The sequence below is a fragment of the Pantoea sp. X-Soil-TKNS-1211 genome, from assembly GCF_059730495.1.
On the sequence record NZ_AP035953.1, the window covers coordinates 4,190,091 to 4,247,761 of the forward strand.

Sequence of the window (57,671 nt, forward strand, 5' to 3'; positions counted from 1 at the left end):
GGCGGCGATTGTACAGGCACTGGGGCTGGACCATATTGAGTGGCTGCGTCCGGCAATGACCATCATTGCGCTGACTATCTCGATCTTTGCTAACTATCTGCTGTTTCTGTGGATTTTTTGGATTCTGCCACGCCACAAACCGCGTAAAAAAGCGCTGCTGCGCGGCACCTTGCTGGCGGCCATCGGCTTTGAGGTGATTAAGTTTGTCATGACTATTACCCTGCCAAAACTGGCAACCTCGCCCTCCGGGGCAGCGTTCGGTTCAGTATTGGGCCTGATGGCCTTTTTCTACTTCTTTGCACGTCTGACGCTGTTCTGTGCCGCCTGGATTGCTACGGCCAGATATAAAGATGATAAAGAGATGCCGCAACCCCATCAGCAACATTAGTTACATTTGCCGCAACAGCCAAAAATGTTACCCATTGGCTGTTTTTGCGGCAAAACTCAGCAGGAATCGCTAAAGGGTCACTTTTATTTGGCCCTTTTGCAGAGATTCCCGCCAAAAAAGCCGCCGTTACCCTTCCCATTCGCCGCCGATTGCATGAACTCAGAAATTATCCTCTTTTTCGCCGAAAAAGCCTGTTGTGACGCGGTTTTTCGCCATTGAATGACGCAAAACAGGTGCGTAAGATTCTTTGTTTCAATTTACAATTAAGAAACAGTTATGCAAGCCTCCATCACAGAACCACTCGACAAGAAACACAACGACACGCCAGTCAATTCACGCGGCAAAGTGGTTGTTGCATCACTTGTCGGCACCGCGATTGAATTCTTCGATTTCTATATTTACGCCACGGCGGCGGTAATTGTTTTCCCCCATATTTTCTTCCCACAAGGTGATGCCACCGTCGCGACGCTACAGTCACTGGCGACCTTCGCCATCGCCTTCATTGCACGTCCGATTGGTTCGGCGGTGTTTGGTCACTTTGGCGACCGCGTAGGTCGTAAAGCCACCCTTGTGGCTTCGCTGCTGACGATGGGTGTGTCAACTGTGCTGATCGGCTTGCTGCCGGGCTATCAAACCATTGGTGTCGCAGCTCCGCTGCTGCTGGCGCTGGCACGTTTCGGTCAGGGCCTGGGCCTTGGCGGCGAATGGGGCGGCGCGGCGCTACTGGCGACCGAGAATGCCCCGGCGAAAAAGCGTGCGCTGTACGGCTCCTTCCCGCAGCTTGGCGCACCGATTGGCTTCTTCTTTGCCAACGGCACCTTCCTGCTGCTCTCCTGGCTGCTGACTGACGAGCAATTTATGCAATGGGGCTGGCGTGTACCTTTTATCCTCTCAGCGGTGCTGGTGATTATCGGTTTGTATGTGCGCGTATCGCTGCATGAAAGCCCGGTGTTTGCCAAAGTACAGAAAGAGAAAAAGCAGGTGCGCATACCGATTGGCACCCTGCTGAGCAAACACCTGGTTGCCACCATTCTCGGCACCTTTATCATGCTCGCCACCTATACGCTGTTCTACATCATGACCGTGTATTCCATGAGCTACGGTACGGCACCTGCTCCGGTCGGTCTGGGTTATTCGCGTAACAGCTTCCTGTGGATGCTGATGGTCGCGGTGATTGGTTTTGGTGTGATGGTGCCGATTGCGGGCCTGCTGGCTGACCGTTTTGGTCGCCGTAAGACCATGATCACCATTACCCTGATGATTATCGCGTTCGCCTTTATGTTCCCGGCGCTGCTCGGTTCCGGTTCACAAGTGTTGGTGATGGGCTTCCTGCTGCTCGGCCTGAGCATTATGGGCCTGACGTTTGGCCCTATGGGTGCGTTGCTGCCAGAACTGTTCCCGACTGAAGTGCGTTATACCGGTGCCTCGTTCTCGTATAACCTGTCGTCGATTCTGGGGGCTTCTGTTGCGCCTTATATCGCGACCTGGCTGAATGCGAACTATGGTTTGCAGGCGGTGGGTTTCTATCTGGCTTCGATGGCGGCATTGACCCTGATTGCGCTGATTGCCTGTAAAGAGACGCGTGATCAGACGCTGTACGAAGCAGTTTGATACGTTGATGTGTTGAACATGAAACCCGGCTCAGGCCGGGTTTTTTATTGGCTGTATCTCATATCACATCACGTACTTGCGTCCTGCACAGTGCGATCAGGGGGGATTTATCGCGCGGCTTTAATCATCAGGCATAAAAAAACCCCGGCAAGCCGGGGTTCTTCGTTGCTGAAAACGGTGTCGCGAACGGATTAACCCGCTACGGCGATACGTTTCATGTCGGTCATGTAGCCACGCAGTTTGCGGCCAACCGCTTCGATCGGGTGCTGACGAATCGCTTCATTCACGTCACGCAGTTGTGCGTTGTCTACCTGAGTGCCTGCCACTGCTTTGCCCAGGTCGCCCGGTTGCAGGGTAGTCATGAACTCTTTCAGCAGCGGTACCGCCGCGAAGGAGAACAGGTAGTTACCGTATTCAGCGGTATCAGAGATCACCACGTTCATTTCATACAGGCGCTTACGTGCGATGGTGTTGGCGATCAGCGGCAGCTCGTGCAGTGATTCGTAGTAAGCAGACTCTTCAATGATGCCCGCGTCGATCATGGTTTCGAATGCCAGCTCAACGCCCGCTTTCACCATGGCAACCATCAGAACGCCTTTGTCGTAGTATTCCTGCTCTTCGATTTTGCCTTCAAACTGCGGTGCGGTTTCGAACGCGGTTTTACCGGTCTCTTCGCGCCAGGTCAGCAGATTTTTGTCGTCGTTAGCCCAGTCAGCCATCATGCCAGATGAGAACTCACCGGAGATGATGTCATCCATGTGCTTCTGGAACAGCGGAGCCATGATGCCTTTCAGCTGCTCAGACAGCGCGTAAGCACGCAGTTTCGCCGGGTTAGACAGGCGATCCATCATCAGGGTGATGCCGCCGAACTTCAGTGATTCGGTGATGGTTTCCCAACCGAACTGAATCAGTTTCTCAACGTAAGCTGCATCGTTACCTTCTGCCACCAGCTTGTCAAAGCACAGCAGAGAACCGGCCTGCAACATACCGCACAGGATGGTCTGCTCACCCATCAGGTCAGATTTCACTTCAGCAACGAAAGAGGATTCCAGCACGCCCGCACGGTCACCACCGGTCGCAGAGGCCCAGGCTTTGGCAATCGCCAGGCCTTCACCTTTCGGATCGTTTTCCGGGTGAACCGCGATCAGGGTCGGCACACCGAAACCACGCTTGTACTCTTCACGCACTTCAGTACCCGGGCACTTCGGTGCCACCATCACCACGGTGATGTCTTTACGGATGGTTTCGCCCACTTCAACGATGTTGAAACCGTGTGAGTAGCCCAGCGCTGCGCCGTCTTTCATCAGCGGCTGTACCGCCTGAACCACAGCAGAGTGCTGCTTGTCTGGCGTCAGGTTAACCACCAGGTCAGCCTGCGGGATCAGCTCTTCGTAAGTACCTACTTTGAAGCCGTTATCGGTCGCTTTACGGAAAGAAGCACGCTTTTCAGCAATCGCTTCGGCACGCAGGGCGTAAGCAATATCCAGACCGGAATCACGCATGTTCAGGCCCTGGTTCAGGCCCTGAGCACCACAGCCAACGATGACGACTTTTTTGCCTTTCAGGAAGCTGGCGCCATCCGCGAATTCATCGCGAGACATGAAACGACATTTGCCTAACTGCGCTAACTGGTTGCGCAGGTTCAATGTGTTGAAGTAGTTAGCCATGGGTACTCCGGTTTGATGTTGTGTTTGCTTTGTTCAGTAACGACGCCATAAGTAACGCCGCGAATGACCCCATCATATGACAGGAAATCTGTTGCTTAAATTGATATATTTACAAGGTCACGTTGCAGGATTTGCAATATTACTCTGAGGTTACCCGCGCATGGATTTACGAGACCTGAAACTCTTCCTGCATCTGGCCGAAAGCTGCCACTTTGGCCGCACCGCACGTGCCATGCATGTCAGCCCTTCTACCCTGTCGCGCCAGATCCAGCGCCTTGAGGAAGATGTCGGCCACGCACTGTTTCTGCGAGATAACCGTACCGTGACGCTGACCGAAGCCGGTGAGCGGCTGCGTCAGTTTGCCCAGCAAACCTTGCTGCAATATCAGCAACTGCGTCATGTGATGGACCTGAACGGCCCCTCGCTCAGTGGCGAGTTACGTCTGTTTTGTTCGGTCACGGCAGCCTATAGCCATCTGCCACCGATTCTCGACCGCTTTCGAGCCGAACATCCGCAGGTGGAGATCAAGCTCACCACCGGCGATGCCGCCGATGCGATTGAGATGGTGCAGTCCGGTGAGGCCGACCTGGCGATTGCCGGTCGCCCTGAATCACTGCCTGCCAGCATAGATTTTACGCCACTTGGGCTGATTCCGCTGGTCCTGATCGCCCCGGCGTTGCCCTGCCCGGTGCGTAACCAGGCGACCCAGGACGAGCCAGACTGGTCGCTGATTCCGTTTATCCTGCCGGAACAAGGGCCTGCGCGGCGGGGTATCGACCTGTGGTTTCGCCGCCGCCGCATCCCCAATCCGCTGATTTATGCCACGGTCTCGGGCCATGAGGCGATTGTGTCGATGGTGGCGCTGGGATGTGGCATTGCGCTACTGCCCGATGTGGTGCTGGAAAACAGCCCGGAGCCGGTACGTAATCGCGTACTGGTGCTGGAGAATGTCGAGTCGGTCGCACCGCTCGAACTGGGCGTGTGCGTACAAAAAAAGCGGCTCGGAGAGCCGCTTATCAATGCCTTCTGGAACCTGCTGTAGTTACTGACCGGCGAGGAAGAAGCGGAACGCTGGGTTATTGGCTTCGTCGTGGAAGTCATAACCCAGCGCCGTGAGATGCTCCTCAAAGCGTGGTTCATCATTACCCAGTTCAAACGCTGCCAGCACACGACCGTAATCGGTACCGTGGCTGCGATAGTGGAACAACGAGATATTCCAGTGCGTACCCAGCGTTTGCAGGAACTTCAGCAATGCGCCGGGTGCTTCCGGGAACTCGAAGCTAAACAGACGCTCGCGCAACGGTTTGGAGGGACGACCACCAACCATGTAGCGTACATGCAGCTTCGCCATTTCATCGTCGGAGAGATCCACCACGTTATACCCGCCCTGCGTCAGCTGGCTGATGATCTCACTGCGCTCCTCCAGCCCACGCGTTAGGCGCACACCGACAAAGATGCAGGCGTTGTCAGCATCGGCGTAGCGATAGTTGAACTCGGTGACGGATCGGCCTCCCAGCGTCTGGCAAAACTTCAGGAAGCTGCCCTGTTGCTCAGGGATGGTGACCGCCAGCAACGCTTCACGCTGCTCACCCAGCTCGCAACGCTCGGAGACGTAGCGCAGGCCGTGGAAGTTAACGTTAGCCCCCGACAGCACATGCGCCAGACGTTCGCCTTTGATGTTGTGCTGTTGGATATACTTCTTCATCCCCGCCAGCGCCAGCGCCCCGGAAGGCTCCGCCACCGCACGCACATCCTCGAACAAATCTTTCATTGCGGCACAGATAGCATCGCTATCCACGGTGATGATGTCGTCAAGATACTCCTGACACAGACGGAAGGTTTCGTCACCGATGCGCTTCACCGCCACGCCTTCTGCAAATAACCCCACGCGCGCCAGATCCACCGGATGACCGGCATCCAGCGCCGCTTTCAGACAGGCTGAGTCTTCCGACTCGACAGCAATCACCTTGATCTGCGGCATCAGTTGCTTGATCAGTACCGCCACACCCGCCGCCAGACCACCGCCACCCACCGGCACGAACACGCGATCGAGATGTGCATCCTGCTGCAACAGCTCCATCGCCAGCGTACCCTGCCCGGCTATCACCGCCGGATGGTCGAACGGGTGCACAAAGGTGTAACCCTGCTGCTCCGCCAGCTCTATCGCTTTGGCTTTCGCCTCGTCGAAGTTGGCACCAAACAGGTAAGCCTCACCGCCAAATGCGCGCACCGCATCAACCTTGATATCTGCCGTGGCCAGCGGCATCACAATCAGTGATTTGATGCCTAACGTGCTGGCCGAGAGCGCCACGCCCTGCGCGTGGTTGCCGGCCGAGGCCGTCACCACGCCACGCGCTTTCTGCTCTTCAGTCAGACCGGCCATCATCGCGTAAGCCCCGCGCAGCTTGAAGCTGTGCACCGGCTGACGATCTTCACGCTTCACCAGAATGGTGTTGCCAAGACGCGATGAAATTTTTTCCATTTTCTGTAACGGCGTCACCTGGGCGATTTCGTACACCGGTGAACGCAATACCGCGCGCAAATACTCCGCGCCGCAGGGCGCCGCGGGTAGCGGTTGAGACTCAGCCATCTGTTAGCCTCCCAGCTTGGACTTATCGCGCACCGCGCCTTTGTCAGCGCTGGTCGCGAGTGATGCATAGGCACGCAGGGCGAAGGAGACCTGACGCACACGCCCATGCGGCGTATACGCCTCATCACCACGTGCTTCTTCTTCTTCACGACGCGCGTGCAGTTCGTTGTCCGGCACCGCCAGCTTGATACCACGGTTCGGGATATCGATTTCGATGATGTCGCCGTCTTTCACCAGCGCAATGGTGCCGCCGCTGCCCGCTTCCGGCGAAGCGTGGCCGATGGAGAGACCGGAAGTACCACCAGAGAAACGACCATCGGTGATCAGCGCACAGCTTTTGCCGAGGCCCATCGATTTCAGGTAGGTGGTCGGATAGAGCATTTCCTGCATGCCCGGTCCACCCTTCGGCCCTTCGTAGCGAATCACTACCACGTCGCCCGCCACCACTTTACCGCCGAGAATCGCTTCTACTGCGTCATCCTGGCTTTCGTAAACTTTGGCCGGGCCTTTAAAGGTCAGGATCTCTTTGTCCACACCGGCGGTTTTCACGATACAGCCATCTTCCGCCAGGTTGCCGTACAACACCGCCAGACCGCCGTCCTGCGAGAAAGCGAATTCACGGGTGCGGATACACCCTTCTTGACGATCGTCATCCAGCGTGTCCCAGCGGCAATCCTGTGAAAACGCCTGAGTGGTACGAATCCCGGCCGGACCGGCGCGGAACATCTTTTTCACCGCTTCGTCTTTGGTCAGCATGATGTCGTACTGATCCAGGGTTTCACGCAGGTTCAGACCCAACACGTTACGCACGTCAGTGTGCAGCAAACCGGCACGATCCAGCTCACCGAGGATACCGATAACACCACCGGCACGGTGCACATCTTCCATGTGGTATTTCTGGGTGCTCGGGGCCACTTTGCACAGATGCGGCACTTTGCGCGACAGACGGTCGATATCGGAAATATTGAAATCGATTTCGCCTTCCTGCGCCGCTGCCAGCAGGTGCAGTACGGTGTTGGTGGAGCCACCCATCGCGATATCCAGCGTCATGGCGTTTTCGAACGCCGCTTTGCTGGCGATATTGCGTGGCAGTACACGCTCATCATCCTGCTCGTAATACTGTTTGGTCAGGTTAACGATGCGCTTACCAGCATTGATAAACAGATCCTTACGGTCAGCGTGGGTCGCCAGCAGCGAACCGTTACCCGGCTGCGACAGGCCCAGCGCTTCGGTCAGGCAGTTCATCGAGTTGGCGGTGAACATACCGGAGCAGGAACCACAAGTCGGGCAGGCTGAACGTTCGATCTGCTCGCTGTCGGCATCGCTGACGTTCGGGTTGGCACCCTGAATCATCGCATCCACCAGATCCAGTTTGATGATTTTGTCCGACAGCTTGGTTTTACCCGCTTCCATCGGGCCACCAGAAACGAAGATCACGGGAATGTTGAGGCGCAGTGAGGCCATCAGCATGCCGGGAGTGATTTTGTCGCAGTTCGAGATGCAGACCATCGCATCGGCACAGTGGGCGTTTACCATGTACTCAACAGAGTCGGCGATCAGCTCACGCGAAGGCAGTGAATACAGCATGCCGCCATGACCCATGGCGATACCGTCATCCACTGCAATGGTGTTGAACTCTTTAGCCACACCACCAGCCGCTTCGATTTGTTCAGCGACCAGTTTGCCGAGATCGCGCAGGTGGACGTGACCTGGCACGAATTGGGTGAATGAGTTGACCACGGCGATAATCGGCTTACCAAAATCGGCGTCGGTCATTCCTGTCGCGCGCCACAAGGCACGGGCACCCGCCATGTTACGGCCATGGGTGGTGGTGGTGGAACGGTACTTAGGCATGCTCTATTTACTCCAGTAAGGATAATGTCGCGGACGCTGCTGCGTCCGCGAAAAAACGTGTTATGGGTTAACCTGGTCCAGCCAGCCCCATTTGTCTTCAGTCTCGCCAGTGAACAGGCCGAAGAATGCCTGCTGAATGCGTTTGGTCACCGGACCACATTTGCCTGCGCCCACCTGAATACCGTCAACGCTGCGAACCGGGGTGATTTCCGCCGCAGTACCAGACATGAACACTTCGTCAGCCAGGTACAGGGATTCGCGTGACAGCACCTGCTCGCGAACTTCGATACCCATGTCTTTCGCCAGTTTGATGATGGCGTCACGGGTGATGCCCGGCAGCGCAGAAGAGGTGAACGGCGGCGTGAACAGAATACCGTCTTTCACTTCGAACAAGTTTTCACCGGCACCTTCTGAAATATAGCCGTTGGTGTCGAGAGCGATACCTTCCTGATAGCCGTGGCGACGTGCTTCGCTACCGACCAGCAGAGAAGACAGGTAGTTACCACCGGCTTTCGCTGCGGTCGGCAGGGTGTTCGGTGCTACGCGGTTCCATGAAGAAACCATCGCGTCGATGCCCTGCTCCAGCGCTTCAGCACCCAGGTAAGCACCCCACGGGAATGCCGCGATGATCACATCGGTGGTGTAGCCATCTGGCGGGTTCACACCCAGGCCCACGTCGCCGACAAACGCCAGCGGACGGATATAGGCGCTTTTCAGTTTGTTGACGCGCAGTACTTCGCGGCAGGCTTCCATCAGCTCATCTACGCTGGCTTTGATCGGGAAGCGGTAGATTTTGGCGGAGTCGTGCAGACGCTGCATGTGTTCACGATGACGGAACACCACCGGACCTTTGTGAGAATCGTAGCAACGCACGCCTTCAAACACAGAAGTACCGTAATGCAACGCGTGAGACATGACGCTAACCTTGGCGTCTTCCCACTTAACCATCTCCCCATTGAACCAAATAAAGTCTGCTTTCTTCGTACTCATTGTTATTTCCTTTCGCGACTAGGCACGGATTTGTTGTGTTGTCTGTTGTTGGATCTGGACGCAAGCGACATCCATCAGTTTGCTTAACTGCGAAGACAGTAAATCGACTGAGCGCTGGCTGGCAACGGTCATTTCGATATTAATGTTTTCGGCATTCGCGGCTGATGCCATGTTCATGGTACACACCTGGAAACCACGGTGGCGCACGACGCGCAAAATGCGCTCCAATATTTCAGGGCGAAAGCGCGCTTCGATAGACAATTGATGCTGGTTCATATGGTTTTCTCCATCATGTTTGCGTTGCTGGCACCAGGTGGCACCAAAGGCCAGACGTTTTCATGCTCATCAATCGCAACATGCAGGAAGTAAGGACCTTCACTGTTCAGCAGAGCATCAAGGGCGGCGTCGACCTGATCTTTACGGGTAATGCGCTGGCCGGGGATATCAAAAGCGCTGGCCAGCGTGAGGAAATCGGGGTTATCAGTCAGGATGGTTTCGCTGTAGCGACCATCAAAGAACAATTGCTGCCACTGGCGCACCATGCCGAGACGCTGGTTATCCAGCAGCAAGATTTTAACTGGCAGTTTACCGCGCTTGATGGTGCCCAGCTCCTGAATGTTCATCATGATGGAGCCGTCACCGGATACGCAGATCACGGTATCGTTCGGACGGGCCACCTGGGCCCCTACCGCAGCTGGCAGGCCAAAGCCCATGGTGCCGAGACCGCTGGAGGTAATAAAGTTTTCCGGCGCGCTGAACGACATATGCTGTGCCGCCCACATCTGATGCTGACCCACGTCAGTGGTCACCACCGCGCTATCTGCTTTGCGATCGGAAAGCTGTTTCAGCAGCAACGGAGCATAAATTGCTTCGCCCGGATGGTCGTAGCGCCAGCTGAATTCCGCTTTCATCGCTTTGACTTCGGTGCGCCATGCATCGATTTGCAGCGGCATACTCAAAGCGGGCAGCATCTGATTCAAATCGCCCTGCAACGAAACGTGCGCACGACGCAGCTTGTTCAGTTCGGCGGGATCGATATCGAGATGGATAACGCTGGCGTGTGGCGCGAAGGTGTCGAGCTTGCCGGTAACGCGATCGTCAAAACGCGCACCAACCGCAATCAGCAAATCACACTCCTGAACCGCAATGTTTGCCGCCTTGGTACCGTGCATTCCCAGCATGCCGAGGTAGAGATCGCTGTTGGCATCCGCACTGCCCAGACCTTTCAGCGTGGCAACCATCGGGATACCGGTATCGATCGCCATCGCACGTAACGCCGGAACGGCCTGAGCCATACCCACGCCGCCGCCGATATACAGCATCGGCTTTTTTGCTTGCGCCATCAGGGCGCGCGCTTCAGCGATATGCTGGGGTGAATGGCTCAGCGCCTCTTCAACCGGCAGCAAGTGCGGTGTCAGATCGCCGTTGGCGATTTGAATGTCTTTCGGGATATCAACCAGTACCGGGCCAGGACGGCCAGACTGGGCGATGGCGAAAGCTTCAGCCATCACTGAAGGCAGATCATCAAGGGATTCAACGAGGAAGCTGTGCTTGGTGCAGGCCAGTGACAAGCCGAGAACGTCAATTTCCTGAAATGCATCGGTGCCGATAAACGGCGAGGCAACCTGTCCGGTAATGGCAACCACCGGGATAGAGTCCATCATCGCATCGGCCAGGCCGGTGATCAGGTTAGTGGCGCCAGGACCCGAGGTGGCGATACAGACGCCGGTTTTGCCGGTAGCGCGCGCATAACCAATCGCCGCCATCACCGCACCTTGCTCATGCCGACACAGTAGGTGTTCCACGCCGCCATCGTAGAGCGCATCGTACACTGGCATGATGGCACCGCCAGGATAACCAAACACTGTATCAACACCCTGCGCGCGTAAAGCCTGAACTACCCACTGTGCACCTGTCATGGTTATTCTCCTGTAACCCTGCGGGAACAACAGAATTTTATGCTACTGTTCATTATCTGTTCCTCGATGATTCGCTGATATTTTGCCTGGTCGAAAAAAAACCCCCGGACCTTTCGGTGCGGGGGTTTTTCGAATTCCGGGCTTGATTTTTAAGCCTTTCTTTCTCCAAGCGTAGCCCCGCACGGTGGGATAATAATCACCACCACGCTAATCACGACTAGGCTAATCACTTGTAGAAGGGCTTTCATGTGTTGTTCGTTTTTTCGATTGTTCGAAGTAATACCTACAGAGTTACCATAGTTATCCGGGCATTGACAATAATTTTCATCAGAAATTTTTATGACGCAACAGCGACGAAGCGGTTATCACATTGTAAGTTAACGGGTATTTGTATTTGTGATAAATATTCATTACGACCGCGTCGTAACATTCGATTTCGTTCTGAGAGCCTGATTCCAAAAAACATGAATGAGCGGTAAAAAGAGGCGAAATAGCGGAATCCTGCGCGCAATCCTAACCATCAGCGTTAGACCTTCCTCGTGAGCCCCCTCAGGATAAAGATAACAAGGAGTGGTTATGTCTTTATCACGGGTTTTAACACGCGCGGCTTTGGGTGTGCAGGCACCGCTGGTGACAGTGGAAGTGCATATCAGTAATGGCCTGCCCGCCTTAACGCTGGTCGGCTTACCGGAAACCACGGTGAAAGAGGCGCGGGAGCGGGTACGCAGCGCCATTATCAACAGCGGATTTGCCTTCCCGGCGAAGCGCGTCACCATCAATCTCGCCCCTGCCGATCTGCCCAAAGAAGGTGGCCGCTACGACTTGCCGATTGCCATCGCGATTCTCGCCGCCTCAGAGCAGCTTCCTGACGCGAAACTCGCGCAATATGAATTCCTGGGTGAATTAGCACTGAACGGCGCGCTCTGTGGCGTTCAGGCTGCTATTCCCGCGGCGATGGCAGCCCTCCAGGCGGGCAGGCAAATGATACTCTCTGAAAAGAATCAACAGGATGTGGGTTTAATTCAGGAAGGTGCCACGCTGATTGGCAATCATCTGATCGAAATTTGCGCCTTTCTGCATAATCAGACGGAGTTACCCATTGCCCGTTATCAGCCTGAGACTATCGGCCAGGAAAACCAGGATCTGAGCGATATCATTGGACAGGAACAAGGGCGACGGGCGCTGGAGATAACCGCAGCAGGCGGTCATAATTTGCTGCTGCTGGGGCCGCCAGGGACCGGGAAAACCATGCTGGCAACGCGCTTACCTGGCATTATGCCGCCGTTGAACGATCAGGAAGCACTGGAGTGTGCGGCTATCGCCAGTCTGGTCAATAGCGGCAACCTGCAACAACAATGGCGTAAACGCCCCTTCCGCGCGCCTCATCATAGCGCTTCGCTGTATGCATTGATTGGCGGCGGTTCCTTACCACGTCCAGGAGAAATTTCGCTGGCGCATAATGGCGTACTTTTTCTGGATGAGTTACCCGAGTTCGAACGTAGAGTGCTGGATGCGTTACGGGAACCAATTGAGTCTGGTGAGATTGCCATCTCCCGCACCCGAGCCAAAGTCACCTATCCGGCACGTTTTCAGTTAATTGGCGCAATGAACCCCAGTCCAACCGGGCATTATCAGGGAACCCATAACCGTTGCTCCCCACAGCAGGTACTGCGCTATCTGAGCCGTCTTTCCGGCCCTTTTCTTGATCGCTTTGATCTTTCTCTGGAAGTACCGCTATTACCCAACGGTACGCTCAGTCAGAAACAACAGCGCAGTGAGAGTAGCGCAGAGGTTTTGCAGCGGGTTGTTGCGGCGCGGCAATGTCAGATAAACCGCAGTGGTAAAATCAACGCCCATCTCTCGAATGCGGAAATACAGCACTGGTGTGAGCTGGATATGGAAGATGCCAGGTGGCTTGAAGAGGTGCTGAATTCCCTGGGCCTGTCGGTGCGTGCCTGGCAACGCATCCTTAAGGTGGCGCGAACGATAGCGGATTTGGCCGGCGAGGTGCAGATTACCCGTCATCACCTGCAAGAGGCCGTAGGGTATCGCAGTATTGATCGCTTGATGATCTATCTGCACAAAAGTCTGGAATAAAAAAACGGGGCATATGCCCCGCTTCTTAGTCATCGCTGTCGCTGAAATCTTCAACGCTGTCCATCTGTGGCTTGCCGCCGGACAACGTGTGAAAACGCTTAGGACGCTTGATACGTGCGGTATATTTTGACCATACACGCTCAGCTTCTGTTTGCGGCTCACGAATACCGCGACATACTTCAATAAATAAACGCTCTTCTTCCGTCACCGGCTCACGTCTTGCCAGGTCCAGTTCATTAAAGGCAAAACCGTGGCGCTCAAGAAGCGTAGCTTCTTTAATGGTGAAATCACCATGACGCGAAAAACCACGAGGGTAATGCTTGTTATCAAAGAAACGATTCGTTGTTGCGAAGCTATCCGCCATTTGACACGCTCCTGATTCTCATATGGCCGTGCTATTTATGGCGCGGAGTATTAGATAGGCTTGACAGAGTGTAAAACAAAACATTTAAATCAGTACGACAAACATTTTTTGGGAGAATGCTGTGGATACGGAATTACTGAAAACTTTCCTCGAAGTGAGCAGAACACGCCATTTTGGGCGCGCTGCTGAAGCGCTTTACCTCACGCAATCTGCCGTTAGTTTTCGCATTCGCCAACTGGAAAACCAGCTGGGCGTTAACCTTTTTACGCGTCATCGTAATAACATCCGGCTGACATCCGCTGGTGAGCGCTTATTACCCTATGCTGAGAGCCTGATGAGCACCTGGTTGATGGCGAAGAAGGAAGTTTCCCATACCCAGCAGCATCATGAGCTATCTATAGGGGCCAGTGCATCGCTATGGGAGGCTTATCTAACCCCTTGGTTACAATCGCTTTATGAGAACAGGGAAAGCCTGCATCTTGAAGCGCGTATTGCGCAACGGCATTTGCTGGTGAAGCAGTTGCATGAACGCCAGCTTGATCTTTTGATCACCACCGAAGCGCCAAAGATGGATGAATTGACCAGCCAGCAAATTGGCCACATTTCACTCGCATTATTTCGTGCGCGTAAAACTGAAAAGCGTGAAAAATATGATTACATCAAACTGGAATGGGGAGCAGATTTTCATCAACATGAAAATTATCTGTCCAGTGATGACGTTCCGGTATTAACCACAACATCGGCGCATGTCACCCGAGAATTGCTGCATACAACTGGCGCTTGCGCGTTTTTACCTGATTTTTGGCACAGCCTTTACAGTGATTTGATGGTTATTCCTGATACTCCTGTCGCTGTCAGGCCTCTATATGCGGTATGGCTACAAAATAGCGATCAACAGGCTCATATTCGCCAGTTGCTCAAATATCCGGTATTAACGCATTGATGTAATAAAAGTAGAAGGGTTTGAGTGGATATTGGTGAAGCTCAATTCCCTCCATCACGAAAAGATCTGAGGCATTTTGTGCTAAAACTGGGTGGCTAATGAGGTGGCGGTGTAAATATATCGGTTATTTCAGGCAAAAAAAAATCCTTTGCCTAAGCAAAGGATTGTTTTCTGGCAGGGGCGGAGGGACTCGAACCCCCAACACCCGGTTTTGGAGACCGGTGCTCTACCAATTGAACTACGCCCCTAAATGAGGGTGGCGGTGCGGACGGGACTCGAACCCGCGACCCCCGGCGTGACAGGCCGGTATTCTAACCGACTGAACTACCGCACCACCGAATACTGCATTACCAGCGGGGTCTCGCTGATAACCGGTGTTACCTTTTCAGGTAAATACCTTAAATTGATGCCTGGCAGTTCCCTACTCTCGCATGGGGAGACCCCACACTACCATCGGCGCTACGGCGTTTCACTTCTGAGTTCGGCATGGGGTCAGGTGGGACCACCGCGCTACAGCCGCCAGGCAAATTCTGTTTATCCGCACCGCCCTCTCAGGCCATACGAATCAATCCGGTCGAACAAAGCTGAAAATCTTCGCGTCTCTCTACCAAAACGCCTCTGGCGTTGTAAGGTTAAGCCTCACGGGTCATTAGTACCGGTTAGCTCAATGCATCGCTGCACTTACACATCCGGCCTATCAACGTCGTCGTCTTCAACGTCCCTTCAGGACTCTCAAGGAGTCAGGGAGAACTCATCTCGGGGCAAGTTTCGTGCTTAGATGCTTTCAGCACTTATCTTTTCCGCACTTAGCTACCGGGCAATGCCATTGGCATGACAACCCGAACACCAGTGGTGCGTTCACTCCGGTCCTCTCGTACTAGGAGCAACCCCCCTCAATTCTCCAGCGCCCACGGCAGATAGGGACCGAACTGTCTCACGACGTTCTAAACCCAGCTCGCGTACCACTTTAAACGGCGAACAGCCGTACCCTTGGGACCTACTTCAGCCCCAGGATGTGATGAGCCGACATCGAGGTGCCAAACACCGCCGTCGATATGAACTCTTGGGCGGTATCAGCCTGTTATCCCCGGAGTACCTTTTATCCGTTGAGCGATGGCCCTTCCATTCAGAACCACCGGATCACTATGACCTGCTTTCGCACCTGCTCGAGCCGTCACTCTCGCAGTCAAGCTGGCTTATGCCATTGCACTAACCTCCTGATGTCCGACCAGGATTAGCCAACCTTCGTGCTCCTCCGTTACACTTTGGGAGGAGACCGCCCCAGTCAAACTACCCACCAGACACTGTCCGCAGCCCGGATCACGGGCCTACGTTAGAACATCAAACATTAAAGGGTGGTATTTCAAGGTCGGCTCCACGCAGACTGGCGTCCACGCTTCAAAGCCTCCCACCTATCCTACACATCAAGGCTCAATGTTCAGTGTCAAGCTATAGTAAAGGTTCACGGGGTCTTTCCGTCTTGCCGCGGGTACACTGCATCTTCACAGCGATTTCAATTTCACTGAGTCTCGGGTGGAGACAGCCTGGCCATCATTACGCCATTCGTGCAGGTCGGAACTTACCCGACAAGGAATTTCGCTACCTTAGGACCGTTATAGTTACGGCCGCCGTTTACCGGGGCTTCGATCAAGAGCTTCTCCTTACGGATAACCCCATCAATTAACCTTCCGGCACCGGGCAGGCGTCACACCGTATACGTCCACTTTCGTGTTTGCACAGTGCTGTGTTTTTAATAAACAGTTGCAGCCAGCTGGTATCTTCGACTGGCTTCAGCTCCGGGAGCAAGTCCCTTCACCTACGCGCCAGCGTGCCTTCTCCCGAAGTTACGGCACCATTTTGCCTAGTTCCTTCACCCGAGTTCTCTCAAGCGCCTTGGTATTCTCTACCTGACCACCTGTGTCGGTTTGGGGTACGATTTCGTGTTACCTGGAGCTTAGAGGCTTTTCCTGGAAGCAGGGCATCAGTTACTTCATCACCGTAGTGACTCGTCATCACGCCTCAGCCTTAAAGCATTCCGGATTTGCCTGGAATGCAAGCCTACACGCTTAAACCGGGACAACCGTCGCCCGGATAACTCAGCCTTCTCCGTCCCCCCTTCGCAGTAACACCAAGTACAGGAATATTAACCTGTTTCCCATCGACTACGCTTTTCAGCCTCGCCTTAGGGGTCGACTCACCCTGCCCCGATTAACGTTGGACAGGAACCCTTGGTCTTCCGGCGAGCGGGCTTTTCACCCGCTTTATCGTTACTTATGTCAGCATTCGCACTTCTGATACCTCCAGCAGACCTCACAGTCCACCTTCGACGGCTTACAGAACGCTCCCCTACCCAACAACACATAAGTGTCGCTGCCGCAGCTTCGGTGCATGGTTTAGCCCCGTTACATCTTCCGCGCAGGCCGACTCGACCAGTGAGCTATTACGCTTTCTTTAAATGATGGCTGCTTCTAAGCCAACATCCTGGCTGTCTGGGCCTTCCCACATCGTTTCCCACTTAACCATGACTTTGGGACCTTAGCTGGCGGTCTGGGTTGTTTCCCTCTTCACGACGGACGTTAGCACCCGCCGTGTGTCTCCCGTGATAACATTCTCCGGTATTCGCAGTTTGCATCGGGTTGGTAAGCCGGGATGGCCCCCTAGCCGAAACAGTGCTCTACCCCCGGAGATGAATTCACGAGGCGCTACCTAAATAGCTTTCGGGGAGAACCAGCTATCTCCCGGTTTGATTGGCCTTTCACCCCCAGCCACAAGTCATCCGCTAATTTTTCAACATTAGTCGGTTCGGTCCTCCAGTTAGTGTTACCCAACCTTCAACCTGCCCATGGCTAGATCACCGGGTTTCGGGTCTATACCCTGCAACTTAACGCCCGGTTAAGACTCGGTTTCCCTGCGGCTCCCCTATACGGTTAACCTTGCTACAGAATATAAGTCGCTGACCCATTATACAAAAGGTACGCAGTCACACCCCGAAGGATGCTCCCACTGCTTGTACGTACACGGTTTCAGGTTCTGTTTCACTCCCCTCGCCGGGGTTCTTTTCGCCTTTCCCTCACGGTACTGGTTCACTATCGGTCAGTCAGGAGTATTTAGCCTTGGAGGATGGTCCCCCCATATTCAGACAGGATACCACGTGTCCCGCCCTACTCATCGAACTCACAGTATGTGCATCTTCGTGTACGGGAGTATCACCCTGTACCCTGCGACTTTCCAGACGCTTCCACTGACACACAAACTGATTCAGGTTCTGGGCTGTTCCCCGTTCGCTCGCCGCTACTGGGGGAATCTCGGTTGATTTCTTTTCCTCGGGGTACTTAGATGTTTCAGTTCCCCCGGTTCGCCTCGTTAACCTATGTATTCAGTTAACGATGATGCACAGAGTGCACCGGGTTTCCCCATTCGGACATCGTCGGCTGTAGCGGTTCATATCACCTTACCGACGCTTTACGCAGATTAGCACGTCCTTCATCGCCTCTGACTGCCAGGGCATCCACCGTGTACGCTTAGTCGCTTAACCTCACAACCCACAGACGTTTTCACGCATGCAGACTGCAAGCATTTGAGAGACTCGAACACATCGCTTTCATTTCTTATTACGGAGAAATGAAACAACGTGTCGTTTCAAATTTTCAGCTTGTTCCGGATTGTTAAAGAGCAAATACTTCGCAGCACACCGTTCCCGGTACGCTCTGAAGTATTGAAAAACTGTAATGGTGGAGCTAAGCGGGATCGAACCGCTGACCTCCTGCGTGCAAGGCAGGCGCTCTCCCAGCTGAGCTATAGCCCCATACAGTCACTGCAGAGACCACTACTACCACTCAACCGAGTAACCATTCTTCAGCGAAGAATGTAATTTCATCTCAGGCAAGGCATGCGGAAGGGAAGTTTACACCGGTAAACGACCGCGCGCATAACGCAGCATGAGGAGAAATTTGGTAGGCCTGAGTGGACTTGAACCACCGACCTCACCCTTATCAGGGGTGCGCTCTAACCACCTGAGCTACAAGCCTGTAGAGGTTTTTCTGCTTCTTTAAATTTCATCAGACAATCTGTGTGAGCACTTCGGAGGAAGGTATCTTCAGGTAAGGAGGTGATCCAACCGCAGGTTCCCCTACGGTTACCTTGTTACGACTTCACCCCAGTCATGAATCACAAAGTGGTAAGCGCCCTCCCGAAGGTTAAGCTACCTACTTCTTTTGCAACCCACTCCCATGGTGTGACGGGCGGTGTGTACAAGGCCCGGGAACGTATTCACCGTAGCATTCTGATCTACGATTACTAGCGATTCCGACTTCATGGAGTCGAGTTGCAGACTCCAATCCGGACTACGACGCACTTTATGAGGTCCGCTTGCTCTCGCGAGGTCGCTTCTCTTTGTATGCGCCATTGTAGCACGTGTGTAGCCCTGGCCGTAAGGGCCATGATGACTTGACGTCATCCCCACCTTCCTCCGGTTTATCACCGGCAGTCTCCTTTGAGTTCCCGACCGAATCGCTGGCAACAAAGGATAAGGGTTGCGCTCGTTGCGGGACTTAACCCAACATTTCACAACACGAGCTGACGACAGCCATGCAGCACCTGTCTCAGAGTTCCCGAAGGCACCAAAGCATCTCTGCTAAGTTCTCTGGATGTCAAGGCCAGGTAAGGTTCTTCGCGTTGCATCGAATTAAACCACATGCTCCACCGCTTGTGCGGGCCCCCGTCAATTCATTTGAGTTTTAACCTTGCGGCCGTACTCCCCAGGCGGTCGACTTAACGCGTTAGCTCCGGAAGCCACGCCTCAAGGGCACAACCTCCAAGTCGACATCGTTTACAGCGTGGACTACCAGGGTATCTAATCCTGTTTGCTCCCCACGCTTTCGCACCTGAGCGTCAGTCTTTGTCCAGGGGGCCGCCTTCGCCACCGGTATTCCTCCAGATCTCTACGCATTTCACCGCTACACCTGGAATTCTACCCCCCTCTACAAGACTCCAGCCTGCCAGTTTCGAATGCAGTTCCCAGGTTAAGCCCGGGGATTTCACATCCGACTTGACAGACCGCCTGCGTGCGCTTTACGCCCAGTAATTCCGATTAACGCTTGCACCCTCCGTATTACCGCGGCTGCTGGCACGGAGTTAGCCGGTGCTTCTTCTGCGGGTAACGTCAATTGCTGAAGCTATTAACTCCAACACCTTCCTCCCCGCTGAAAGTACTTTACAACCCGAAGGCCTTCTTCATACACGCGGCATGGCTGCATCAGGCTTGCGCCCATTGTGCAATATTCCCCACTGCTGCCTCCCGTAGGAGTCTGGACCGTGTCTCAGTTCCAGTGTGGCTGGTCATCCTCTCAGACCAGCTAGGGATCGTCGCCTAGGTGAGCCGTTACCCCACCTACTAGCTAATCCCATCTGGGTTCATCCGATGGTGTGAGGCCCGAAGGTCCCCCACTTTGGTCTTGCGACGTTATGCGGTATTAGCTACCGTTTCCAGTAGTTATCCCCCTCCATCGGGCAGATCCCCAGACATTACTCACCCGTCCGCCACTCGTCACCCAAGGAGCAAGCTCCTCTGTGCTACCGTTCGACTTGCATGTGTTAGGCCTGCCGCCAGCGTTCAATCTGAGCCATGATCAAACTCTTCAATTTAAGTTTGATGCTCAAAGAATTAAACTTCGTAATGAATTACGTGTTCACTCTTGAGACTTGATATTTTTTAAGTCCGTAGACTTTTGATATCAATCCTGCGAGTGCCCACACAGATTGTCTGATAAATTGTTAAAGAGCAGTGCCACATTTCTCGTGTGGCGCGGGTTGCGTATGTTACGCTTTCCGCGCTTTCAGTCAAGCATTTATTTTTGCTTTTCTGAAGGTTGCCACTTAAGGCCACCTTGCCAACACATCACTTCGTAAGCCGTTGTTCCGTGTCAGTGGAGGCGCATTATAGGGAGTTCTTTCAGGCTGACAAGCGCTAAATGCAAATTAATTTCTGAGTGCTGTTTTTTTCAACGAAACATCACAAAAGCGCCAGTTTTTCCATCAATGGGAAGCCATAACGCTGTAGAACCGGCGATAATTGCAGCACTTCTTCATCCATCCGCGTACAAAAAGCCATGTTAGGTGCATCAGAAAGCGCTACAGGGGCGGCATGTTCCAACAACCATGCAGTACGACGCGCAATCGCCGCACCGGAATCCACCAGCCGCGTTCCTTCCGGCAGCACCAGCTGCAACTCGTCACGCAGCAACGGAAAATGGGTACAGCCCAACACCACTGTATCCGGTGGCTCCTTCATCCGGAGCCAGGGTTGCACCACACGACGCACATCATCCAGCAGCACCTCTTCACCGTGTAGCTTCGCCTCGGCCAGTTCTACCAGCTCAGCCGAGCCTAGCATCTTGATTTGGCATTCGCGGGCGAATTGCGCCACCAGTTCATGGGTATAAGGACGTTTCACCGTACCACGTGTCGCCAGTAGCCCCACCACCCCATTACGCGTTAAGCGTGCTGCGGGTTTAATGGCTGGCACCACACCGACCACCGGGAAGTCAAACTTCGCACGCAGTGCAGGTAAAGAGACCGTACTGGCCGAGTTACAGGCAATCACCACCATCGCCAGGGGAAAATGCCGCGTAATCGCTTCGACGATCGAAACAACGCGATCGACAATATAGGTTTCGGTTTTTTCACCGTAAGGAAAACCTTCATTGTCGAAGGCGTAGAGATAATGGAGATTCGGCAACAATTGTCGAATCTCCTCATAGACGGAGAGCCCACCGACGCCGGAGTCAAAAACCAGCACGGTGGGACGCAGATCAGAAGCTGTAGCTGGCGCTGAGGTAGTACTCCGTTCCTGGAGTTTGGTAGCCATACACTGTCTCGTAGTCTTTATCGAACAGGTTGGCAATTCTACCACGAACGGTGAGCTGAGAGGTGACCGGATACGATACCGCCAGATCCCATAAACTTACGCCGCCCAATTTAACGCGCTGCGTAGTATAGGAATGGTTGTAATCGTTGTCATAACGCTCACCAAGGTAGTGATAAGTAATGGACCAGTCAAAATTGAATACCGTCCAGTCGAGCTGGTATTTCACCTGCTGCTTCGCACGGCGCAACAATTGCTGATTGGTCTCAGCATCACGCGCGTCTACATAGTCATAAGAAACCGTATGACTCAGTGGACCAGTATCGAAAGACGCCGTGGCTTCCACACCTTTAATACGCGCTTTGTCGATGTTGTAGTAAACATAAGTGCTCGGATCGCTATCAATCAGATTATCGATGTCATTGCGATAGCCCGACACACGCCAGTTCACCGGCCCGGTTAAGCCTTCAAAACCGCTTTCCCACTGCTTGCTTTCTTCCGGCTTCAGGTTCGGGTTGCCATAAGTCTGGCTATAAAGCTGAGCCAGGTTCGGGGCTTTATAGGCAGTTGCGTAAGAGGCAAACACACGATAGCCATCAACAAATTCCCAGGCGGCGCTGCTCTGCCAGGTGTTGTGCCAGCCAAACGCATTGTTGTCATCACCGCGCACTGCGCCTTCCAGCGTCACGCTGCCAAACTGCTGCTGAGCGGTGGCGTAGATACCGGTGTTACGTTGTTCCTGGCCTTCCACAGTGGAATTGGTGCCGGGTTCTGAGGTTTGTTTCTGCCAGTCAACACCACCGCTCACCGTACCATGGCCGACCTGCACCGAGTTGCCCCATTGCAGGTTGTATTGCTGGACATCATTCAGCGACGCCGTGGCATCATACTTGCCAAGCTGCGGGCTGTAGTTGTAATCCTTGGTATGGCTGTAACTGGCGATCAACTGTGAAGAATAGATGCCTTGATTGAAACGCAGTCCGGTATCCCAGGTCTGGCTGTAAAGCTGACGGGTATCGACAAAGGTGTTGGGTTCCACATACGTGGGATAGCCATCATAAGCCGTACGGTTGTCAAAACCATAGCCACGCACAAAGCCGCTGAACTGGTCACTAAACTGATGCTCCAGCGAGCCATACAGGGTTTTGCTCATAAAACCGTCGCGATCCTTCTGTGCCGGATCGCCGTAGATGTCGGGCAGGTTTGCCACCACATCATAGCCTTTGGTGTAGGTATAGTTGCCCGCCAGCGTCAGCTTAGTGGCATCGCCCAGTTTCTGCTGAGTCGAGCCATCGTAGCTCTGGTAGCCTTTGGACCCAACGCCAGCCGTCAGCGTGGTGCCGTTTTTATCCCGGCCAGTGATAATGTTTACCACGCCGCCAATGGCGTCAGAACCATACACCGCCGAACGCGCACCACGAATATATTCGATGCGCTGTACCAGCGAGAGAGGAATCTGGCTGAGATCGGACGAACCGGAAATCCCCGCCTGATTCAGACGAATACCGTCAATCAGAATCAAGACGTGATTGGAGTTGGTGCCACGAATAAACATGGAGCTGCTTTGACCCATGCCACCGTTTTGCGCAATGTCGACGCCCGGCAGGCGACGCATTACATCGGTGAGGCTTTTTGCCTGCCAGCGGTCAATCTCTTCGCGGGTAACAACGGTCGTGGGTGCCAGCACGGAAGAAACTGGCTGTGAAAAACGGTTAGCGGTAACGATTTGCGTATCATCATCCTGCTGGGCATAGCCAAATTGCGCCCAGAGGGACATCGCCGTTGCACTGAAGGCAAACAGCGAAGCATGTGTTTTTTTCATTGTTATAGCATCCAAAAGACAAAGCAGGATGCCGCAGGCATACGATCGATAGCACGCGATGACCGTACGAATTGCGACGTCACACCGGCAGGTCTTCGGGCTGAGAATCATAAATGGTGAAGACTTCCCATCCCACAGGACAGTGTCTGCATCAGCAATCACCACGACATTCTTTACCGCTGCGCGTCAGCTCCAGATTCGCACTGGATTCCCTTTTAACTCAAGGAGGCCGGCCGTCGCAGTCTACGGATAAGAAGGCCAGAAATCCAGACTTCCAGCCATCTTCTTTTGCACAAGGCTGGACATCAGCCATTGAATGCCTACAATCGCCCGGCAAGCAGGCTTATTACCAGGATTGAAGATGACACCCGAACAGCTCCCGATTGAACAATATGACGCGCAACTGGCGGAAAAAGTCAGCCGTTTACAGGCAATGATGGCACCGTTTGCTGCGCCAGAGGTGGAGGTGTTTCGTTCACCGGTCAGTCACTATCGTATGCGTGCCGAATTCCGCATCTGGCATGATGGCGACGATCTGTATCACATCATCTTTGATCAGCAGACCAAACAGCGCATTCGCGTCGATCAATTTCCGGCGGCCAGCGAGTTGATCAACCAACTGATGCCTAAAATGATCAACGCGATCCGTAATAACCGCGCACTGCGTCATAAATTGTTCCAGATCGATTACCTGTCGACCCTGAGCAATCAGATTGTCATTTCCCTGCTCTACCACCGCAAGCTGGAAGAGGAGTGGCAGCTGGCGGCCAGCGCGTTACGTGATGCATTACGCGCCGAAGGGTTTGATGTCCAGCTGATTGGCCGCGCCACCAAAACCAAAATCTGTCTCGATCGCGATTACATTGATGAGTGCCTGCCGGTAGCAGGCAAAGAGATCATTTATCGCCAGGTGGAGAACAGTTTCACCCAACCCAATGCCGCGATGAACATTCAGATGCTGGAGTGGGCGCTGGACGTCACGCAAAACGCGCGTGGCGATCTGCTGGAACTGTATTGTGGTAACGGGAACTTTTCACTGGCGCTGGCGCGTAATTTCCGCCGCGTATTAGCCACCGAAATCGCCAAACCCTCGGTGGCTGCCGCGCAGTTCAACATCGCTGCCAACCACATTAATAATGTGCAAATTATCCGTATGGCAGCGGAGGAGTTCACCCAGGCGATGAATGGCGTGCGCAGCTTTAACCGACTGGAAGGCATTGACCTGCAAAGCTATCAATGTGAAACCATTTTCGTCGATCCGCCGCGTAGCGGGCTGGATGCCGAAACGGTGAAAATGGTGCAGGCTTACCCTCGTATCCTCTATATCTCGTGCAATCCGCAGACGCTGTGCGACAACCTCGCAACCCTGGCGGAAACCCATGAGGTTACACGTCTGGCGTTGTTTGATCAGTTCCCCTATACCCATCATATGGAAAGTGGCGTACTGCTAACACGCAAAGCATAACTAAAAACGGGAACCCTGAGGTTCCCGTTTTTTTAATTCTTGTTCTTCGGTCGTTTAAAGCGCGTCGCAATCCAGAACACCAACGCTACCATCAGAATGGTAGGGATAAAGTTGGAGCCAATATCCGGGTACTCCGCTCGCACCAGCGCACTGTAGACCAGAATCCCCAGCAGGAAAAACGCCGCCGCCAGAGACGGCATGCCGTCCGGCATATTACGGTTCAAATAACGCTGATGCAGGCACCAGGCCGCCAGGCCAAGGGCGAGCAGCGGAAAAATCGAAAATGGCACAAATGCGCTGAACAGCACCGAAAAGGAGCCGTTGATGGCTAAACCAGTGATAAAAGCCAGTAAAAGGGTTCCTTTATCGCGGGGGTTTTGCTCAATCATTTCTTTATCCTTATCACATTACTCTTCGGGTTTTTCCAGTGTTACCGCCAGCCGTTCCTGCTCCCGGCGATACCAGTAATAAGCACCTTTGGCGATCATCCGCAGCTGTAGCACCAGACGATCTTCCAGCTTGCGACGCTGTTCAATATCCACATCCAACGCTTCCGCACCGGCGCTGAATACGATGGTGACCATCGCTTCTGCCTGTGCTTCGGTAAAACTGCGCGGCATGCGGTTTTCCAGCTCAAGGTAATCTGCCAGTTCGGCAATAAAGTGCTGAATTTCACGTGCGACGGCAGCACGAAACGCCGCCGAGGTGCCGGAGCGCTCGCGTAGTAAGAGACGAAAAGCGTTGGGATTGTTCCCGATGAACTCCATAAAAGTTGCAACAGAAGTTTTAATAATGCTGCCACCCTTGGCAATGCGCTGGCGTGCCTGACGCATCAGTTGACGCAGCATCAGGCCGCTCTCATCAACCATCGTCAAACCCAGTTCATCCACATCCCGGAAATGACGATAAAACGAGGTGGGCGCAATACCGGCTTCACGTGCAACTTCACGTAAACTCAGGCTGGCAAAACTCCTTTCTGCACTTAGCTGACTGAAGGCGGCTTCAATCAGTGAACGTCTTGTACGTTCTTTTTGTTGCGCTCTGACGCCCATTCTCTCTGCCTTGTGAGTAATCAGGCAGGCACTATAACAAACTTTTCAGCGTACAGCGGTGCAAAGTTGTGACCGCCTGTGAACCTCACGCTTTGTCAAAATCAGGCAAAAATCGCTGTTAGAATTCAGAAGTGCGCGGCGAGATGTTAGAATCTCGTTGTAAAAATGTATAGAAACATAGGACGTACTGGTATGCAAAAGTCTTACGATTACGATGCCATTGTAATTGGCTCCGGTCCGGGCGGTGAAGGTGCGGCCATGGGGCTGGTGAAGCAGGGAGCGCGCATCGCAGTGATCGAACGCTACCATAACATCGGCGGCGGTTGTACTCACTGGGGCACTATCCCCTCCAAAGCGTTGCGTCATGCTGTCAGCCGTATTATCGAGTTCAATCAAAATCCCCTCTACAGTGATCATACCCGGCTTCTGCGTTCCTCCTTTGCGGATATTCTGAACCACACGGAAAACGTGATCAGTCAACAAACCGCGATGCGGCAAGGCTTCTATGAACGCAATCGTTGCGAGCTGTATCAGGGCGATGCGCATTTTGTTGATGCCAACACCATTGAAGTGGAGCAACCGGACGGCACCCGTGAGCGCTTAACCGCAGAGAAATTCGTTATCGCCTGTGGATCGCGTCCCTACCATCCGACCGATGTCGATTTCACCCATCCACGGATTTATGACTCCGATTCGATTCTCAACCTGCACCACGAACCGGGCCACGTCATCATCTATGGTGCCGGGGTGATCGGCTGTGAATACGCCTCGATTTTCCGTGGACTGAACGTCAAGGTTGACCTGATCAACACCCGCGATCGTCTGCTGGCGTTCCTTGATCAGGAGATGTCGGATTCGCTGTCTTACCACTTCTGGAACAGCGGCGTGGTGATTCGTCACAATGAAGAGTTTGAGAAGATTGAAGGCGTGAACGATGGCGTGATCATGCACCTCAAATCCGGCAAAAAAGTGAAAGCGGATTGCCTGCTGTACGCTAACGGCCGTACCGGCAATACCGATTCGCTGGCACTGGAAAATGTGGGTCTGGAAGCCGATGGGCGCGGCCTGCTGAAGGTCAACAGCATGTACCAAACGGCGCAGCCACATATCTATGCGGTCGGTGACGTGATTGGTTATCCGAGTCTGGCCTCTGCCGCCTACGACCAGGGGCGTATCGCTGCCCAGGCAATCATGAAAGGTGAAGCAACTGCGCATCTGATTGAAGATATCCCCACCGGGATTTACACCATTCCGGAGATCAGTTCAGTCGGCAAAACCGAGCAGCAGCTGACCGCGATGAAAGTACCGTATGAAGTGGGACGTGCGCAGTTTAAACACCTGGCGCGTGCACAGATTGTCGGTATGAATGTGGGTAGTTTGAAGATTCTATTCCACCGGGAAACCAAAGAAATCCTGGGTATTCATTGCTTTGGTGAGCGCGCAGCCGAAATCATTCATATCGGTCAGGCCATCATGGAACAGAAAAATGGCGGCAACACGATTGAATATTTCGTGAATACCACCTTTAACTACCCCACGATGGCCGAAGCCTATCGCGTTGCTGCATTAAACGGCTTAAACCGCCTGTTTTAACGTGTTATCGAGATAAGCCTGCATATGGGTTTTAATTGCTTCTGCCAGCTGCTCATAGCGGCTGCGCAGAGGCGATCCCGGACGATATACCAGCGCGATGGTGCGCTGCGGTACTGGCTTATAACAAGGCAGATAGCAGACACCGTCACGCACGCGTTGATTGGGTACGGCCAGCGACGGCAGTAAAGTGATGCCACTTCCTGCGGCAACCATATTGCGTAGCGTTTCCAGGCTGGTCGCGCGGAAATGGGTGTCTTCATCCGCACCGGCTTCAAAGCAGAAACCCATCGCCTGATCGCGCAGACAGTGACCGTCTTCCAGCATCAGCAGCTTTTCACCCGCCAGATCCGACATCGGTACACGATCGCGATCGTGCCACGGATGATCCTCATAGATCGCCAGTTTCATCGGCTCATCAAACAGCGGCACCTCAATAAAGGCTTCGCTCTCCTTCACCAGCGCCAGAATGGCACAGTCGAGCTTGCCACTGTCGAGCTGCGCCAATAGCTGCTGCGTCTGCGCTTCGTGCAGATACATTTCGAGCTTGGGAAAGGTTTGATGCAGCATCGGGATAATATGCGGCAACAGATAAGGGCCGGTGGTGGGGATAAGGCCAATATGCAGTGGCCCGGACATAGTTTCGCCCTGCTGGCTCGCCATCTCCTTCAGCACTTTTACTTCGCGCAGCACGGTGCGAGCCTGATCCACCAGCAGCAACCCCGCCTGGGTAAACAATACCTTACGGCTGGTGCGTTCCAGCAGCATCACGCCCAGTTCATCTTCCAGCTTACGAATTTGTCCGCTCAACGTTGGCTGACTGACATGGCAGGCATCCGCTGCACGGCGGAAATGACGGTGCTCCGCCAGCGAAACCAGATACTCCAGATCACGAATGTTCATTGATATCCTCCGAACCACGATAGCCCGTGGCGATAGATAGAATAGCAATGAACGATTAGCCCTATCAAGCCACTGACAGGAATAATACGTGCCATCTGAAGCAATATGAAAAAAGGCTGAAAGAGTACGGAGTAACACCTGCAATCAGTCTGAAAAATCACTGAGTTGGCCGGAGTGCCTGCCCTTTGATGATGTGCCTATAACAAAATGAAATTCCGAAGCTAGAGGTTGGCGGGCTATCACATAGCCCGCTTTTTTTATTGGCTTACTTCAGACGCTGCTGCGCTTCCTGAATCGCCAGTGCCACCTGCTGCGGTGCCACGCCGCCACGGGCATTACGTTTATCCAGGCAGGATTGCAGTGACAGAATCGGATAGACATCATCTTCAATCGTCGCGCTGAACTGCTTCAGTTGCGCCAGGCTTAACGCTTCCAGCGCCACACCCTGCTTAATCGCTTCCACCACCGCTTCACCGACAATATGGTGCGCTTCGCGGAATGGCACGCCTTTGGCGACCAGATAATCCGCCAGCTCAGTAGAGTTGGCATAGCCCTGCTCCGCCGCTTCCTGGCAGCGCGGACGTTTCACCTGGATGCCGTCCAGCACCAGTACCGACATATGCAGACAATCCAGCCAGGTGTCGAGCGCGTCAAACAGCCCTTCTTTGTCTTCCTGCATATCTTTGTTGTACGCCAGCGGCAGGCCTTTCAGCGTCATCATCATGCCGGTCAGTGCGCCCTGTACGCGGCCACATTTGCCACGAATCAGCTCCAGTGCGTCCGGGTTTTTCTTCTGCGGCATCAGTGAGGAACCGGAAGTCACTTTATCCGACAACTCGACAAAGCCCGCTTCGCCAGTGTTGAAGAAAATCATGTCTTCGGCAAAGCGCGACAGATGCACCATGCCGATAGAAGCATCAGACAGCAGCTCCAGCACGTGATCGCGGTCAGATACGGTATCGAGGCTGTTACGGGTGGCAGAGGCGAAACCTAACCAGCCCGCCAGCTGCTGACGATCGATTTCGTAAGCAGTACCGGCCAGCGCGCCGCAACCCAGTGGGCTGACGTCGATACGCTTCAGCGTATCCTGCAAACGGCTTTCATCACGTGCCAGCATTTCAACATAGGCCAGGCACCAGTGCGCAAAGGTCACTGGCTGAGCGCGTTGCAGGTGGGTATAACCCGGCATCACCGCATCCTGATTGGCTTCGGCGGTGGCAACCAGCGCTTTTTGCAGCTCGCGCGTAGCATCCAGCAATACCGCCACTTGCTCTTTGCACCACAGTTTCAGATCGGTCGCGACCTGGTCGTTACGGCTACGCCCGGTATGCAGCTTTTTACCCAGCGCGCCGACTTTGTCGATCAGCTTACCTTCTACCCAGCTGTGGATATCTTCGGCATCGCTTTGCAGAATCTGCTCAGGATTGGCACGCACTTCAGCCAGCAACGCATTCAGCGCCGCCTCCAGTTGCTGCTGCTCGTCGCTGCTCAGGACATTAACCGTCACCAGCGCTTTTGACCAGGCGACAGAACCGATGATGTCCTGCTCCGCCAGGCGATAGTCGAAACGCAGCGAATCATTGAATTGTTTGAAGCGTTGGTCTGCTGCCTGGGTAAAGCGTCCACCCCAAAGTGCCATCTGAATACTCCTGAATACGGTTAAACAAAGGGCGGCCCGTAGCCGCCCTTAAAACGATGTTGTTCGCGCGGAATTACTTCTTCTGCTCGTTCAATGCACGGATACGTGAAGAGAGCGAGAACAGACGGATAAAGCCACCCGCGTGACGGTGATCGTACACTTCGTCTTCGCCGAAGGTCGCAAACTCCTCTGAGTACAGGCTGTTGACCGATTTCTTCTGGATCGCAGTCGCCTGGCCTTTGTAGAGTTGCAGCACCACTTCGCCGTTCACCAGCTCAGCCAGTGACTCCGCTGCCGCCTGGATGGACTGACGCAGCGGCGCAAACCAGCGACCGTCGTACACCACGTATGACATCTCCTGGCCCAACTGCTCACGCCATTTGAAGCTGTCGCGATCCAGTACCAGCTGCTCAACCGCACGCAGCGCGTTGACCATAATGGTGCCGCCCGGGGTTTCATAGCAACCACGAGATTTGATACCGACCAGACGGTTTTCCACGATGTCGATACGACCCACGCCGTGTTTCGCACCCAGCACGTTCAGTTTTTCCAGGCAGGCGAACGGACTCAGTTTCTCGCCGTTCACGCCAACCACGCGGCCTTTCTCAACGGTCACGGTGACGTTTTCCGGCTGATCCGGTGCTTCCAGCGGATCGACGGTCCACACCCAGCAATCTTTGTTCGGTGCGTTCCACGGGCTTTCCAGCACGCCACCTTCGGTAGAGATATGCCAGGCGTTTTCGTCACGGCTGTAGATTTTTTCCAGTGACGCGGTGGTCGGGATGTTGCGCTCTTTCAGGTAATCGAGCAGCGCTTCACGTGAACGCAGGTTCCATTCACGCCACGGAGCGACCACTTTCAGCTGCGGTGCCAGTGCGGTGTAGGTGGTTTCGAAACGTACCTGATCGTTACCTTTACCAGTTGCGCCATGGCACAGGGCATCCGCGCCCACTTTCAGCGCCAGCTCAACCTGGGCTTTGGCGATAATCGGACGCGCCATTGACGTACCCAGCAGGTAGGTGCCTTCGTACAGCGCACCGGTCTGCAATACCGGGTAAACGTAGTCGCTGATGAACTCTTCACGCAGGTCAACCACGTGGCACTCAGAGGCACCGGATTGCAGCGCTTTCTTCTCAACGCCTTCCAGATCGGCCGGATCCTGACCGATGTTTGCCACGAACGCGACCACTTCACAGCCGCCGTAGTTCTCTTTCAGCCATGGAATGATGGCAGACGTATCAAGGCCACCGGAGTAAGCCAGAACAATTTTTTTGATGCCTTGCGTTTGCATTTCGTAATCCTTGAATCAGTATCGTTAAGCGAGAATCCGGGTGCCAATCGACACGCCGTTGAAAAGGGTTGGCAACTGTTCAGCATGACGCCAGCTGGCAATATCCACCGGGCGACCCAGGGTACGTGCCGCGTCCAGCGCCGCGTTAACTTTAACAATCATGCCATCGGTAATAATGCCCTGGGCGATCAGTTGTTCCGCTTTCTCGGCGGTCATTTCAGCGATGCGCTGACCTTTACCATCGAGAATGCCACTGACGTCGGACAGCAGCACCAGATCGGCACCGATAGTCGCCGCCAGCGCGGTAGCCGCCTGGTCTGCGTTGACGTTCATCAGATCGCCGCTATCCGTAATACCGATTGAGCTGATCACCGGCATATAACCCGCACCCAACAGCGTGTTAACCAGGGCCGGATTGCCCGGAGTGGCGTTACCGACATGGCCCAGTTCTTCATCAAACTGCGCCACATTCACCAGACCCGCATCACCCAGGCACAGACCCACCGCGTTGATGCCATATTTCTTCGCCCAGGCAAGCAAGGTTTTGTTCGCCGTACCGGCCAGGGCGCCGGTAATAATGTCAATCTGATCGGCTGGCGTCACGCGCAAACCGTTCTTCTTTTTCACCGGCAGCGCGAGCTTCTTCATCAGCTCATCCACCAGGCAGCCGCCGCCGTGCACAATAATCAGCGGACGCTGATATTCGGTGCGATACGCCAGCAGCGCATCAAACAGACGGGCCAGCGCTTCTTCACTATCCAGCAGGACGCCACCCAGTTTAATAATCAGAGGATTGCTCATGGTTTACTTACTCGCCCTTTAAATCAGAGACAGCGTTTCGGGGAAGCCGAAACGAATATTCAGACACTGCACCGCCTGCGAAGAAGCACCTTTCAGCAGGTTATCTTCTGCGGCAACCACAATCAGGTGCTCACCCTGCACGGCAAAACCAATATCGCAGAACGGCAGACCTACCACGCCTTTCAGCGCCGGCACACCTTTCTTATACAGACGTACCAGCGGTTTGTCGTGGTAGGCGTTATGGAAGGCTTCGGCCACATCATGTTCACTGACGCCCGGTTTCAGGCGGCAGGTGACGGTGGCGAGAATACCGCGCGGGAAGTTGCCCAGATGCGGCGTAAAGATCACCGGCGTACCAAGATGGGCAACAATTTCCGGATGGTGGCGATGGTTGAAGATGCCATAGGGTTGCAGGCTGACTTCACAGAAACTGGTCGTGACGCTGGCTTTACGTCCGGCACCACTGACGCCACTGGTCGCGTTGATCACTGGCCACTGGTCCTGATTCAGCAGGCCCGCTTCCACCAGCGGTTTCAACGCCAGCTGTGAGGCTGTCGGGTAGCATCCCGGCACCGCCACCAGCTGGGCTTCTTTAATTTTTTCGTGCTGCCATTCCGCCAGGCCGTAAACCGCTTTGTCCAGCCAGTCGCCATGCTGATGGGTGAAACCGTAATATTGGGTGTAGAACGCGTCGTCGTTAACGCGGAACGCACCGGAGAGGTCAAACACCACGCAACCGGCTTTCAGGAATTCCGGTGCCAGGTCGTGGCTAACTTCGTGCGCCGTGGCGAGAAATACCACATCGACTTTATCTGCCCACTCAGCGGCATCGCTCAGCGGCTGTAACGGCAGGTCGACAATACCTTTCAACTGCGGATGCAGGTCTGAAAGTAACTTTCCGGCATCCGGGCTTTGCGCTGAAACCGCTAAAGCGGTTATGTTCATATGCGGATGGCGATTCAGGTAGGTGGCAAGCTCTACGCCAGCGTAACCACTGGCACCAACGATCAGCGTATTCAACATCAGGCTGTATACCTTATTACAGTCACACGTTCCGGGTCGCGGCCTTGCCCCGTTGCCCACGATGCCGTTTGCAGCGATTTACTGTTCACATGCAGACGACGTTAATGTATTTTTATTCACTATTAATGCATGAATATTGATACATCCTAACCCAAGGACCGTCAACAGTGAAGACAAAATTACCACCTTTTATCGAACTCTACCGCCAGCTGATTGCCACACCATCAATCAGTGCCACCGATGCCGCGCTGGATCAGAGCAATGAAACTTTAATCAATTTGCTGGCAGGTTGGTTTCGCGATCTGGGCTTCGATACTGAAGTGCAACCCGTACCCGGTACACGGCATAAATTTAACCTGCTGGCGCGCACGGGTTCAGGTGCAGGTGGCTTATTACTGGCAGGTCACACCGATACTGTGCCGTTCGATGATGGCCGCTGGACGCGCGATCCCTTTACCCTGACTGAACACGACAACAAGCTTTACGGTTTAGGTACGGCAGATATGAAAGGCTTCTTTGCCTTCATTCTGGATGCACTGCGTGACGTTGACGTGACCAAACTGAGCAAACCGCTCTACATTCTCGCCACCGCCGATGAAGAAACGACGATGGCGGGTGCGAAGTATTTTGCTGAATCTACCCAGCTGCGGCCGGATTGCGCCATCATCGGCGAACCGACGTCGCTGAAACCGGTACGCGCACACAAAGGTCATCTCTCCAATGTGATTCGTATTCAGGGGCAATCAGGCCACTCCAGCGATCCATCACGCGGTGTGAACGCCATCGAACTGATGCATGAATCCATCACCCAATTGATGCAGCTGCGTAATACGCTGAAAACGCGTTATAACCACGACGGTTTCGCCATTCCTTACCCGACCATGAACTTTGGTCATATTCACGGTGGTGACGCGGCAAACCGCATTTGTGCCTGCTGCGAACTGCATATGGATATTCGTCCGCTGCCGGGATTAACCCTGAGCGATCTGGATGGCCTGCTGAATGACGCGCTGGCCCCGGTGAGTGAGCGTTGGCCGGGTCGTTTAACCGTCGGCGAGCTGCATCCACCGATTCCGGGTTATGAGTGCCCGGTCGACCATGAACTGGTAAAAGTGGTAGAGAAACTGCTGGGCACGCCGACAGAAGTGGTGAACTACTGCACCGAAGCGCCGTTTATTCAGCAACTGTGCCCGACGCTGGTGTTAGGTCCAGGTTCTATCAATCAGGCCCATCAACCAGATGAGTTTATTGATACCGCATTTATTAAGCCGACTCATGCGCTTATCACGCAGGTTGTTCATCATTTTTGCCACTGATGAGTAATCGATGGGGCATTTCACTGTTTAATCAGCAAAATGCCCCGTCAATGTTCGGGATTTGATAATAAGAATAACTTATCTCGCTTCGCTCCCGTTAAATTCTTTGAATTTCCAACATTTAGCAGCGAAATTTCGTCAGTTTAAGGCAATTGACGAACAGAGCGATACGTGGCTAGATAAAAGACGAAGTTATGCCCGTTGGGTATATGAATTAAAAAGACGATAAGGGTGTCAGGGTCACATGAACGAACAATATTCCGCAATGCGAAGTAATGTCAGTATGCTCGGCAAACTGCTCGGGGATACGATAAAGGATGCACTGGGAGAGAACATCCTCGATAAGGTGGAGACCATCCGCAAGCTCTCTAAGTCATCCCGTGCCGGAAATGACACTCATCGTAAGGAACTGCTGTCGACACTGCAAAACCTGTCCAATGACGAGTTGCTGCCGGTGGCACGCGCATTCAGTCAGTTCCTGAATCTTACCAACGTGGCGGAACAGTATCAGACCATTGCGCGCAGTGGTGAAGGTGCCAACCACCCGGAGCTGCTGAAAAGCACCTTCGATCGCCTGAAGCAGCAGAAAGACCTGAATGAAAGCGATATCCGCGCGGCGATTGAATCGCTGTCGTTGGAACTGGTGCTGACCGCACACCCGACCGAGATCACCCGCCGTACGCTGATTCACAAACTGGTTGAGGTGAATAGCTGCCTGCAACAGCTCGACCATAGCGATATCACCGAATATGAATACAACCATGTGATGCGCCGTCTGCGCCAACTGGTTGCCCAAGCCTGGCACACCGATGAAATTCGTAAATATCGTCCGACCCCGGTTGATGAAGCCAAATGGGGCTTTGCCGTGGTGGAAAACAGCCTGTGGGAAGGCGTACCGGCGTTCCTGCGCGAACTGAACGAGCAGGTTGAAGAAACCTTTGGTATGCAACTGCCAGTAGATTTTGTCCCTGTGCAGTTTACCTCCTGGATGGGCGGCGACCGCGACGGCAACCCGAACGTCACCGCCAGCATCACACGACAGGCGATGCAACTGGGCCGCTGGAAAGCCGCCGATCTGTTCCTGCGCGATATCGGCGTGCTGATTTCTGAGTTGTCGATGTCCGAGTGCAGCGACGAAGTGCGTGAACTGTGTGGCGACCCGGAAGCGCTGGAACCTTACCGTGTGATTCTGAAACGCATCCGCGGCCAGTTGATGAGCACCCAGGCCTTCCTGGAGCGTCGTCTGAAAGGCGAACGTCTGCCGCGTCCGGCGGATCTGCTGGTATCCAACGATCAGCTGTGGCAGCCGCTGTTTGCCATCTATCAGTCACTGCAACAATGCGATATGGGCATCATCGCCAATGGTCAGCTGCTGGATACGCTGCGTCGCGTGAAGTGCTTTGGTGTGCCGCTGGTGCGTATCGACCTGCGTCAGGAGAGCACCCGCCATACTGAAGCGATTGCCGAAGTGACACGCTATCTCGGTCTCGGTGATTACGAAAGCTGGTCAGAAGCCGACAAACAGGCATTCCTGATCCGTGAACTGAATTCTAAACGCCCGCTGCTGCCGCGTCAGTGGGAGCCGAGCGATAACACCCGCGAAGTGCTGGATACCTGTAAAGTGGCAGCCGAAGCCCCGCAAGGCTCGATTGCCGCTTATGTCATCTCCATGGCAAAAGTGCCATCCGATGTACTGGCGGTCCATCTGCTGCTGAAAGAAGCCGGTATCACCTACGCCATGCCGGTGGCACCGCTGTTTGAAACGCTCGATGACCTGAACAACGCCAACGACGTGATGAGCCAGCTGCTGGGCATCGACTGGTATCGTGGCTTTATTCAGGGCAAGCAGATGGTGATGATTGGCTATTCTGACTCCGCGAAAGATGCCGGTGTGATGGCGGCGAGCTGGGCGCAGTATCAGGCGCAGGACGCGTTGATCAAGACCTGTGAAAAAGCCGGTATCGCCCTGACGCTGTTCCATGGACGTGGCGGCTCCATTGGCCGTGGTGGTGCACCAGCGCACGCAGCGCTGCTGTCGCAACCGCCGGGAAGCCTGAAAGGCGGCCTGCGCGTGACGGAACAGGGTGAGATGATTCGCTTCAAATACGGCCTGCCGGAAGTGACTATCGCCAGCTTGTCGTTGTACACCGGTGCCATTCTCGAAGCCAACCTGATGCCACCACCAGAGCCGAAAAGCGAATGGTGCGACATCATGGATGGTCTGTCAGCTCACTCCTGTGCGATGTACCGTGGCTATGTGCGTGAGAATCCTGATTTCGTGCCGTATTTCCGTTCCGCAACGCCGGAACAGGAACTGGGCAAACTGCCACTCGGTTCACGTCCGGCAAAACGCCGTGCCTCGGGTGGCGTAGAATCGCTGCGTGCGATTCCGTGGATCTTTGCCTGGACGCAAAACCGCCTGATGTTGCCCGCGTGGCTGGGTGCCGGTGCGGCAATCCAGAAAGCGATGGAGCAAGGCCACCAGGATCAGCTGGAAACCATGTGCCGTGACTGGCCATTCTTCTCCACCCGTCTCGGTATGCTGGAAATGGTGTTCTCGAAAGCTGACCTGTGGCTGGCGGAATATTACGATCAGCGTCTGGTGGATAAATCTTTGTGGCCACTGGGCCAGCAATTGCGTGACCAGTTAGACGCGGATATCAAAGCGGTGCTGACCATCGCCAACGATGCCCATCTGATGGCGGATCAACCGTGGATTGCCGAATCCATCGCGCTGCGTAACGTCTACACCGACCCGCTGAACGTGTTGCAGGCTGAATTGCTGCATCGTTCACGAGAGCAGGAACAACGCGGTGATGAGCCGGATGCGCGCGTAGAACAGGCGCTGATGGTGACCATCGCCGGTGTTGCAGCGGGTATGCGTAATACCGGTTAGTGCGCTCAAGGGGCATGGTGCCCCTTGTCTCTGCACTGACTGGTAGCGACGCGATTTATCGCGCAGGTTTTTAACAATGCAAAAAGGGGCCGTGGCCCCTTTAAGTTTTATTCAGTAATGTTGCCTCAGACTGCAACGCCCGGACGTACACCCAACGTGTGACAAATCGCGTAGCTCATCTCCGCACGGTTCAGGGTGTAGAAGTGAAAATCTTTCACGCCTTCACGCGACAGGATCTTCACCATATCCATCGCAATGTTAGCACCCACCATTTTGCGCGTTTCCGCGTCGTCATCCAGACCTGCAAACATGGCGTTCATCCAGCCAGGTACGCGCACGTTCGTCATGGTGGCAAAGCGTTGCAGCTGCTTGAAGTTAGATACCGGCAGAATGCCTGGCACGATTTCCACGTCGATACCGGTCGCCACACAACGATCGCGGAAACGCAGGTAGCTTTCGACGTCGAAGAAAAACTGCGTAATGGCGCGGTTCGCACCGGCATCAATCTTGCGCTTCAGGTTGATCAGATCCGCCTGCGCGCTTTTTGCTTCCGGATGGACTTCAGGGTAAGCCGCCACGGAGATGTCGAAATCCCCCACCTCTTTCAGCAGTTCAACCAGATCGGAACCGTACATATCCGGCTTGCCAGCTCCCGGCGGTAAATCGCCGCGCAACGCCACGATATGACGAATGCCGCTATCCCAGTAGTCACGTGCAATGGTGCGCAGTTCATCACGGGTGGCGTCAATGCAGGTCAGATGAGGGGCCGCTTCCAGACCGGTGCGTTCTTTGATGCCTTTGATAATGCTATGGGTACGGTCACGCTCGCCAGAGTTGGCACCATAGGTGACCGAAACAAATTTCGGCTTCAGGCTGCTAAGACGGTCGATAGAATTCCACAGGGTTTCTTCCATTTCACTGGTACGTGGCGGGAAAAACTCAAAAGAGACATTAATTTGCCCGTTCAGCTCAGCCAGGCTTTGATTCAGCGCTTCGCGCTGATTGGCATGAAAGAAACTCATCCTGTTACCTCATCTATACACATCGATTATTTGCGGTTTGCGAACATCCATACGTTTAGACGTCCAGATGCACAAAATGAACGATCCGCGCTCAGGCGTCAACAGAAAATTAATGTCCGGGCGTGACAAATATTCAACCAACATGAAGGTGTTTCATGATCGCGCGGAGAAGATGAAGAATGCAGACGGCTTGGCACCGTCTGCATAATGAGGGAGGTTACAGCAGTTGTGCGAGGCGGTTAATGTCCGACTGGATGGCTCCGGCGGTCACATCACGCCCGGCACCTGGCCCACGAATCACCAACGGGTTGTCACGATACCAGCGGCTTTCAATGGCGAACACGTTATCGCACGGCAACAGCGCCGCCAGCGGGTGTTCCGGGCGCACCGCTTCCACACCGACACGGGCTTTGCCGTTGGCATCAAAACGCGCCACATAACGCAGCACCAGCCCCATCTCCTGTGCCGCTTCCAGCCGCTGGACCATCTGATCATTCAGCTCATCAGCGTTCTCAAAGAAGTGATCGATCGATTCACCCTCACAACTGACGGGCACCAGCGACTCCACGCGCACCTGATCCGGTTCGATGTTGTAGCCCGCTTCACGTGCCAGAATCACCAGCTTACGCATTACGTCCTGACCGGAGAGATCAACACGCGGATCAGGTTCAGTTAGCCCCTGCTGCCACGCCTGATCCACCAGTTCGGTAAACGGCACGGTGCCGTCAAACTGCAAAAACAGCCAGGAGAGTGTCCCGGAGAAGATGCCGCTGATGGCCAGAATCGAATCGCCGCTTTCGCGCAAATCCCGCACCGTATGGTTTACCGGCAAGCCTGCGCCGACGGTGGCGTTATACAACCAATGACGACCGGTTTTGGTAAAGGCATCACGAATCTGCCGCCAGCTCTGGCTGTTCGACGCACCGGCCACCTTGTTGGCACTGATAACGTGGAAGCCGTGGCTGGCGAAATCCAGGTACTGCTGCGCCAGCGGCTCACTGGCAGTCACGTCCAGCACCACTAAATCATCAAACGGGTGTGCGCACATCCACAGGAACAATGATTCTTCATCGCGCTCTTCGGCTTCATCATCAAAGAAGGCCAGAGCACGGCTGGCATCAAGGCCGTCGTAACTCAACAGACTACGGCGACTGTCTGCCACACCGGCCAGCACAAATTCAAATCCAGTACGTGCCGACAGCGTCTCCTGCTCCCGCGCAAACAGCTCCAGCCAGCGAGAGCCGATATTGCCTTTGCCGAACAGCATCAGACCAATACGTTTTTCGGCACGAAACAGTGACTGGTGCAGCCCCTGAATCACATGTTGGGTCGGACCGACACGCAGCACCGCCACGATGCTGATATGTTCTTCTGACTGCCAGACAAACTCGACCGGCTGGTCTTTAATTTGCTGCCAGAAGCGATGGCTGTGCAGTGGGTTACGCGTGACACCCGCCCCTACCAACGCCACCAACGCTAAGCCATCGCGCAGTTGCAGATGGCCCGGTAACGCCGCGTCCTGCAACAGGTTAAAGGCGCTGTTCACCACTTCTGAGGTGTAACACAGTTGCAGCAACTGACGGTCAGGATGGGTGCCCACTGCCAATGGGCGCAACTGCGCGCGCTTCAGCAGCAGATCAATTTCTTTGTTCAGAATGGCGAAATCGTGATTATTAGGAATCTGGATCTCAATCAGGCAGACATCATCATGACTGGTCACAATACGCGCGCCCGTGCCCGAGGCCAGTACACGCTCAATGCGCGTCGAACCCTGTTCCGGCTGATAGCTGCAACGCAGTTGCAGGTCGATATCGCTGTTCGACACCGGCTGCAAGGTACGGGTATGCAACACAGGTGCGGCGAGTCGCGCCAGTTCGCTCGCCTCATCCAGACGCAGCAACGGCAGCAGGCAAGCATCCGATACTTTACGTGGGTCAGCGCTATACACCCCCGCCACGTCGCTCCAGATGGTGACGCGTCCGACACCCGCCAGCGCACCAATCTGCGTAGCTGAGTAGTCTGAGCCGTTACGACCCAGCAACACGGTTTCACCGGCATCGTTGCGGCTGATGAAACCGGTCACCACCAGGCGCTTATGTGGATGCTGCGTCAGCAATGCCTGCAACAGCGGCCAGGATTTGCCTTCATCAACCTGCGGCTGTGCGGCGCGTTCAGCACGCAGGAAATCACGTGCATCCAGCCATACGGCTTCAATATCACGCTGGCTCAGCACCGCCGCCATCAGTCGCGCCGACCAGAGTTCACCATGTCCAACCACCTCAGCGTACACCGCATCAGTAATGGTGCCATCCAGCAACGCTGCCAGTTTTTCCAGATCACGAATAAAGGTCGCAGTGAGGGGTTCTGCGATTTCAGCCGGTAACAGTGAAGCAATCAGCTCGCTGTGGAAACGTCGTAACGCCTGTTGCACCTGATGCGCAGACAACCGATCGCTTTGGCTCAGCTTGAGCCAGCTGATCAGTTGGTTGGTGGTACTGCCTGCAGCAGAGACCACCATCAAATCGCCCGGCTGGCTGTAATCCGCCATGATGCTGGCAACGCGTTGATAGCAACGGGTATCGGCCAGGCTACTGCCACCAAATTTATGCAACTGCTTACTGGTCGGCGTTCCCGCGCCTGCTGAAATCGTCATGGTTACCCCTCGGCTGCGATCCTGAATGCATTATCCAGATCGGCGATTAAATCTTCGTGATCTTCAATTCCGACAGAAATACGTAGCAACGTTTCGGAAATTCCCGCTGCGGCACGTGCTTCAGCCGACATGCCGGCATGCGTCATGGTTGCGGTGTGCGAAATCAGACTTTCAACACCGCCCAGAGACTCTGCCAGCGTGAACAGCTGCAACGCTTTGAGGAAACGGCGCAAGCGCGCTTCGTCGGCGTCCAGCTCAAAACTTAACATGGCACCAAAGCCGCGCTGTTGACGTACCGCATACTCGTGACCGGCATTTTCCGGCAGGGAAGGATGATACAGTTTTTTGACCAGTGGTTGTTGCTTTAGGTAATCAACAATCGCCAGCGCATTGCGCTGTGCTGCCGCCATGCGTGGGCCGAGAGTGCGCAAGCCACGCAGCAGCAGATAGCTGTCAAAGGCCGCACCGGTCACGCCAATATTGTTGGCCCACCAGGCGAGATCAGTCGCCAGCGCCGGATCTTTAGCAATCACCGCACCTGCCACCACATCGGAGTGGCCGTTCAGGTATTTGGTGCAGGAGTGAATCACCAGGTCGGCACCCAGCGCCAGTGGATTTTGCAGTGCCGGGCTGAGGAAGGTGTTATCCACCACGCTGATGGCACCCGCTTCACGTGCTGCCTGACAAATTGCGGCGATATCCACCACGCGTAATAAAGGATTGCTGGGGCTTTCGACCAGCACCAGCTGCGGTTTTTCCGCTAGTGCCGCCTGCAATGCCGCTTTATCGCCCTGGTCGACAAACTTCACCCGGTACGCACCGCGTTTACTCAGGCTGTCGAACAGACGATAGCTGCCGCCATAGCAATCGTGCGGTGCCACCAGCAAGTCACCCGGCTTCAGGAACACCGTCGTCACCAGATGAATCGCTGACATGCCGGTATTGGTTAATACCGCGCCTGCGCCACCTTCCAGTTCTGCCAGCGCGCGTTGTACCACGTCACGCGTCGGGTTACCGCGACGGGAGTAGTCATGGGCGCGTGGCTGGTTGAAGTCGAGAAAGTTATAGGTGCTGGAGAGGTGAATCGGTGGGACAACGCAGCCATATTGCTCGTCATCATTCAAACCGCTGCGCACTGCGATGGTTGCCTGTTTACGCGTCATGGTGCTTACTGTTCCTGAAGAGTAAAAAGAAGAGGCAACAGGATAGCATTCCGACGATAGACGTCAATACATCTGGACATCTAAATGTCTTTGCGTATAGATTGAGCAAAGCATTAATACCCGCTAAAATTACGCGTCATCGCCTGGTGTTCAGCGCGCTTTCTCCTGGAAAGTGATGTTTAAGCATAAAACCTGCATTTTCAGGGGTCAGGCACCAAGAAATCGGGCATAATCAACGGATTTCCCCACATTCCACTTTTATTGATTAAGGTAACCCATGGCTGAATGGAACGGCGAATATATCAGCCCTTACGCTGAACACGGTAAGAAGAGCGAGCAGGTTAAAAAGATTACTGTATCTATCCCGCTGAAAGTGCTGAAAATTTTAACGGATGAACGCACCCGTCGTCAGGTGAATAACCTGCGTCATGCCACCAACAGTGAACTGCTGTGCGAAGCCTTTTTGCATGCCTTCACCGGTCAGCCGCTGCCGGACGATGTTGATCTGCGCAAAGAACGTAGTGATGAGATCCCCGAAGAAGCGAAGAAGATCATGCGTGAGATGGGCATCAATCCCGATACCTGGGAATACTGAAGCCAGAAACAAAAAAACCCAGCCGAAGCTGGGTTTTTTCTTGTAGCCGACTCCCGTAAGAGTCGACGACAAACAAATCTTATTTCTTGCTGGTCGGCAGGCTGAAACGCTTGTTGAAGCGATCAACACGGCCACCGGTGTCAACAACACGCTGCTTACCAGTGTAGAACGGGTGGCATTTGCCGCACACGTCCAGGTTCAGGTTGTGAGCCATAGTAGAGCGAGTATTGATCACGTTACCGCAAGAGCAAGTGATGGTCACTGCTTCGTATTTCGGGTGAATACCTTGTTTCATGGGAGAACCTCATAAAAGGCCGTGTCGCTCTCCGTGCCAGGCTAAACCTGCACAGCACCACACGCGGTTGAACAATTAATGTGTAATCTTTGACGAGCGATTCTCATCAAAGGCGGCGAAGTATACAGAAAATGAGCGCTTTTGGCAAATGCCGCAGATGGATATCCGCTCGCCGCGCCAGCGTGTACACTACTTCTCCTTATTACAGAACCGGATAGAGAAAGTCATGCCCGTTGTTCAGGTTGCCCTGCCCGTTCCGCTGCCTCGCCTGTTTGACTACCTGCTGCCTGCCGATGCGCCGCTGCCGGTGACCGGCGTGCGCGTCAGCGTGCCGTTCGGCAACAGGAAAATGGTCGGCGTCGTGGTTGGCGTACGCGACACCAGCGATTTGCCCCTGACACAACTGAAGCAGATTGATGCGGTGCTGGATGACAGCGGCCTCTACTCACCCGCGCTGTGGCGCATTTTGCAGTGGGCGGCGCAATATTATCACTCGCCACTGGGTGAGGTGTTAAACCACGCTTTGCCGGTGCTGCTGCGTCAGGGCAAACCGGCGCAGGAAGCACCGTTGTGGCAATGGGTGATCAATGAATCCGGGCGTGAAGTGGCGCTGGATAGCCTGAAACGCGCCCGCAAGCAGCAGCAGGCGCTGGCGGCACTGCGCCAGCAGCCTCTCTATCGTCATCAGATCAGCGACCATGATCTCACCGATGCGGCCTTGCAGGCGCTGCGTGCCAAAGGTTTGTGCGATCTGCGTGAACATGCTGCGCAATTACGCGACTGGCGGGACACGTTTGCCATTAAAGGCGAGAGGCTGCGCCTCAATACCGACCAGGCGATGGCGGTCGGCGCGATTCGCAGCGAAGACGATCGCTACGCCGCCTGGTTGTTGGCCGGTATCACCGGTTCAGGTAAGACCGAGGTCTATCTTAGCGTACTGGAAAACGTGCTGGCGCGTGGCAAACAGGCGCTGGTGCTGGTGCCGGAAATTGGCTTGACACCGCAAACCATCGCCCGCTTCCGCGAACGTTTCGATGCGCCGATTGATGTGTTGCACTCAGCGCTGAATGACAGCGAACGCCTTGCCGTCTGGCTGCGGGCGCGCAGTGGCGAAACCGCTATTGTGATCGGCACCCGTTCGGCACTGTTTACGCCGTTGGCGCGTCCCGGCGTAATCATTATTGATGAAGAACACGACAGTTCCTATAAACAGCAGGAAGGCTGGCGCTATCAGGCGCGCGACCTCGCGGTGTTTCGCGCGCATGAGGAAGATATCCCGATTGTGATGGGATCAGCTACACCCGCGCTGGAAACGCTGCATAACGTGCGCAATGGCAAATATCGTCAGCTCAACCTGACCAAACGCGCCGGTAACGCCAAACCGGCGTTACAGCAATTAATTGACCTGAAAGGCCAACAACTGAAAGGCGGCCTGGCCCCGGCCCTGCTGGGAAAAATGCGCCAGCATTTACAGGCGAATAATCAGGTCCTGTTGTTCCTGAATCGCCGTGGTTTCTCCCCTGCGCTGATGTGCCATGACTGCGGCTGGCTGGCCGAATGTCAACGCTGCGATCGCTATTACACGCTGCATCAGCATCATCGCCAGTTGCGTTGCCACCATTGCGACAGCCAGCGCCCGTTACCTCATCAGTGTCCGCAATGTGGTTCTACCCACCTGATGCCGGTGGGTGTTGGCACAGAGCAGCTGGAGCAACAGCTGGGCACCCTCTTCCCTGGCGTACCGGTCTCCCGTATCGACCGTGATACCACCAGCCGCAAAGGCGCGCTGGAGCAGCATCTGGCGGATGTGCATCGTGGCGGCGCACGCATTTTGGTCGGCACGCAGATGCTGGCCAAAGGTCACCACTTCCCGGATGTCACGCTGGTTTCGCTACTGGATGTCGACGGAGCGCTGTTCTCAGCCGATTTCCGCGCCGCAGAGCGTTTTGCCCAGCTCTATACTCAGGTAGCGGGCCGCGCAGGTCGCGCGGGCAAGCAGGGAGAAGTGTTGTTGCAGACACACCACCCGGAACATCCGCTGCTGCAAACCCTGCTGCACCGTGGCTATTTTGCCTTTGCCGAGCAAACGTTGCTGGAGCGTCAGTCCGTACATTTGCCGCCATGGACCAGCCATGCGCTGTTTCGCGCTGAAGATATGGATAATCAGCAGGCCGCCGAGTTTCTCAACCAGTTACGTAACTTGATCGAAGCCAGCCCATTGAAAGATCAGGCGCTGTGGCTGATGGGGCCTGTTCCTGCGTTGCAACCCAAGCGCAGCGGACGCTGGCGCTGGCAGTTGCTGCTGCAACATCCCTCGCGCAAACGGCTGCAACAGCTACTCAGCAGCTCGCTGCCACTGATCACCACGCTACCCGCGGCCCGCAAAGTCAAATGGACGCTGGATATCGACCCGACCGAGAGCTGAGTCGCGTCATATCTGCGAGACGGATCGAAAAAAGTCGCACAAGTCACAATTTTTATGCAAATTAAGTAACAACACTGCCCACGGTTCGGTTAACAATAGTCCCCGGCCCGGCAGATGCCCGCCTTTCGTCAGCCATTCAACGCACCAAACTGCGTCAGGAGTAAAACGTTGGACCAGAAGCAACCCTCAACCACCGCCACGATGAAAGATGTGGCTGAGAAAGCGGGCGTTTCGACCGCCACGGTTTCTCGTGCGTTGATGAACCCGGAAAAAGTCTCGGCAGCCACCCGGCAGAAGGTGGAACAGGCAGTGATTGCCGTTGGGTATGCACCTCACGGTCTGGCGCGTAACGCCAAACGCGGTGAAACACAAACCATTCTGGTCATCGTGCCGGATATCTGCGATCCCTTTTTCAGCGAGATTATTCGTGGTGTAGAAGTGACTGCGGCGCAAGAGGGCTACCTGGTGTTAATTGGCGATTGCGCCCACCAGAACCAGCAGGAAAAAACCTTTCTCAACCTGATGCTGACACGCCAGATAGATGGCATGGTGCTGCTCGGTTCACAGTTACCGTTTGAGGCGGGCGTGGAAGATCAACGCAACCTGCCGCCAATGGTGATGGGTAACGAATTCGCGCCAGAAATGGCACTGCCTACCGTGCATATTGATAACCTGACCGCTGCCTTTGAGGCAGTGAATCACCTGCTGCAACTGGGCCATCGTCAGATTGCCTGCATTACCGGTCCCGAACATGTCCCGTTGTGCCAGTATCGTTTACAGGGGTACATCCAGGCGCTACGGCGCAGTAATCTGCCGGTCGATCCCACGCTGATTGTGCATGGCGATTTTACCTTTGAAGCCGGTGCCACGGCGCTGAAGCAGTTGATGAGCCTGGCTAATCCACCGAAGGCGCTGTTTTGTCATAGTGATTTGATGGCGCTGGGTGCCATGAATCAGGCACGCAAGCTGGGGATGCGTATCCCGCAAGACCTCTCGGTGGTGGGCTTCGACGACATCGAACTGGCACAATATTACGATCCACCATTGACCACCGTAGCCCAACCGCGCTTTGACATTGGCCGGGAGGCGATGCTGCTGTTGCTGGATGAGTTACAGGGCAAGCGTGTCAACAACGGTTCACGTCTGCTTGATGCGGAATTACGTGTGCGTGGCAGCACCGCCCCTGTCGCAAAACGTTAAAAATGGCTACCTTTACCGCGCATTTTCAGCGGATTCTTAAGGCAGTCTTCGCTGGTCAAAGTTCCAGCCCTTGAGTAACATGGCGCATTCCTTGCCGGGCAATTAACAGCACATTTACAGGCCCGCATTTTTTAAAGGGTATCAGAACGAGAGTGGCACAAAGAGATTACGTAGGCCGCGGGCGTTCAACAGGGACGCGTCGCAAAAAAAGCACAGGCCGCAGCAAGAAAAGCAAAGGCGGTTCTGGCACCTCCAAACTGATGATCGTACTGGCTGTGGCTGTACTGGTCACCTTTGCCGGTGGCTTATGGTTCATCTCCCATCATAAGAAAGAAGAGTCACCGGTCATCACCGATCATAAAGCAACCGGTAATGGCCTACCGCCGAAGCCAGAAGAACGCTGGAAATACATCAAAGAGTTGGAGAATCGCCAGCTCACCGTTCCTACTCCTACGGAGCCTTCGGCAGGTGGCGGCGTACAATCGCAAACGCAGTTGACCGACGAACAACGCCAGCTGCTGGAGCAGATGCAGGCAGATATGCGCCAACAACCCACGCAGTTGAATGAAGTGCCGTGGAATGAACAGACCCCGGCGCAGCGCCAGCAAACGTTGCAACGTCAACAACAGCAGCAACAATTGCAGCGCCAGCAGCAGGTGCAACAACAGCAGCTGCAACGTCAGCAGCAGGCGCAGCAGCAACCGGTAACTCGCCAGCAGCCAGCACCGATTACGCGTGAGCCAGAACCACAAACCCGACCGCAAGAAACCGCGAAAGCGAAGCCGGTTGAAAAGCCTTCACAACGCTGGATGGTGCAGTGTGGTTCATTCAAAGGTACCGACCAGGCTGAATCGGCTCGCGCCGCGCTCGCTTTCGAAGGTTTTGAGAGCCGGATTACCACCGGCGGCGGCTGGAATCGCGTGGTCATTGGACCCTTTAAAGATCGCAGCAGCGCTGACGTCACCGTGAAACGTCTGCACAGTTCCGGCCACGGAAACTGTATTCCCCTCGCATTGGGGGGTTGAAACCCTTTCAATTTACCCCATATCAGGTTGCATGATACTCCGCGCCGAGTGCGCGGAGTCCTTTTCTACTGCAACAAGGGGTCTGCCCGTGACAACAATAGTAAGTGTGCGACGCAACGGCCAGGTAGTGATTGGCGGTGATGGCCAGGCTACGCTCGGCAATACCGTAATGAAAGGCAACGTTAAAAAAGTGCGTCGCCTTTACAACGACAAAGTGATTGCCGGTTTTGCTGGCGGCACCGCAGATGCCTTCACGCTCTTCGAATTGTTCGAACGCAAGCTGGAAATGCACCAGGGCCATCTGGTGAAGGCTGCGGTCGAGCTGGCTAAAGACTGGCGTACCGACCGGATGCTGCGTCGTCTGGAAGCGCTGCTGGCGGTAGCCGATGAATCCGCTTCGCTGATCATCAGCGGCAACGGTGATGTGATCCAGCCGGAAAATGATCTGATTGCCATCGGTTCAGGTGGACCTTACGCCCAGGCAGCGGCACGCGCCCTGCTGGAAAATACCGATTTGGGTGCAAAAGATATCGTGGCGAAAGCGCTCGATATCGCTGGCGACATCTGCATCTACACCAACCATAACGTAAACTTCGAAGAATTACCGTCTAAGGCGTAAGGATCAAAACCATGTCTGAGATGACTCCCCGCGAGATTGTCAGCGAACTGAATCGCTTTATTATCGGCCAGGACGGCGCAAAGCGTGCTGTAGCGATTGCGCTGCGTAACCGCTGGCGTCGTATGCAGCTCGACGAAGAGCTGCGCCATGAAGTCACCCCGAAAAACATTCTGATGATCGGCCCGACCGGTGTCGGTAAAACCGAGATTGCCCGCCGTCTGGCAAAACTGGCCCATGCACCGTTCATCAAAGTGGAAGCCACCAAATTCACCGAAGTGGGTTACGTCGGTAAAGAAGTGGACTCCATCATTCGCGATCTGACTGACGCTGCCGTGAAAATGGTGCGTATTCAGGCGATTGAGAAGAACAAATACCGTGCCGAAGAGATGGCTGAAGAACGCATTCTCGACGCGTTGATCCCACCGGCGAAAAATAACTGGGGTCAGCCGGAACACAGTGCTGAACCTTCTGCTGCGCGTCAGGCTTTCCGCAAGAAACTGCGTGAAGGTCAGTTGGACGACAAAGAGATTGAGATCGATCTGGCTGCCGCACCTATGGGTGTGGAGATCATGGCACCGCCGGGCATGGAGGAGATGACCAGCCAGCTGCAATCGATGTTCCAGAATCTGGGCGGTCAAAAGCAGAAGCCACGTAAGCTGAAAATCAAAGATGCCCTGAAGCTGCTGATTGAAGAAGAAGCGGCCAAACTGGTGAACCCGGAAGAGCTGAAGCAGGACGCTATCGAAGCCGTTGAGCAGCACGGTATCGTGTTTATCGATGAGATCGACAAAATCTGTAAACGCGGCCAGACCTCTGGCCCCGACGTGTCGCGTGAAGGCGTGCAGCGCGATCTGCTGCCGCTGGTAGAGGGTTGTACCGTTTCAACCAAACACGGCATGGTGAAAACCGATCACATCCTGTTTATCGCTTCCGGTGCATTCCAGGTGGCCAGCCCGTCTGACCTGATTCCGGAATTGCAGGGACGTCTGCCGATTCGTGTTGAATTACAGGCACTGACGGTAAATGATTTCGAGCGCATCCTGACTGAGCCGAATGCCTCTGTCACCGTACAGTACAAAGCGCTGATGGCGACCGAAGGTGTCAACGTTGATTTCACCGACGACGGTATTCGTCGCATCGCCGAAGCGGCGTGGCAGGTGAACGAAACCACCGAGAACATCGGTGCGCGTCGTCTGCATACCGTGCTGGAGCGTCTGATGGAAGATATCTCCTACGACGCCAGCGATCGTAACGGCGAGTCAATTACCATCGATGCGGAATATGTCGGTAAGCATCTGGACCAACTGGTGGCTGACGAAGACCTTAGCCGCTTTATCCTGTAAGCCATCGCCTTAGCAAAGCCCGGCCTCTGTGCCGGGCATTTTTTTGCACAGGATATTGATGTAGCGCTTTTTTTAGCAGGTGATGATTTTGCCAACACTTGCCAGATAGCGATATACTTACCGCTCCTGTGGCAAACAGACGACATCACTATGAAATACGATACATCTGCACTCTGCGATATCTACCATGAAGAAGTGAACGTTGTTGAACCGCTTTTTTCGAACTTTGGTGGACGCACCTCATTTGGTGGTCAGATAACCACAGTGAAATGTTTTGAAGACAACGGTCTGTTGTACGATCTGCTGGAAGATAATGGCCGGGGTCGTGTCCTGCTGGTGGATGGGGGCGGTTCCGTACGTCGCGCATTGGTGGATGCCGAAGTAGCGCGCCTGGCCGTGCAAAACGAGTGGGAAGGGATTGTGGTGTACGGCTCAGTGCGCCAGGTTGACGAGCTGGAAGAGCTGGAAATCGGCATTCAGGCGATTGCGGCCATTCCGGTCGGCGCTGCCGGTGAGGGCATTGGTGAAAGTGATGTGCGCGTCAACTTTGGTGGCGTAACGTTCTTCACTGGCGATCATCTCTACGCCGACAATACCGGCATGATCCTGTCGGAAGATGCGCTCGATATCGAATAAATAGCGGATACGAAAACGGGTGCCATCAGCACCCGTTGTGTTAAGCCGTTTCAGGCACGCTTAGACTTCTTCCATTTTTCCCAGCAGAGCACGCAAACGATCCTGCCACACATGCTGTTCTTCTTTCAGCTGCTGATTTTCACGCACCAGCGCATCCTGGTTGCCTGAAGACTGCTGTACTTCATTCTTCAGGGTATTGTTCTGCTCTTTCAGCTCTTCGATTTCCATCTGCAACAGGGTGATGGTATCAATCGCCTGCTGTACTTTCGCTTCCAGTTTTTCGAACACTTCAAATGACATCTTTCTGACCTCTCCTAAATCTTGCAAGGCGTTGATGGTGCCGACCCGACGCAACGCGCGCCCGTCCATGACGCGGCCAGCAACGATGTCCCGATTGTATGTAGCGCGCCCCGGCAAGTCCAGTGGCGCAAGGCTTGCGAAGGAAGTCTGTAACACTTTTCAGTTAATGCCTAAAAAAAAGCGCCAGGCTGAGCACATTTTCCAACCAGACGAGAAACTCCTTACTGACACCAGGGGAAATAGTACTTAAAAAACCACAAAAAACGCGAAAACGCGCATTTTTATGACAGAGCACACAGAATTCAATTTCGCTATTTCTCGTTTATGCTCGTTAACGATAAATTTACAGCAGCCCTACAAGAGAGCTGGGTGACTCAACGGATTGAGAACAACAACTGATAAAATTTAACCTCGCTTCAGGAATGCCATTATGAGTCAGACAACGAATACGCTAACAGGTCAGTGCATTGCCGAGTTTCTTGGTACCGGTTTGATTATCTTTTTCGGTGCGGGCTGTGTCGCAGCACTGAAACTTGCCGGAGCCAGCTTCGGTCAATGGGAGATTAGTATTATCTGGGGTTTAGCTGTCTCCATGGCGGTTTATCTGAGTGCTGGCGTTTCAGGCGCTCATCTCAATCCGGCAGTGACCGTAGCACTTTGCCTGTTCGCCAACTTTGAAGGCCGCAAAGTGCTGCCTTACATTGTGGCGCAGGTTGCCGGTGCGTTCTGTGCGGCGGCGCTGGTCTACGGTCTTTACTACAGTTTGTTTATCGACTTCGAGCAAAGCCATCAGATGGTGCGCGGCAGCGTAGATAGCCTGCAACTGGCCGGTGTCTTCTCAACCTATCCCAACCCTCATATCAGTGTAGGTCAGGCATTCCTGGTTGAGATGGTAATTACCGCAGTGCTGATGGGGCTCATCATGGCGCTGACCGATGACGGTAACGGTGTGCCACGTGGCCCAATGGCCCCGCTGTTAATTGGTCTGTTGGTGGCAGTCATTGGTGCTTCAATGGGTCCGCTCACTGGCTTTGCCCTGAACCCGGCACGTGATTTCGGCCCGAAAGTTTTCGCATGGCTGGCAGGATGGGGTAACGTCGCCTTCACCGGTGGCAAAGATATCCCCTACTTCCTGGTTCCGATTTTTGGCCCGCTGGTCGGTGCCTGCCTCGGTGCCTTTGGTTACCGCGCTCTGATTGCACGACACCTGCCGAGCGTAGCAACCAGCAAGTCAGAAAGTCCGGTTGCGCATGCTGAGCAGCGTAAAGCCTAAGTTTCACATTTAGATCATCAGGAAAATCATATGACTACGACAGATAAAAAATACATCGTCGCGCTCGACCAGGGCACAACCAGTTCACGCGCCGTGATACTGGACCACGACGCCAACATCGTCGCCGTCTCTCAGCGCGAATTCACTCAGATCTACCCGAAAGCGGGTTGGGTTGAGCATGATCCGATGGATATTTGGGCATCACAAAGTTCGACCCTGGTTGAAGTGCTGGCCCACGCCAACATCCGTTCGGACGAAATCGCCGCCATCGGTATTACCAACCAACGTGAAACCGCCATCGTTTGGGACAAAGCCACCGGCAACCCGGTTTACAACGCCATCGTGTGGCAGGATCCGCGTACTGCGGATTACTGTAATAAATTGAAGAAAGAGGGTCTGGAAGAGTATATCCAGCACACCACCGGTCTGGTGATTAACCCCTACTTCTCCGGCACCAAAGTGAAGTGGATTCTCGATAACGTTGAAGGTGCGCGTGAGCGTGCAAAACGTGGTGAGTTGCTGTTCGGTACGGTGGATACCTGGCTGGTGTGGAAAATGACCCAGGGCCGTGTGCACATCACCGACCATACCAACGCGTCTCGTACCATGATGTATAACATTCACAAGCTCGAGTGGGATGAGCGTATGCTCGAAATCCTCGACATTCCGCGTGAAATGTTGCCAGAAGTAAAAGGTTCATCCGAAATCTACGGCCAGACCAACATTGGTGGTAAAGGTGGTACGCGTATTCCCATCGCAGGTATTGCGGGTGACCAACAGGCAGCGTTGTATGGCCAACTGTGCGTTCAACCGGGTATGGCGAAAAACACCTATGGCACCGGTTGCTTTATGTTGATGAACACCGGCACTGAAGCGGTGACCTCGACCCACGGTTTGTTGACCACCATCGCCTGTGGCCCACGTGGTGAAGTGAACTATGCGCTGGAAGGTGCGGTGTTTATCGGTGGTGCGGCGATTCAGTGGCTGCGAGACGAGATGAAGCTGTTCAGCGATGCCGCTGACTCTGAATATTTCGCGCAGAAAGTGAAGGACAGCAACGGCGTGTATATGGTGCCTGCCTTCACCGGCCTCGGTGCCCCCTATTGGGACCCGTATGCCCGCGGTGCTATTTTCGGTCTGACCCGTGGTGTTAACGGCAACCACATTATTCGCGCCACGCTGGAGTCGATCGCCTTCCAGACGCGTGATGTGCTGGAAGCGATGCAAAACGACGCCGATACTCGCCTGCAATCTTTGCGCGTGGATGGCGGTGCCGTCGCCAACAACTTCCTGATGCAATTCCAGGCTGATATCCTTGGCACGCGCGTTGAACGTCCGGAAGTGCGTGAAGTCACCGCGTTGGGTGCTGCGTACCTCGCCGGTCTGGCGGTAGGTTTCTGGAATGACCTGGAAGAAGTGCGTTCTAAAGCCGTGATTGAACGCGAATTCCGCCCGAGCATTGAAACTACCGAGCGTAATTTCCGTTACGCTGGCTGGAAAAAAGCCGTGGCCCGCTCTCAGGCTTGGGAAGACCAGGACGAGTAATCCCCCTACGACCCGCGGCCCCCTGCCGCGGGTTTTTCCCGCCACTTTACCCCGCTGTGCTACACTGCCCGCCTGTTTTTTGTCAGGTGCAGACCATGAAACGAGAACTCGCGATTGAATTTTCCCGCGTTACCGAAGCCGCCGCGCTGGCGGGCTATCACTGGTTAGGACGCGGCGACAAGAATGCTGCCGACGGTGCTGCCGTCAACGCCATGCGTATTATGCTGAACACCATCGATATCGACGGTCAGATTGTGATCGGTGAAGGCGAAATCGATGAAGCGCCCATGCTGTATATCGGTGAAAAAGTCGGGACCGGCCAGGGCGATGCGGTCGATATCGCCGTCGATCCGATTGAAGGTACACGTATGACCGCGTTGGGTCAGGCCAATGCGCTGGCGGTACTGGCGGTGGGCGATAAAGGCAGTTTCCTGCATGCACCTGATATGTACATGGAAAAATTGATTGTTGGACCGGGAGCACAAGGTACTATCGATCTTAACCTGCCGTTGGAAACTAACCTGGAAAACATCGCGGCGGCGCTGGGTAAAGCGCTCAGCCAGCTGACAGTGTCGATTCTGGCGAAGCCGCGCCACGATGCGGTGATTGCTCAGTTGCAGCAACTTGGGGTACGCGTGTTTACTTTCCCGGATGGCGACGTCGCGGCATCGATTCTGACCTGTATGCCTGACAGCGAAGTTGATGTGATGTACGGCATTGGCGGTGCGCCGGAAGGCGTGGTATCTGCGGCGGTGATCCGTGCGTTGGATGGCGACATGCAGGCCCGTTTGTTACCACGCCACCAGGTAAAAGGTGACACCGAAGAGAATCGCCACCTTGGCGAGCAAGAGTTGCAGCGTTGTGCCGAGATGGGGATCGAGGCGGGTAAAGTGCTGACACTGGAACAAATGGCGCGCAACGATAACGTGATATTTGCCGCCACCGGCATCACCACCGGCGACTTACTTAAAGGCATCACGCGTAACGGCAACATCGCCACCAGCGAAACCCTGCTGATTCGCGGTAAATCCCGCACCATTCGCCGCATCCAGTCGATCCATTATCTGGACCGTAAAGACGCGGCGCTACACCCGTTTATCCTGTAACCGTCTGCTTGCCGCTCTCGGGATGACGTGAGAGCGGCCACCAGCAAAGTAGCATCACCAACGCCGTCACGAACATCAACATACCGAGGCTGAACTGATCGCGCTGCGGCATCAGCGCTGACAGCCACGCCACCAGGCCAGAACCGAGATTCTGTAAGCCGCCAATCAGCGCCCCCGCACTCCCTGCCAGCCACGCATACGACTCCATCGCGCCGGAGGTTGCCAGCGGAAACAGCATACCCGCGCCGAAGAAAAACAGCGCCGCAGGCACCAGCAGCGTCCAGATGTTCATCACACCGAACCAGGCAGGCACCCACATCATCAACCCCGCCAGCAGACAGCTATTCACGCCATACCACATCAGCGTGTGCCAGGATTTTTGCTCGCGTCCGGCAAACCAGGCACCAAAGAAGGCCGCCGGGATCGGCAGAATAAACAGGATACTGAGCGTCAATCCATCCAACCCAAGCACACCGCCCAACAGCACACCGCAGCTGGCTTCAAATACCGCAATACCTGCCAGCGCGCCAATCAGCAGCAACAGGTAGCGGACAAAGTTACCATCGTTGAGCAAGGTGGCGTAACGCCGCATAAAAGGTGTCACCGGCGTTTCTGTCGGTCGGGTTTCCGGCAGCCAGCGTGCCATCGCCAGCGTCACGCCGATGCACAACAGTAGCAGGAAGGCAAAACAGGCATGCCAGCCAAACAGCTTCGTCAATATTGCACCAATCACCGGTGCCAGCAGCGGACTAACCAGAATACCCATGTTCAGCAGGCTATTGGCCTGGCGTAGCGCCACCCCGGCATACAGATCGCGCGGCATCGTTCGCGCCATCACGCCAGCCACACCGGTGCCCAATCCCTGGATCGCGCTACCCAACACCAGGATAGGCAATGAAGGAGCAAACAACGCGATCAATGCGCCAGCAGCGAAGATCGTCATCCCGGCAAGGATCACCGGACGCCGTCCGATGCTATCTGATAGCGGCCCGTAGATCAGTTGCGATCCCCCATAGGTCATTAAATAACCTGCCATTACCTGCTGCATTGCCCCGCTGTGCACGTTGAGCGCATCCGCCATTGCGGCCATTGCCGGTACGTAGATGGTTTGCGCCATCTGTCCGACGGCGACCAACACAATCAGCATCAACAGTAGCAGGCGGTTTTCCGTTTTAGATTTCAACATGAAACAAAATGTCTGTCTGAGAAACAAAGTAAAGACAGCAGTAAAAAAGGCTGTCTGTTATGAATGGCGGCAAAAATATCAGGATTTAATGACAAAGCGAGGGGCGAGGCAAAAGCCGTTTCCTGATCGTCGTCAAGCTGCGATACCAGTTTGTAAAGCGCCCGCTACAGTTGAAGCTGAGTGCGCTGTATTTGTCGCTGAGAGCCTTTTAACCGTTCAGAGGCTGGAAATCTTTCGCATGGCTGACGAAGATAGTGACATGCCTGAAAAATCAACAATAAGGAGTGAACATGGCTGAGTGGGTCAATGCTGAAGTACAAGAAGTGAAAAACTGGACCGACGCCCTGTTCAGCCTGCGTGTGCGGGCGTCGATCGATCCTTTTATTGCCGGGCAATTTGCCAAACTGGCGCTGGAGATCGACGGTGAACGCGTGCAACGCGCCTACTCTTACGTCAACGCACCGCAGGATCCGCTGCTGGAGTTCTACCTGGTGACCGTGCCGGAAGGCAAACTCAGCCCAAGACTTCAGGCGCTGCGTCCTGGAGATCAGGTGATGGTGACCAAAGAAGCATCCGGTTTTTTTGTGTTGGAGGAGATCCCCGATTGTCAGACGCTGTGGATGCTGGCAACCGGCACCGCGATCGGCCCTTATTTATCGATTCTGCAACAAGGGGACGGGTTGGAACGCTTTGATAATATCGTGCTGGTTCATGCGGCACGTTATGCTGCCGATCTCAGTTTTCTGCCTCTGATGCAGCAATTACAGCAGCGCTATCAGGGCAAATTACACATTCAGACGGTGGTCAGCCGTGAACAGAATGCAGGTTCGCTGCACGGACGAGTCCCTCAGCTTATTGAAGGGGGTGAACTGGAGCAGGCAGTCGGATTATCAATGGATGCCGAGACCAGTCACATCATGTTGTGCGGCAATCCGCAAATGGTACGCGATACCCAGCAGTTGCTGAAAGACAGTCGTGGCATGCGCAAGCATTTCAAACGTAAACCCGGCCACATGAGCAGCGAGCATTACTGGTAGGACTCGGCACGAATAATGACAGTTTTTTACCGGCGTGGGTTTTGACTTTCGCCGGTAAAAACCGTTCTAATCGTGGGCTACGTTATTGGGTTAGGACCGAAGCAATGAAGAATTTGCCAGGCGCGTTGCTGCTCAGCCTCGCACTGACATTTCCCGTCTGGGCAGAAGACGCACCACCGCAGGATCGCAGCGAACATCTGCCCGCGGCCCCCTATTTGCTGCCTGGTGCGCCCACCTTTGATATGACCATTGCGCAGTTTCGTGAAAAGTACAATGCCGCCAATCCCGATCTGCAATTGCTGGAGTATCGCGCTATCGATAGTCGCGATGACAAAAGCAACCTGACACGGGCGGCCAGTAAAATTAACGAAACCCTCTACGCCTCCACTGCACTGGAGCAAGGCACCGGTAAGATTAAAACGCTGCAAATCACCTGGCTCCCGTTACCCGGCCCGGATGAAAAGAATGCCCAGGAGAAGGCGATAGCCTATATGACCGCCCTGCTGCGCTTTTTCTCTCCCGGTTTATCAGCAGAAGACGGACGCAAAAAACTCGATTCGCTGCTCAGTGCGGGCAAAGGTTCCCGCTATTTTGCACGTAATGAAGGGGCGCTGCGTTTTGTCGTCGCCGACAATGGCGACAAGGGATTGACCTTTGCCGTCGAGCCAATAAAACTGGCGCTCGCCACCCCCTGATCACCCCGGCAAAAATGACGAAAAGCAAAGCCAGCAGCATATTTGATCTCTATACTGTCTGGCAGACATCGCTGCCATTGAGCAGCGCTATTTCATGAATCGCGTTATGCGGAGGAAAGAATGCGACATCCACTGGTTATGGGTAACTGGAAACTGAACGGCAGCAAGCACATGACGGACGAGCTGATCGCAGGTTTGCGTAAAGAGCTGTCAGGTGTTGAGGGTTGCGGCGTGGCCATTGCGCCACCGGCACTCTACCTTGGCCAGGCGAAACATGCGATTTCCGGTAGCCACATTGCTCTGGGTGCTCAGAACGTGGACGTCAACCTGTCTGGTGCTTTCACCGGCGAAACTTCAGCTGACATGCTGAAGGACATCGGTGCTAAATACATCATCATTGGCCATTCTGAGCGTCGTACTTATCATAAAGAAAGCGACGAATTCATTGCGAAGAAATTTGCTGTGCTGAA

46 protein-coding genes, 4 tRNA genes, 3 rRNA genes and 1 riboswitch (2 of these 54 cut by a window edge) are annotated in these 57,671 nt (G+C 54.5%); of the genes, 23 read left to right on the forward strand and 30 right to left on the reverse strand.

The window, feature by feature from the left end; all coding sequences use genetic code 11:
- Both yhjD and AC6I8W_RS19800 read left to right on the forward strand, forming a co-directional pair.
- Positions 1-388 carry the 3' end of an inner membrane protein YhjD gene (gene yhjD / locus AC6I8W_RS19795; RefSeq protein ID WP_497836367.1) on the forward strand. The gene continues 620 nt to the left of window position 1, outside the view, so 388 of the gene's 1,008 nt are visible here — the last part of the coding sequence; its start codon lies off the left edge, out of view; the stop codon is at positions 386-388.
- A gap of 276 nt (positions 389-664) precedes the next feature.
- Positions 665-1,999 carry an MFS transporter gene (locus AC6I8W_RS19800; RefSeq protein ID WP_497836368.1) on the forward strand — a complete coding sequence of 445 codons (1,335 nt, stop codon included), beginning with the start codon at positions 665-667 and terminating at the stop codon, positions 1,997-1,999.
- Between the two features lie 191 nt (positions 2,000-2,190).
- Here the strand turns inward: AC6I8W_RS19800 and ilvC are convergent, their stop codons facing one another.
- Positions 2,191-3,666, reverse strand: coding sequence for a ketol-acid reductoisomerase (gene ilvC, locus AC6I8W_RS19805; RefSeq protein ID WP_497836369.1), 1,476 nt, complete (start codon positions 3,664-3,666; stop codon positions 2,191-2,193).
- A gap of 160 nt (positions 3,667-3,826) precedes the next feature.
- Between ilvC and ilvY the strand changes: the two genes are divergently transcribed.
- Positions 3,827-4,708 carry an HTH-type transcriptional activator IlvY gene (gene ilvY, locus AC6I8W_RS19810; RefSeq protein WP_013510959.1) on the forward strand — a complete coding sequence of 294 codons (882 nt, stop codon included), beginning with the start codon at positions 3,827-3,829 and terminating at the stop codon, positions 4,706-4,708.
- On the opposite strand, the gene ilvA is transcribed toward ilvY, so the two are convergent.
- The 6 genes from ilvA to ilvL all read right to left on the reverse strand — a co-directional run bounded on the left by ilvA (position 4,709) and on the right by ilvL (position 11,267).
- The gene (ilvA, locus tag AC6I8W_RS19815) at positions 4,709-6,256 is read right to left on the reverse strand and encodes a threonine ammonia-lyase, biosynthetic (RefSeq protein ID WP_497836370.1); all 1,548 of its coding nucleotides are present in this window, start codon (positions 6,254-6,256) and stop codon (positions 4,709-4,711) included.
- Between the two features lie 3 nt (positions 6,257-6,259).
- Entirely contained in the window at positions 6,260-8,110 is a 1,851-nt protein-coding gene (gene ilvD, locus AC6I8W_RS19820) for a dihydroxy-acid dehydratase (RefSeq protein ID WP_497836371.1), read from the reverse strand.
- Positions 8,111-8,170: 60 nt separating this feature from the next.
- A complete protein-coding gene (gene ilvE, locus AC6I8W_RS19825) occupies positions 8,171-9,100 on the reverse strand; it encodes a branched-chain-amino-acid transaminase (RefSeq protein WP_013510962.1) in 930 nt (309 codons plus the stop codon).
- Positions 9,101-9,118: 18 nt separating this feature from the next.
- Positions 9,119-9,376, reverse strand: a complete 258-nt coding sequence (gene ilvM, locus AC6I8W_RS19830) for an acetolactate synthase 2 small subunit (protein ID WP_013510963.1) — start codon at positions 9,374-9,376, stop codon at positions 9,119-9,121.
- Positions 9,373-11,019, reverse strand: a complete 1,647-nt coding sequence (gene ilvG / locus AC6I8W_RS19835) for an acetolactate synthase 2 catalytic subunit (protein ID WP_497836372.1) — start codon at positions 11,017-11,019, stop codon at positions 9,373-9,375. Before ilvG ends, ilvM begins: the two co-directional genes overlap by 4 nt.
- Before the next feature lie 149 nt (positions 11,020-11,168).
- The gene (gene ilvL, locus AC6I8W_RS19840) at positions 11,169-11,267 is read right to left on the reverse strand and encodes an ilv operon leader peptide (protein ID WP_071783595.1); all 99 of its coding nucleotides are present in this window, start codon (positions 11,265-11,267) and stop codon (positions 11,169-11,171) included.
- A gap of 328 nt (positions 11,268-11,595) precedes the next feature.
- Between ilvL and AC6I8W_RS19845 the strand changes: the two genes are divergently transcribed.
- Positions 11,596-13,116: a YifB family Mg chelatase-like AAA ATPase gene (locus AC6I8W_RS19845; RefSeq protein WP_497836373.1), complete on the forward strand. Its 1,521-nt coding sequence runs from the start codon at positions 11,596-11,598 to the stop codon at positions 13,114-13,116.
- A gap of 25 nt (positions 13,117-13,141) precedes the next feature.
- On the opposite strand, the gene AC6I8W_RS19850 is transcribed toward AC6I8W_RS19845, so the two are convergent.
- Positions 13,142-13,480 (reverse strand): MaoP family protein, encoded by a 339-nt coding sequence (locus AC6I8W_RS19850; RefSeq protein ID WP_480366642.1) that lies wholly within the window; start codon positions 13,478-13,480, stop codon positions 13,142-13,144.
- 121 nt (positions 13,481-13,601) lie between these two features.
- Here AC6I8W_RS19850 and hdfR point away from each other — a divergent pair, with 121 nt between their 5' ends.
- Complete coding sequence (gene hdfR, locus AC6I8W_RS19855) at positions 13,602-14,423, forward strand: HTH-type transcriptional regulator HdfR (protein ID WP_013510967.1); 822 nt, start codon at positions 13,602-13,604, stop codon at positions 14,421-14,423.
- A gap of 172 nt (positions 14,424-14,595) precedes the next feature.
- Here the strand turns inward: hdfR and AC6I8W_RS19860 are convergent.
- From AC6I8W_RS19860 to btuB, 9 genes are all read right to left on the reverse strand, one after another.
- Positions 14,596-14,671, reverse strand: a tRNA-Trp gene (locus AC6I8W_RS19860).
- 9 nt (positions 14,672-14,680) lie between these two features.
- A tRNA-Asp gene (locus AC6I8W_RS19865) sits at positions 14,681-14,757 on the reverse strand.
- A gap of 74 nt (positions 14,758-14,831) precedes the next feature.
- A 5S ribosomal RNA gene (gene rrf, locus AC6I8W_RS19870) occupies positions 14,832-14,947 on the reverse strand.
- Positions 14,948-15,051: 104 nt separating this feature from the next.
- Positions 15,052-17,958: ribosomal RNA gene (locus AC6I8W_RS19875) — 23S ribosomal RNA — on the reverse strand.
- 194 nt (positions 17,959-18,152) lie between these two features.
- Positions 18,153-18,228: transfer RNA gene (locus AC6I8W_RS19880), tRNA-Ala, on the reverse strand.
- 146 nt (positions 18,229-18,374) lie between these two features.
- Positions 18,375-18,451: transfer RNA gene (locus tag AC6I8W_RS19885), tRNA-Ile, on the reverse strand.
- A gap of 73 nt (positions 18,452-18,524) precedes the next feature.
- A 16S ribosomal RNA gene (locus AC6I8W_RS19890) occupies positions 18,525-20,066 on the reverse strand.
- The 16S, 23S and 5S rRNA genes sit together here with 4 tRNA genes alongside, the layout of an rRNA operon.
- A 367-nt stretch (positions 20,067-20,433) precedes the next feature.
- Positions 20,434-21,288 carry a glutamate racemase gene (murI, locus tag AC6I8W_RS19895; protein ID WP_497836374.1) on the reverse strand — a complete coding sequence of 285 codons (855 nt, stop codon included), beginning with the start codon at positions 21,286-21,288 and terminating at the stop codon, positions 20,434-20,436.
- Complete coding sequence (gene btuB / locus AC6I8W_RS19900) at positions 21,233-23,107, reverse strand: TonB-dependent vitamin B12 receptor BtuB (RefSeq protein WP_497836375.1); 1,875 nt, start codon at positions 23,105-23,107, stop codon at positions 21,233-21,235. Before btuB ends, murI begins: the two co-directional genes overlap by 56 nt.
- Before the next feature lie 68 nt (positions 23,108-23,175).
- Positions 23,176-23,353: riboswitch (cobalamin riboswitch) on the reverse strand.
- A 115-nt stretch (positions 23,354-23,468) separates the two neighbouring features.
- Between btuB and trmA the strand changes: the two genes are divergently transcribed.
- Positions 23,469-24,572 (forward strand): tRNA (uridine(54)-C5)-methyltransferase TrmA, encoded by a 1,104-nt coding sequence (gene trmA, locus AC6I8W_RS19905; RefSeq protein WP_497836376.1) that lies wholly within the window; start codon positions 23,469-23,471, stop codon positions 24,570-24,572.
- Positions 24,573-24,604: 32 nt separating this feature from the next.
- Here the strand turns inward: trmA and AC6I8W_RS19910 are convergent, their stop codons facing one another.
- Together AC6I8W_RS19910 and fabR are read right to left on the reverse strand one after the other, a co-directional pair.
- Positions 24,605-24,961, reverse strand: coding sequence for a YijD family membrane protein (locus AC6I8W_RS19910; RefSeq protein ID WP_497836377.1), 357 nt, complete (start codon positions 24,959-24,961; stop codon positions 24,605-24,607).
- A gap of 18 nt (positions 24,962-24,979) precedes the next feature.
- Positions 24,980-25,624 (reverse strand): HTH-type transcriptional repressor FabR, encoded by a 645-nt coding sequence (gene fabR / locus AC6I8W_RS19915; RefSeq protein ID WP_013510972.1) that lies wholly within the window; start codon positions 25,622-25,624, stop codon positions 24,980-24,982.
- A gap of 192 nt (positions 25,625-25,816) precedes the next feature.
- Between fabR and sthA the strand changes: the two genes are divergently transcribed.
- Positions 25,817-27,217 carry a Si-specific NAD(P)(+) transhydrogenase gene (sthA, locus tag AC6I8W_RS19920; RefSeq protein WP_497836378.1) on the forward strand — a complete coding sequence of 467 codons (1,401 nt, stop codon included), beginning with the start codon at positions 25,817-25,819 and terminating at the stop codon, positions 27,215-27,217.
- Here the strand turns inward: sthA and oxyR are convergent.
- The 5 genes from oxyR to argC form a co-directional block, all read right to left on the reverse strand.
- Positions 27,200-28,117 (reverse strand): DNA-binding transcriptional regulator OxyR, encoded by a 918-nt coding sequence (gene oxyR / locus AC6I8W_RS19925; RefSeq protein WP_013510974.1) that lies wholly within the window; start codon positions 28,115-28,117, stop codon positions 27,200-27,202. The genes sthA and oxyR overlap by 18 nt on opposite strands.
- Before the next feature lie 265 nt (positions 28,118-28,382).
- Complete coding sequence (argH, locus tag AC6I8W_RS19930) at positions 28,383-29,756, reverse strand: argininosuccinate lyase (RefSeq protein ID WP_497836379.1); 1,374 nt, start codon at positions 29,754-29,756, stop codon at positions 28,383-28,385.
- Positions 29,757-29,829: 73 nt separating this feature from the next.
- A complete protein-coding gene (locus tag AC6I8W_RS19935; protein ID WP_497836380.1) occupies positions 29,830-31,047 on the reverse strand; it encodes an argininosuccinate synthase in 1,218 nt (405 codons plus the stop codon).
- Between the two features lie 24 nt (positions 31,048-31,071).
- Positions 31,072-31,848, reverse strand: coding sequence for an acetylglutamate kinase (gene argB / locus AC6I8W_RS19940; protein ID WP_480366661.1), 777 nt, complete (start codon positions 31,846-31,848; stop codon positions 31,072-31,074).
- 18 nt (positions 31,849-31,866) lie between these two features.
- Positions 31,867-32,871: an N-acetyl-gamma-glutamyl-phosphate reductase gene (argC, locus tag AC6I8W_RS19945; protein ID WP_497836381.1), complete on the reverse strand. Its 1,005-nt coding sequence runs from the start codon at positions 32,869-32,871 to the stop codon at positions 31,867-31,869.
- Between the two features lie 167 nt (positions 32,872-33,038).
- Here argC and argE point away from each other — a divergent pair, with 167 nt between their 5' ends.
- Positions 33,039-34,187, forward strand: coding sequence for an acetylornithine deacetylase (argE, locus tag AC6I8W_RS19950; protein ID WP_497836382.1), 1,149 nt, complete (start codon positions 33,039-33,041; stop codon positions 34,185-34,187).
- A gap of 244 nt (positions 34,188-34,431) precedes the next feature.
- The gene (gene ppc / locus AC6I8W_RS19955; RefSeq protein WP_497836383.1) at positions 34,432-37,083 is read left to right on the forward strand and encodes a phosphoenolpyruvate carboxylase; all 2,652 of its coding nucleotides are present in this window, start codon (positions 34,432-34,434) and stop codon (positions 37,081-37,083) included.
- A gap of 125 nt (positions 37,084-37,208) precedes the next feature.
- Here the strand turns inward: ppc and metF are convergent, their stop codons facing one another.
- From metF to metB, 3 genes are all read right to left on the reverse strand, one after another.
- On the reverse strand, positions 37,209-38,105 hold the full coding sequence (metF, locus tag AC6I8W_RS19960) for a methylenetetrahydrofolate reductase (protein WP_497836384.1): 897 nt from the start codon (positions 38,103-38,105) through the stop codon (positions 37,209-37,211).
- Between the two features lie 217 nt (positions 38,106-38,322).
- Positions 38,323-40,758, reverse strand: coding sequence for a bifunctional aspartate kinase/homoserine dehydrogenase II (locus AC6I8W_RS19965; RefSeq protein ID WP_497836385.1), 2,436 nt, complete (start codon positions 40,756-40,758; stop codon positions 38,323-38,325).
- Between the two features lie 2 nt (positions 40,759-40,760).
- Entirely contained in the window at positions 40,761-41,921 is a 1,161-nt protein-coding gene (metB, locus tag AC6I8W_RS19970) for a cystathionine gamma-synthase (protein WP_497836386.1), read from the reverse strand.
- 277 nt (positions 41,922-42,198) lie between these two features.
- On the opposite strand from metB, the gene metJ reads away from it, so the two are divergent.
- Positions 42,199-42,516 (forward strand): met regulon transcriptional regulator MetJ, encoded by a 318-nt coding sequence (gene metJ, locus AC6I8W_RS19975; protein WP_013510984.1) that lies wholly within the window; start codon positions 42,199-42,201, stop codon positions 42,514-42,516.
- 79 nt (positions 42,517-42,595) lie between these two features.
- On the opposite strand, the gene rpmE is transcribed toward metJ, so the two are convergent.
- Entirely contained in the window at positions 42,596-42,811 is a 216-nt protein-coding gene (gene rpmE / locus AC6I8W_RS19980; RefSeq protein WP_013510985.1) for a 50S ribosomal protein L31, read from the reverse strand.
- Between the two features lie 226 nt (positions 42,812-43,037).
- On the opposite strand from rpmE, the gene priA reads away from it, so the two are divergent.
- The 6 genes from priA (at position 43,038) to rraA (ending at position 50,059) form a co-directional block, all read left to right on the forward strand.
- Positions 43,038-45,236 (forward strand): primosomal protein N', encoded by a 2,199-nt coding sequence (gene priA, locus AC6I8W_RS19985; RefSeq protein WP_497838237.1) that lies wholly within the window; start codon positions 43,038-43,040, stop codon positions 45,234-45,236.
- A gap of 168 nt (positions 45,237-45,404) precedes the next feature.
- Positions 45,405-46,436 (forward strand): DNA-binding transcriptional regulator CytR, encoded by a 1,032-nt coding sequence (cytR, locus tag AC6I8W_RS19990; protein ID WP_497836387.1) that lies wholly within the window; start codon positions 45,405-45,407, stop codon positions 46,434-46,436.
- Positions 46,437-46,588: 152 nt separating this feature from the next.
- Entirely contained in the window at positions 46,589-47,461 is an 873-nt protein-coding gene (gene ftsN, locus AC6I8W_RS19995) for a cell division protein FtsN (protein ID WP_497836388.1), read from the forward strand.
- An 88-nt stretch (positions 47,462-47,549) separates the two neighbouring features.
- A complete protein-coding gene (hslV, locus tag AC6I8W_RS20000) occupies positions 47,550-48,080 on the forward strand; it encodes an ATP-dependent protease subunit HslV (RefSeq protein WP_480366673.1) in 531 nt (176 codons plus the stop codon).
- An 11-nt stretch (positions 48,081-48,091) separates the two neighbouring features.
- Entirely contained in the window at positions 48,092-49,423 is a 1,332-nt protein-coding gene (hslU, locus tag AC6I8W_RS20005; RefSeq protein ID WP_497836389.1) for an ATP-dependent protease ATPase subunit HslU, read from the forward strand.
- 150 nt (positions 49,424-49,573) lie between these two features.
- A complete protein-coding gene (gene rraA, locus AC6I8W_RS20010; RefSeq protein WP_497836390.1) occupies positions 49,574-50,059 on the forward strand; it encodes a ribonuclease E activity regulator RraA in 486 nt (161 codons plus the stop codon).
- A gap of 60 nt (positions 50,060-50,119) precedes the next feature.
- Here rraA and zapB read toward each other — a convergent pair whose 3' ends face one another.
- Complete coding sequence (zapB, locus tag AC6I8W_RS20015; protein WP_208716896.1) at positions 50,120-50,359, reverse strand: cell division protein ZapB; 240 nt, start codon at positions 50,357-50,359, stop codon at positions 50,120-50,122.
- 430 nt (positions 50,360-50,789) lie between these two features.
- Here zapB and AC6I8W_RS20020 point away from each other — a divergent pair, with 430 nt between their 5' ends.
- From AC6I8W_RS20020 to glpX, 3 genes are all read left to right on the forward strand, one after another.
- Positions 50,790-51,632, forward strand: coding sequence for an MIP/aquaporin family protein (locus AC6I8W_RS20020; RefSeq protein WP_497836391.1), 843 nt, complete (start codon positions 50,790-50,792; stop codon positions 51,630-51,632).
- A gap of 30 nt (positions 51,633-51,662) precedes the next feature.
- A complete protein-coding gene (gene glpK, locus AC6I8W_RS20025) occupies positions 51,663-53,177 on the forward strand; it encodes a glycerol kinase GlpK (protein WP_497836392.1) in 1,515 nt (504 codons plus the stop codon).
- Between the two features lie 95 nt (positions 53,178-53,272).
- Entirely contained in the window at positions 53,273-54,283 is a 1,011-nt protein-coding gene (glpX, locus tag AC6I8W_RS20030) for a class II fructose-bisphosphatase (protein WP_497836393.1), read from the forward strand.
- On the opposite strand, the gene emrD is transcribed toward glpX, so the two are convergent.
- Positions 54,273-55,469 (reverse strand): multidrug efflux MFS transporter EmrD, encoded by a 1,197-nt coding sequence (gene emrD, locus AC6I8W_RS20035; protein ID WP_497836394.1) that lies wholly within the window; start codon positions 55,467-55,469, stop codon positions 54,273-54,275. The genes glpX and emrD overlap by 11 nt on opposite strands.
- On the opposite strand from emrD, the gene AC6I8W_RS20040 reads away from it, so the two are divergent.
- From AC6I8W_RS20040 to tpiA, 4 genes are all read left to right on the forward strand, one after another.
- On the forward strand, positions 55,468-55,767 hold the full coding sequence (locus tag AC6I8W_RS20040; RefSeq protein WP_497836395.1) for a hypothetical protein: 300 nt from the start codon (positions 55,468-55,470) through the stop codon (positions 55,765-55,767). The genes emrD and AC6I8W_RS20040 overlap by 2 nt on opposite strands.
- A complete protein-coding gene (gene fpr, locus AC6I8W_RS20045; RefSeq protein ID WP_497836396.1) occupies positions 55,760-56,506 on the forward strand; it encodes a ferredoxin--NADP(+) reductase in 747 nt (248 codons plus the stop codon). Before AC6I8W_RS20040 ends, fpr begins: the two co-directional genes overlap by 8 nt.
- Positions 56,507-56,610: 104 nt before the next feature.
- A complete protein-coding gene (locus AC6I8W_RS20050) occupies positions 56,611-57,201 on the forward strand; it encodes a YiiQ family protein (RefSeq protein ID WP_497836397.1) in 591 nt (196 codons plus the stop codon).
- Between the two features lie 120 nt (positions 57,202-57,321).
- Positions 57,322-57,671, forward strand: the 5' end (the start) of a protein-coding gene (gene tpiA, locus AC6I8W_RS20055) for a triose-phosphate isomerase (RefSeq protein ID WP_497836398.1). It continues 418 nt past the right edge of the window; 350 of the gene's 768 nt are visible here — the first part of the coding sequence; the start codon lies at positions 57,322-57,324; the stop codon falls past the right edge of the window.

Coding starts and splice junctions, on each gene's coding strand:
- AC6I8W_RS19800 (WP_497836368.1), top strand. CDS start 665: ATGCAAGCCTCCATCACAGAACCACTCGACAAGAAACACAACGACACG.
- ilvC (WP_497836369.1), bottom strand. CDS start 3,666: ATGGCTAACTACTTCAACACATTGAACCTGCGCAACCAGTTAGCGCAG.
- ilvY (WP_013510959.1), top strand. CDS start 3,827: ATGGATTTACGAGACCTGAAACTCTTCCTGCATCTGGCCGAAAGCTGC.
- ilvA (WP_497836370.1), bottom strand. CDS start 6,256: ATGGCTGAGTCTCAACCGCTACCCGCGGCGCCCTGCGGCGCGGAGTAT.
- ilvD (WP_497836371.1), bottom strand. CDS start 8,110: ATGCCTAAGTACCGTTCCACCACCACCACCCATGGCCGTAACATGGCG.
- ilvE (WP_013510962.1), bottom strand. CDS start 9,100: ATGAGTACGAAGAAAGCAGACTTTATTTGGTTCAATGGGGAGATGGTT.
- ilvM (WP_013510963.1), bottom strand. CDS start 9,376: ATGAACCAGCATCAATTGTCTATCGAAGCGCGCTTTCGCCCTGAAATA.
- ilvG (WP_497836372.1), bottom strand. CDS start 11,019: ATGACAGGTGCACAGTGGGTAGTTCAGGCTTTACGCGCGCAGGGTGTT.
- ilvL (WP_071783595.1), bottom strand. CDS start 11,267: ATGAAAGCCCTTCTACAAGTGATTAGCCTAGTCGTGATTAGCGTGGTG.
- AC6I8W_RS19845 (WP_497836373.1), top strand. CDS start 11,596: ATGTCTTTATCACGGGTTTTAACACGCGCGGCTTTGGGTGTGCAGGCA.
- AC6I8W_RS19850 (WP_480366642.1), bottom strand. CDS start 13,480: ATGGCGGATAGCTTCGCAACAACGAATCGTTTCTTTGATAACAAGCAT.
- murI (WP_497836374.1), bottom strand. CDS start 21,288: ATGGCTACCAAACTCCAGGAACGGAGTACTACCTCAGCGCCAGCTACA.
- btuB (WP_497836375.1), bottom strand. CDS start 23,107: ATGAAAAAAACACATGCTTCGCTGTTTGCCTTCAGTGCAACGGCGATG.
- trmA (WP_497836376.1), top strand. CDS start 23,469: ATGACACCCGAACAGCTCCCGATTGAACAATATGACGCGCAACTGGCG.
- AC6I8W_RS19910 (WP_497836377.1), bottom strand. CDS start 24,961: ATGATTGAGCAAAACCCCCGCGATAAAGGAACCCTTTTACTGGCTTTT.
- fabR (WP_013510972.1), bottom strand. CDS start 25,624: ATGGGCGTCAGAGCGCAACAAAAAGAACGTACAAGACGTTCACTGATT.
- sthA (WP_497836378.1), top strand. CDS start 25,817: ATGCAAAAGTCTTACGATTACGATGCCATTGTAATTGGCTCCGGTCCG.
- oxyR (WP_013510974.1), bottom strand. CDS start 28,117: ATGAACATTCGTGATCTGGAGTATCTGGTTTCGCTGGCGGAGCACCGT.
- argH (WP_497836379.1), bottom strand. CDS start 29,756: ATGGCACTTTGGGGTGGACGCTTTACCCAGGCAGCAGACCAACGCTTC.
- AC6I8W_RS19935 (WP_497836380.1), bottom strand. CDS start 31,047: ATGCAAACGCAAGGCATCAAAAAAATTGTTCTGGCTTACTCCGGTGGC.
- argB (WP_480366661.1), bottom strand. CDS start 31,848: ATGAGCAATCCTCTGATTATTAAACTGGGTGGCGTCCTGCTGGATAGT.
- argC (WP_497836381.1), bottom strand. CDS start 32,871: ATGTTGAATACGCTGATCGTTGGTGCCAGTGGTTACGCTGGCGTAGAG.
- ppc (WP_497836383.1), top strand. CDS start 34,432: ATGAACGAACAATATTCCGCAATGCGAAGTAATGTCAGTATGCTCGGC.
- metF (WP_497836384.1), bottom strand. CDS start 38,105: ATGAGTTTCTTTCATGCCAATCAGCGCGAAGCGCTGAATCAAAGCCTG.
- AC6I8W_RS19965 (WP_497836385.1), bottom strand. CDS start 40,758: ATGACGATTTCAGCAGGCGCGGGAACGCCGACCAGTAAGCAGTTGCAT.
- metB (WP_497836386.1), bottom strand. CDS start 41,921: ATGACGCGTAAACAGGCAACCATCGCAGTGCGCAGCGGTTTGAATGAT.
- metJ (WP_013510984.1), top strand. CDS start 42,199: ATGGCTGAATGGAACGGCGAATATATCAGCCCTTACGCTGAACACGGT.
- rpmE (WP_013510985.1), bottom strand. CDS start 42,811: ATGAAACAAGGTATTCACCCGAAATACGAAGCAGTGACCATCACTTGC.
- priA (WP_497838237.1), top strand. CDS start 43,038: ATGCCCGTTGTTCAGGTTGCCCTGCCCGTTCCGCTGCCTCGCCTGTTT.
- hslU (WP_497836389.1), top strand. CDS start 48,092: ATGTCTGAGATGACTCCCCGCGAGATTGTCAGCGAACTGAATCGCTTT.
- rraA (WP_497836390.1), top strand. CDS start 49,574: ATGAAATACGATACATCTGCACTCTGCGATATCTACCATGAAGAAGTG.
- zapB (WP_208716896.1), bottom strand. CDS start 50,359: ATGTCATTTGAAGTGTTCGAAAAACTGGAAGCGAAAGTACAGCAGGCG.
- AC6I8W_RS20020 (WP_497836391.1), top strand. CDS start 50,790: ATGAGTCAGACAACGAATACGCTAACAGGTCAGTGCATTGCCGAGTTT.
- glpK (WP_497836392.1), top strand. CDS start 51,663: ATGACTACGACAGATAAAAAATACATCGTCGCGCTCGACCAGGGCACA.
- glpX (WP_497836393.1), top strand. CDS start 53,273: ATGAAACGAGAACTCGCGATTGAATTTTCCCGCGTTACCGAAGCCGCC.
- AC6I8W_RS20040 (WP_497836395.1), top strand. CDS start 55,468: ATGAAACAAAATGTCTGTCTGAGAAACAAAGTAAAGACAGCAGTAAAA.
- emrD (WP_497836394.1), bottom strand. CDS start 55,469: ATGTTGAAATCTAAAACGGAAAACCGCCTGCTACTGTTGATGCTGATT.
- fpr (WP_497836396.1), top strand. CDS start 55,760: ATGGCTGAGTGGGTCAATGCTGAAGTACAAGAAGTGAAAAACTGGACC.
- AC6I8W_RS20050 (WP_497836397.1), top strand. CDS start 56,611: ATGAAGAATTTGCCAGGCGCGTTGCTGCTCAGCCTCGCACTGACATTT.